We start from the raw sequence: 57,380 nt of genomic DNA, 5'->3' as shown, positions 1-57,380 counted from the left end.
CGGTGCGGCGACGTGGTCCAGCGTGGCGGTCAGCGCGAGCTCGGCGATCGTCGTGCGGTACGGGCGGCCGTCGGCCGGCACGGCCACCGGGCGGGTCGGCCGGTAGGTGGACACCGTGGCGCCGTGCTCGGCCTCGGCGGTCGCCACCGCCATCTCGGGCGCGCCGCCGCCGGCCGGCATGGCGAGCGTGGAGGAGCCGCCCCGGCCCTGCGGCGGGGGCGCGGGGCGGGCGCGGTCGAGGAACCACGGGGCCAGCTCGGGCACGGACACGCCGGCAGCGGGGCGCGCGGTGGACAGGGTCAGCGGGCACTCCGGCCAGTCCTCGCCGGTGCGCTGGTGGACGATGCCGTGCCAGATCAGCGCGAGCCGCTCGCCGCGCAGCCGGAGGTCGTAGCCGGACTCCCAACCGGCCTCGGTGACCACATAGGACACCTCGAGCTCGACTTCGGGGTCGTCGTGCCCGGCCCGCTCCGGGGCCAGCTCGACGGTCACCGCCGTGCGGTCCGGCCCGTGCTCGGCCTCCCGGTCGCGCACCGCCCGCGCGGCGGCGTCGAGCTCCTCGGTGAGGCGGGCGTGGCGCTCGGCGAGGTCGCGCTGCCGGGCGAGGGTCGCGCCGAGCTGCCCGGTGACGGCCTCCCCGATGTGCGCGACCCGATCCGGTTCGGCCGACCCACGGGCCAGCGCCGTGGCGAGCGCGCCGCCCGCGCGGCGGGCCAGCGCGTCGAGCAGCTCCGCGCGGGTGGTCTCCACGGTCCGCGCGTCGCCGATCTCCGCCAGTCGCCGTTTCACGGTGCGTTGCCGTTCGACCAGGGCCGCCAGCTCGGGGTCGGCCGGCTCGGCGCGCACCTGCCGGGCCAGCTCCACGCCGACGACCGTCGCCGGTCCGCGCCCGGCGACCCGGACGGAGTCGGGCACGATCCCGAGCGGCAGGTCGCCGAGCACCAGCCGGGGGTCGCCGGCCAGGCGGGCCCGCCCGCGCCGGGTGATCCGCGCGTGCCGGGGGTAGACGGTGACGGCGACGATCGGGGCGTCCAACACGGTGGGCATGCCGCCGACGGTAGTAGCCGGAGCCGCCGTTCGTCGGGCAACCAGCCGAACTCCTTGACACCACGGGGGTCTCCGGTCAGGGTACGTCGACGTCTACCCGCTCCGACCCAGACTGGGGGACCGCGTGAGAGCCACCGCTCGCCTCGCCGCCCTGTGCACCGCCGTCGTGGTGCTGCCACTGACCGCCGTCGCCGCGCACGCCGACCCGCCACAGGGACCGGTGTTCGTCGACGGCGAGGCCCAACCGGTGTTCGACCCCGCCGACGTGGTGCGCGAGCACGCCTGGGTCACCGCGCCGGTGGACAGCGACGCGGACGGTGCCGACGACCTGGTCCACGTCGAGGTGGTCCGGCCACGGGCGACCGAGCGGGGGCTGCGGGTGCCGGTGGTCTACCAGGCCAGCCCGTACTACGCCGGCGGCAACGACATCACCATGCACGACGTCGACCGCGAGCTGTACGTGCCGGGGCGGAAGAAGCCGAGGGACGACAACGGAACGCCGGCGTCGGTGGTGGGGCTGGCCGGGCCGCAGGACGCCGCGCAGATCACCTGGCGCTACGAGCAGTACCTCACCGCCCGCGGCTTCGCCGTGGTCTACGGCGAGTCGCTGGGCAGCGGCCAGTCCACCGGCTGCCCGACCAGTGGCGGGCGGAACGAGACGCTCGGGGCGAAGGCCGTGGTCGACTGGCTCAACGGGCGCGCGCCGGCCCGGGACGCCGGAGGCGCGCCGGTGACCGCCGGCTGGACCACCGGCAAGACCGCGATGATGGGCGTGTCGTACAACGGAACGCTGCCGAACGCGGTGGCCAGCACCGGGGTCGAGGGGCTGGAGACGATCGTGCCGATCGCCGCGATCTCCTCGTGGTACGACTACTACCGGGAGGACGGCGCGGTCGTGGCGCCGGGCGGCTACCAGGGCGAGGACACCGATGTGCTCGCCGAGTACGTCTACACCCGCGCCGACCGGCAGGTCTGCCGCCCGGTGATCGACCGGCTCACCGCCGAGCAGGACCGGCTCACCGGCGACTACAGCGGGTTCTGGCACGAGCGCAACTACCTCGCCGACGTCGGCAAGGTCCGCGCGTCGGTGCTCGCCGTGCACGGGCTCAACGACTGGAACGTCACGATGAGCCAGGTGGCGAAGTGGTACGAGGCGCTGCGCAAGCGGGGTGTCGAGCACAAGATCTGGCTGCACCAGTCCGGCCACGTCGATCCGCTCTCGCTGCGCCGCGACGCGTGGCTGTCCACAGTGAACCGTTGGTTCTCGCACTACCTCTACGGGCAGGACAACGGCGTCGAGCGCGAGCCGAAGGCCACCGTGCAGCGCGAGGACAAGTCGTGGACCGACGAGGCCGACTGGCCGGCGCCGGGCACCGCGGACGCGCGGTTGTACCCGCGGCCGGGGGGTTCGGCGCGGGGTGGCCTGGACGTCCGGCACCCGGTACCGGGTTGGCCCACGGTGGAGCGACTGACCGACGATGCCACCAAGACCATCGAGGAGCTGGTCGACCAACCGCGGTCGGCACACCGGTTGGCCTATGCCACCGGCCCGGCCACCCGGCCCGTGCGGTTGAGCGGCACGGCGAAGGTGAGCCTGGCGATCTCGTTCGACCGGCCGGCCGCCAACATCACCGGCGTGTTGGTCGACCGCGCGCCCGACGGCAGCTCCACGGTGATCACCCGGGGCTGGACCGACCCGCAGAACCGGATCAGCCCGGCGCACACCCTGCCGATCACACCGGGCAAGACCTACCGGGTGACGTTCGAGCTGCAGCCCGACGACTACGTGCTTCCCGCCGGGCACCGGTTGGAGTTCGTGCTCGCCTCCAGCGACCACGACTTCACGCTGCGGCCCAAGCCGGGCACCGGGTTGGCGATCGACCTCACCCGCACGTCGGTGACGCTGCCGGTGGTGGGCGGCACCCGGGCGCTGTGGGCGGCGTTCTGACCGCTCACAGGGTGTAGGCGAGGTTGGCCAGTACCCGCTCGGCGAGCGCGGTGTCCCCGGTGACGGCGATCTCGTCGCGGTGGGTGTCGGAACGCACCCGGCCGCCGGCGAGCCGGGCGAACAGGACGGCCGGGAGCCGCAGCGTGGTGGTGGCCGGCGCCGGCAGCTCGGGCACGACGGCGGCCCTGCCGTCGACGAGGACGTGCCGGTCGCGGGGGCGCGGACCGGTGAGCGCGAAGGTCACCGAGCTGCCCCGCGGCGCACCGGCCAACTTGCCGACGATGTAGCCGAGGGCGCGGTCGATCTCGTCCAGCGCAACCTCGGCGCGGGTCGCGTCGTCGCCGCCGGGTCGCCGGGTCGCCGCCCGGATGTCCTGCTCGTGCATCCAGCAGTCGAACACCCGGATCTGCATGAACCGGCCATAGGTGGCCTGGCCGGCCGGGGTCCAGCTCGGTCCGTCGAACTCCTCCTGCGACATGGCGGCGAGCGCGGCGCGGCGGCGGTCGGTGACCTCGGCGAACCGGGCGAGGACCTGGCTCGGGGGCTGCTGGCGGAGGGCGCGGACCCAGCGTTCGTTGGCCTCACCGATGGGGTTGTGCACGTGCGGCAGCGCGGCGACGTCGACGCCGGGGTCGGGGGTGGGCTCGCCGTCGAGCACCGCCTCCGTGCCCAGGACGTGGGCGAACACGTCGCGCACCGACCATCCGGGCAGGTCGGTCGGGGTCGACCAGGCGGGTTCGGGCAGCTCCGCCATGAGGTCGGCCAGCGCGGTCCACTGCTCGTCCAGAACGGACACCAGTGGCTGCTTCGGGATGGAGGTGGTCACGCGCGGTCTCCGTTCTCGGTGTTCCTGGTGGGGGTGGCGAAGGAGAGCACCCGGCCGCGGTCGACGCTCACCCAGTCGCGGCCGCGGAGGTAGGGCTCGAGGGCGTCGGCGATGGCGGCCTGGTCGCAAGCGCTCTTGGGGCGTTGCAGCTCGTACAGGTGGGGGAACTCGAGGAAGCCGGTGACGACCTGCCACAGGCGCAGCGCGGCGGGGCCGGTCGGCGGGTCGATCAGCACGGGGCCGAAGAGGTGATCGCCGTCGGGGAAGACCAGGGTCGGCACGCCGAACCCGCCGGCGGCCACCACGCGGTTGTGGTCGTCCCGGACGTCGTCGTGGGTGGTGGGGTCGGCGAGAGCCTCGTCCAGAACGGCGGCGCCGGCGCCGATCTCGTCGAGGAGCCGGCGCGCGACGTCGGGGTCGTGCGGCTTGCCCCCCTCGACGTGCAGGGTCCGGCCGATCGCCGCGTACCAGGCGTCGAGCAGGGCCATGTCCCGGCGGCGGAGCAGCGCGCCGATGCGCATCAGTGACCAGCCGGAGGACCAGGGACGTTGCCACGGGTGTTTCTTGCCGTCGGCGCGGTTGACCTCTTCGAGACTGAAGAACCGCCAGTGGACGGTGAGGTCGGTGTGTTCACGGACCGCGCGGATCCACCGTGAGGTGGCGTAGGCGAACGGGCACATGGGGTCGAAGTGAAAATCCACTTCGGTCATGTCGGGGCTCCTTCGTTCAGGCCACTGTTCCGGCCACTGTTCCGGCCCTGGCTCAGGTGGGCGGCGATCAGGTCGTGGAGCGCGTCGGCGATGTCTCGGGCCGGGGAGCCGTCGACCTTCGCCAGCAGGATGGCGCCCTGTGCCTGGGCGAGCAGGGCGCGGGCGAGGCGTTCCGGGTCGGTGCCGGGGCGGAGCAGGCCGTGCCCCGCGGCGCGGTGGCAGGCCAGGGCGATCTGGCGTCGCCAGTCGGTGAAGACCCGGGCGAGCCGGATGCGGACGGCGTCGTCGGCGGTGGACAGCTCGGCGGCGAGGTTGCCGAACGGGCAGCCGACGACGTGGCCGAACCGGAGCTCGAAGCCGGTCTGGATCTCGCCGATCGTCCTGGCGACCGCGACCAGCGCGGCGGCGGGGTCCGGGGTGGTGGCGGCCCGCGTCATGCGCTCGTCCAGCGCGGTGGCGTGGAAGTCGATCACGGCGAGCGCGAGGTCGGCCTTGGAGCGGAAGTAGTGGTAGAAGCTGCCTTTCCGCACGTCGGCGGCCAGGCACACGTCCTCGACGCCGACGGACTCGTAGCTGGCCGTGAGGAACAGCCGCGCGGCGGCGCGGACGATGCGCTCGCGGGCGTCGGAGGTGCGGCCCATGCGGACAGCCTAGAAATACTTGACTAAGCGGTCAACAACCTTTCTCGCCTGCCTGTGCCATGGGCGGGCCCGCCGGCCTACCCGAGACGTTCCACCTCGTGCCATCGCCTGGTGGAGTGGCTACCGTTCACTGAGAGGAGTGGCGCCACACCCACTTGTCGACAATCAGTGTTTGTCGCGGTGCCCCCGTCGCTCGACCTGCCACGGGTGGTGTGCCACGGGACGAGCGGCCGGGCCGCACATGTCGCCAAGTCAGGCGAGGTGGCGGCTGTAGGCGGGAGGGCGATGCCGTCCGGCTGCTGGCTCACGACGGGGGAGGTGGGCCGATGGCGGTACCCCGTCGTGCTGCTCGGCGACGCCGCGCACCCCATGGCGCCGTTCCTCGGCCAGCGGTGCCTGCGGTCGGTTCCGTCCAGGTGGTGATTGCGGGCGAGTCGGCGGTGCCGTCTGGTCGTTCGGCTGTCCATGGGTCAGGTGGGCTGATGGCGGTGCCTGCGGTCGGATCGGGCGAGGTGATGGCTACACCCGAGTCAGCGACGCGGTCTCGCCACCCGACCCCCACGGCGGGGTGGCCCGGCGGCGGTGTCGGCAGCCGAACCGGCGCGAGGCTCGGCACCAGGTGATCCACACTCGCCGGCACGCCCGGACGCGTGAACTGCCCCACCCATCCGGAGAGCTGATGCTCACCAGGCCGGAACGCCGATGTCCATCAGCCCGGAGCCGAACTGACCGCCATCCCCGGAGTTGGCGGTGACCGCTGATCCGCGCGCCCTACCCCCACCCCCGACACTTCTTCCTCCGTTTCACCCGAATGCCACCCACCTGTCCACATCACCCGTCCGTGATCCACAGATTTCCCGCGCCCCTTCCCCGCCCACCCGTGCCACCGCATCGTGGATTCATGACCACCCCCACCCCGACCCAACCGCCCGCCATCGATCTGCGGCCGCCGGAGCGTCTCGTCGCCGCGGTCCCGTACCTGCTGGGATTCCGCCCCACCGACTCGGTCGTGCTCGTCACGCACCGGGGTCTCCACGGTGACCGGGTGGGCGTGGTCCTGCGCGCTGACCTGCCACCGCCGGGCCGGGAACGCGACGTGGTGGGCGTGCTGCTGCCATCCCTTGTCGCCGAGCCGGCGGTGGGCGTCACCGTGCTGGTCGTCGGTGGCGTGCCCAACCCCTCGGAACGGGAGATCCCGACCGGGCAGGGCGGCGCCCGCGAGGAGATTGCCGGGCACCTCCTCGCCGCGCCACCGGCGCACCAGGCGCTGATCACCGCACTGGCCGAAGCCTGCTGCCGGGTCGGCCGACCGGTCCACCACGCGCTCTGGGTTCCGGAGATCCGGGCCGGCGTAGCGTTCGACTGCTTCAGGCACGCGGGCTGCGGGGGCGTGCTGCCCGATCCCGACAGTTCGGTCATGGCCGCGACGCTGACCGGTGCGGGTCGGGTCACGTTCGCGACCAGGGACGAGTGGGCGAGGTTGCTCGCACCGGGGGACGCCGGCGTGCTCGCCCGCAGAGCCGCGTTGCTCGATGCCGTGATCGACGGCCTACCGCCCGCCGGGGACACCGTTGGCGACGAGGTCCGTCCGAAAGCTCTACTCGACCCGCCGGCCTCGGCTGTCACCCGCGGCCGTCGGACGCCGCCGCCTCCCGCTCGGCGCCGGCGGGTGGAGCCCAGCACGGGCGAGCGGGCGGGCGGCGAGCGGCACGACATGGCGGCGTCCGGCGACGTCGACGGCGCGTCTCCGGACATCAGCCGTCCGGAGACCCTGCCTCGGGAGATGTGCCGTGACGTGCTGGCCGCGTTGGCCCGGGCCCGCGGAGGGGACATCGACCTCACCGACGACCAGGTCGTCCGGCTGGCCCTGGCGCTGTCCGACGAGCGGGTACGGGACGCCTGTTTGAGGACGGCGTTGCCGCCGGGCGGTTCCGACGCGGTCGCCGCGGAGCGACTGTGGCTGCGGTTGGTCCGCGAGACACCGGCGCCGGAGCGGGCCGCGCCCGCCTGCCTGCTCGCGTTCTCGGCCTACCTGCGCGGCGAGGGAACTCTCGCCGTGGTCGCCCTGGACGTCGCGCTGGAGGCCGATCCCGGGCACACGCTCGCCGACCTGCTGCGCCGCTCCATCGGGTTGGGCATTCCCCGGGAGAAGCTCGCCACGATTGCGGCTCACGACGACGTGCCGATCCTCCCGCCGGCACCGGACGGCCTGCCGCCACCGAACCCGGCGCCCGCCGGCGGAACGGAGGTTTCGTGACCCCGCGGCCGAGCGTCCCCCGACGAGCCGGTACGCGGCCTCCCGGTTGGTGCACTCGGCTCCTCGGCAGGAGGAGATGAGCCAAACCGGCGTTCGGCTGGGGGCCGCGGGCGTCCCGGATTCCACCTCACGGCGAGGGCCGGTCACGGCGTTGCCCGAGCCGCTGGCAACGGGACGAGCCACGAGTTGCGCTGACCGGCCGTGACCCAGGAAGAGCGGAGAACCGATGTCCTGCACCGCGAGCCTGGTGGGGCGCCCGGCGTCCTCCGCCCACCACGCACGGCTCGCCCTGCCCGTGCTCGGCGTGCACTCGACGCGGTTCCCCGAGGGGACGGGAAGCGTTGCTCCCGGGCTCGGTGGTGGTCCATGTCGCTGGAAGGCGGGTCACGTTGCCCGAGTCGCCGCTACCGGACAAGGCATGGGCGCTCGTGAGACAAGGAGGGGAGAGAACCGATGCACGCCTCCGGGATTGTGCGGATGGACCGCGTTCTCCGCCCGCGACGGCACGGGTTCGTGCTCGGTGCGCTACACGTGGTTCCTCTGGGGGAGCAAGAGGAGTTGATCTCACGCTCGGAAGTGGTCCGTAGGCGTCCTGGCGCTCCAGGTCACCGGGAGGGCGGGTTACGGCGTCGCCGAGTCACTGCCGGCGGGCGAGCCAGGAGCCCTGGCCGCCCGAGACCGGGGAGAACCGATGCATGCACCGCAAGCCCCCGCGCGGGTGGCCCGCGGCATCTGTTCGCGATGGCACGGTTCGTCCTTGCCGTGCTCGGTACCCCCACATGGCTCCTCGGTGGGCCGCGAAGGGCCGAACCGCCGCTCAGTGGTGCTCCGCGGGTGTTCCAGATTCACGTCAGCGGGAGGGCGGGGTGAAGGTGTTACCTGGACCGCCGGCGGCGGGGCGAGCCATGAGCTGTGGTGACCGGTCGCGGGGAAGGGGGAGAGAACTGACGCGACGAACCGGTGAACCCTGTGCGGGCGGCCCGCGTCATGCGCCCGCGACGGCACGGCTCGTCGTGTCCGCGCTCGGTGCGGCCTGGCGGTTCCTCGACGGGCCGGCCAAGGGTTGCCCCGGCGCTCGGTGGCGGTCTCCACGTGTTCCGGCTTCACGTCAGCGGGAGGGCGCGGTGATGGCGTTGCCCGGGCTGCCGGCGGCGGGGGTGAACCCGGGAGCCGCCTGACCGGCCGGGAGAAAGGAGGGGAAGATCTGATGCGACGAATCGCGGGCCCCGTGGGGGCGACCCGCATCATCTGCCCACGAGGGCAAGGCTCGTCCTGTCCGCGAGTTGGCACTCGCCGGGCTTGGCCCAGGCGCCTGGTCACCGTCGCGCCCGTGGGCGGGCCGGAACCGGCCGGAGGGCGGCACGAGCCCGGCCCGACCCGCGATCCTTGTGGACGAGCCGGGTGTCGCGCCCGGCCACCGCCGACCAGCGGCCGGGCTCCGGGTGGCGGTGCTCCGGTGGCTACCGGGCGCCGTGGCGACCGCGGTGGAACTCCCACGCGTCGGACACCATTGTCCGAAGGTCAGCGCGTTCGGGCTTCCAGCCGAGCTCCTCGCGGGCCCGGTCGCTGGCGGCCACGAGTACCGCGGGGTCGCCCGCCCGCCGCGGGGCGACCACGGCCGGGATCGGGTGGCCGGTCACCTCCCGGCACGTCTCGATCACCTGGCGTACCGAGAAGCCGGCGCCGTTACCCAGGTTGTAGATGCGGTGGTGGCCCGGCTGGGCGTGCTCCAGGGCGAGGAGGTGCGCGTCGGCGAGGTCGGTGACGTGGATGTAGTCGCGAATGGCGGTGCCGTCGTCGGTGGGGTAGTCGTCGCCGTAGATCTGCACCTGCTCGCGCCGCCCGGCGGCGACCTGGAGCACGAGCGGGATGAGGTGGGTCTCGGTGGCGTGCCGCTCGCCGAGCTCGCCGTGGGCCCCGGCCACGTTGAAGTACCGCAGGCTCACCGCGGCGAGCCCGTGCGCCCGCGCGTAGCTGGTGATCGCGTGGTCGATGGCGAGCTTCGTGGCGCCGTAGGTGTTGGTCGGCCGCGTCGGGGCGGTCTCCGGGATGGGCGTCTGTTCCGGTTCGCCGTAGGTCGCCGCGGTGGAGGAGAACACCAGGCGGGGGGTGCCGTGCGCCCGCATGGCGTCGAGGAGTCGGAGGGAGGTGACGACGTTGCCGCGCCAGTAGGTGCCCGGGTCCTGCATGGACTCGCCGACCAGGGACTTGGCGGCGAAGTGCAGCACGCCGTCGAAGCGTTCGGCGAGCAGGGTGCCCGCGACCTCGGCCGCGTCGCCCTCGACGAAGCGCGCGCCGGAGGGGACGGCGTCGGCGTGGCCGGTGGAGAGATCGTCGACCACGACCACCTCGTGACCCGCTTCGAGCAGGCGGGCGGTGCACACGCTGCCGATATAGCCGGCACCGCCCGTGACCACCAGCTTCAGGGGCTTGCTCGGCTTGTCGGTTGCCATGGGTCGTCCTGGCCTTTCTCACAGGAGGGAGGGGGAGCGATGTGCTCGCCGCCACAACACTCGTCACCGTATCTCGACCGTCCCGGTCCGCTCCGACCAGGCGTCGTCCCGCTGGTCCCACGGGCAGGGCCGACCGAGCGCGGAGTCCGTCACCAGCGGTGACAGTGTGACAAAGCGCCGCCGCCGCGGGCCGCTCGGCCGGTCCCCGCCGGCGGCAACGCGGAACGCGCCGAGCGCGGCCCCTGCGCTGGCGGCCCCAGCCACGCGGTCGGGCGCGGACGAACGCGACCGGCACACGTACCGGCGACGGCTGGCACGCGCGGCGACATCGCGAGCCGCGCGAGGAGCGTCGTGCGCGCTCGTCGTCGGCTCGTTACGTCGGGGAGGGGAGGGGGTGGGGGCGGGGGCCCGGGGAAAGGCAAGGCCGGCACAGGGTCCGTGCTGTCCGACGGGATTCCCTGTTTCAGCGGGGTTCCGTCGTCGAAGCTCGCTCGGCGGGTCCAGCTTGTCGAGAGTGTCGCCACGGACGTGGATCGGATTCGGCGAGTGGGTGTGGGCGACGGCGAGCGCGTGTCCGGGGTGTCGCCAACGCCAGGTTCATGGTGCCCGTGATCGTGGCTGCGAGAGGGACCACCGCTGACTGATCGGGAGGCACGGGCGGGCCGCGGCTCCTACTCGCGCCCCGCGCCGGCGGCGGGAACGGCGACGAAGATACGGGGTGCGCGGAAGCCCGCCCTGGCGAAGCCGGCGGTCACGGCGTCCTCGACCGCCTCCTGGCCGTCGGCCCGCACCAGTGCGATCGCCGACCCGCCGAAGCCGCCGCCGATCATTCGCGCGCCGAGTGCCCCCGCCTCCCGGGCGGCGTCCACCGCGAGGTCCAGCTCGGGCGCGGACACCCGGTAGTCGTCGCGCAGGCTGCGGTGCGAGGCGTCGAGCAGGGGCCCGACGTCGACGAGGCGCCCGTCGGCGAGCAGCTCGACCGTGCGGAGCACCCGCTCGTTCTCGGTGACCACGTGCCGGACGAGTGGTCGCAGCTTCGCGGGCACCGCGTCGAGCGCCGTGGGCAGGCCCTCGGGGGTGACGTCCCGCAGGGCCTCCACCCCGAGCAGCTCGGCCGCCCGCTCGGTGCCGCGCCGCCGGTCGCCGTACCCGGAGTCGCCGAGCGCGTGCTTCACCCGCGTGTCCACCACCAGGACCCGCAGTCCCGCGGCCGCCGCGTCGAACGGCACCTGCTCCCGTTCGCCCGTGCGCACGTCGAGGAACAGCGCGTGCCCCTCGACGCAGCACAGCGACGCCATCTGGTCGAGCACGCCGGTGGGGACGCCGACGAACTCGTTCTCCGCGCGCTGGGCCCACCGGGCGATCTCCGCCCTGGCCCGGTCGTCGGGGTCGTCGCGGCCGGCCAGCCCCAACAGCGCCAGCGCCACGGCGCACTCCAGCGCCGCCGACGACGACAGGCCCGCGCCGGTCGGCACGTCACCCGCCAGCACGAGGTCGGCGCCGCCGTCGACACCCTGCTCGCGCAGCACCCACGCCACCCCCGCCGGGTACGTCACCCAGCCGAGATCACCGCCCGGCCGCAGCTGCGGGACACGCAACGGCTCGGCCTGCTGGATCCGCCCGTCGGAGCCGACCGTGGCCACCGTGAGCACCCCGTCGGCACGCGCCGCGCCCGCCGCGGCGAGGCGGTGCGGAAGCGCGAACGGCAACACGAAGCCGTCGTTGTAGTCGGTGTGCTCCCCGATCAGGTTCACCCGGCCGGGAGCGGACCAGATCCCCGTCGGGTCGTGCCCGTGCAGCGTGCGGAAGGCCTCGGCGGCCACGACCGCCGGCCGCTCACTCCTCGTGGTCAACCCGTCGCCGCGCTCACCGCGCCTGGGCGAGTACCGCGTGCAGCACCGAGTTGGGCACCCGCATGCTGGTGTTCTCGCCGCTGATCTCGACGCTGGAGCCGCCGTCGGCCTTGCCGACCTTGACCGTCGCCCCCGGCACCACACCGACCGACTTCAGCTCGGTCATCAGCGACTCGTCCAGCTGCACGTGCTCGGCGATGCGGCGCACCTCGACGGTGCCCCCGCCGGTCCGCGCGAACTCGTCGAGCCGAATCAGGTCCGCCTCGGCGGGCGGGGCCGGCTCGCCCGCGTCGAGTTTGTCCAGCCCGGGAATGGGGTTGCCGTACGGGGACGTGGTGGGGTGACCCAGCAGCTTCACCAGCTTGCGCTCCACCGCCTCGCTCATCACGTGCTCCCACCGGCACGCCTCGTTGTGCACGTGCTCCCACTCCAGCCCGATCACATCGACCAGCAGGCGCTCGGCGAGGCGGTGCTTGCGCATCACGGCGACGGCGAGGTCGCGACCGTGCTCGGTGAGTTGCAGATGCCGGTCGTCGGCCACCACCACCAGACCGTCCCGCTCCATCCTGGCGACCGTCTGACTCACGGTGGGGCCGCTCTGCTGCAGGCGCTCCGCGATGCGCGCGCGCAGCGGCACGACACCCTCCTCTTCGAGCTCGAAGATGGTCCGCAGGTACATCTCGGTGGTGTCGATGAGATCGTTCACGCTGTCCCCTTCGTCCGCGTTATCCATGGTAGTCACTGGTCCCGACGGAATTGGCAGGTGAGGGGGAAAACCATGCCCGCTGACCGGCACGCTGCGTGATTCCACTGAGGCGGGTGGTCCCCGGCGGCGCCGGCGTGGCGGCCAGGAACGGGCCGACGCGTGGCCGGTCGCGGGCATCGACCGCCCGGGACATCGACACCGGCGGGAGCACGCGGGCCACCCTCCGAACGCCGCCGTGGGCCACGGCGGGGCGCGAGGGTCGCGCGTCGAGCGCTGAGGAACTGTCACGCCAGGCGTGCGGGGACGCGAGGTCGAGGCACTGGCCGCGGAGGTGGGCAACGGCGAGTCGCGGGTTGGGGCGCTGGTGACGCGGTGCCGTGGGCATGCCGGGGTGGGATGTCGAGTCGGTGCGCGTGGAGGTGTCGAGGGGGGCTTCGGCCGCTGGTGACCTGGCCGGCCAGGCGAGCGGGGGACGCGACGCCGAGGTTCTGCCACGGCAACCGGGTAGGGATCGCGGGTCGGGTAGCTGGTGAGCTGGCGTTCCTGGGGTGTGGGGGACGCGACGCCGAGGTTCTGTCCCGGAGGTGGGGTAGGGATCGCGAGTCGGGTGGCTGGTGACCCGCCCTGCCCGAGGCGTGCTCGGCGGAGTGCCGAAGTGCCGGTCGTGCGGGCGTGCCGGGTCGGCGGTGCCGGCCAGGGGCGTGCCGGGCAGGACGACGGTGTCTCCGCGCCCTGGCGACTGCCAACACCTGCCGCTCGGCACCGGTGACACGGCGGTGCCGGGGTGGGTGTCGCTGGTACCCGGGACAGGGCTTGTTCCGGCCGCGTGGGACCGCGGAGCGGGCAGGTCGCGTGCCGCTCGGAGCGGCGGGGCTCACGTGACGGTCGGGGGGCCAGGGGGCTCCGTGCTGCGTGCGTCGGCGACCGCGTCTTGTACGTCCGGTCGCCGTGTGGTGCGGCGTTCGGTTCCCTCAGTAGTGGGCGGGGTCAACCACCGCGGTGTTGTCCCCTGTCCCTCCCACGGACGACGCGGCGGCCCGCGGGTGGCGGTGTGGGCCATGGTGCGCCAGGTCGAGTAGCGTCCACCGTGGCGACGCGCTCCGCTCCCGCTGGTCCGATGTGGAGGATGTCAGGATGGCTCCGTTGATCTCGACGGCGGCGCTCGCCGCGCGGCTCGACGACGTCTCCGAGCGCCGACCGGTGCTGCTCGACGTGCGGTGGCGGCTGGCCGGCCCGCCCGGCGTCGACTCCTACCGGGAGGCCCACCTTCCCGGCGCGGTGTTCGTCGACCTCGACACCCAGCTGGCCGGCCCGCCCGGTCCCGCCGGCCGGCACCCGCTCCCCGACCCGGCACGGCTGCAGGAGGCGCTCCGGGCGGCCGGGGTACGCCGCGGTCACCCGGTGGTGGCCTATGACGACGGCGACGGCTCGGTGGCGGCCCGCGCGTGGTGGCTGCTGCGCTGGGCCGGCCACCCCGAGGTGGCGGTGCTCGACGGTGGATACGCCGCATGGGTCGCCGAGGGCCGGCCGGTCACCGACGAGGTCCCCGAGCCCGCCCGCGGCGACATCGAGGTCCGGCCCGGCGCCATGCCCGTGCTCGACGCCGACGGTGCGGCCGCGCTGGCCCGCGCCGGCGTGCTGCTCGACGCCCGCGCCCCCGAGCGGTACACCGGCCGGACCGAGCCCGTCGACCCCCGCGCCGGGCACGTCCCCGGTGCCCGTAACGCCCCGTTCACCGCCCACCTCGGGCCGGGCGGCCGGTGGCGCTCGCCAGCCGAACTGGCCGAGCACTTCGCGGCGCTGGACGCGCGCCCGGACGTGCCGGTCGGCGCGTACTGCGGCTCCGGGGTCACCGCCTGCTCCGTGGTCCTCGCGCTCGAGGCCGCCGGCCGGCCCGAGCCCGCGGCGCTGTACGCGGGCTCCTGGTCGAACTGGTCGGCCGACCCCGACCGTCCGGTCGCCACCGGCGACGCCCCCGGCTGACCACACCACACCCCCAGGGCGTCGCACGACGGGCGCGATGCCGCGGGTGCCGCACGGCCGCGCTCTCGACACGACGGCGCCTGCCGAGCGGGAACGGCCCGCGCAGGAGTGTCGCCCGCGTGTTCGCCGTTCCCGTCGCCGTGTTCGCCCTTCGCGTCGCCGCGTTGGCGTTGCGCGGTCGGCCTGCTCCGGCATCGGCGCGAACCGGGGGATGCCACGAACCGCCCCTGCGTCGGCGCCGCCGGGCCAACACGCCGACGATGCCCGTGGTCGATACGCCGATGCGGGCGGGGAACACGACGCCACCGCCGGCCGATACCGACGCGGGCGGCCAACGCGGCCAACGCGGCGACGAGGGTGGTGAACACGCTGACGCGGGCGGCCAACACAGCGATGTGGGCGGCCAGCACAGCGACGCAGGTGGCCAACACAGCGACGCGGGCGGCCAACACGGCGATGGGGGTGGCGACCTCGAACTGCATGGGGCGGGTGTCGGCGATCATCGGGGGGCGCGGGGGCGGGCTACGCTTTCCGTTATGCCTGCCTCCGTCGTCTGGGATCCCGCACTGCTGGCGTACGACCTCGGCGGCGACCACCCGTTCAACCCGGTGCGGCTGGAGCTCACCATCCGCCTCGCCACCGAGCTGGGGGTGCTCGCCGACGTCCCGCTGCTCGTCCCGGAGCCGGCCATCGAGGAGGAGCTCCACCGGGCACACAGCCCCGAGTACCTGGAGGCCGTCAAGCGCGCCCCGATGACCGGCGCCGAGCTGGCTCACGGCCTCGGCACCGAGGACAACCCGGTCTTCGCCGGCATGCACGAGTCGTCCGCGCTGGTCGTCGGTTCCACCCTGCTCGCCGCCCGCCGGCTGGCCGCCGGCGAGTCCACCCGGGTGGTCAACATCGCCGGCGGCCTCCACCACGCCATGCGCGACCGCGCCGCCGGCTTCTGCGTCTACAACGACTGCGCGATCGCCATCGACTGGCTGCTCGACCACGGCTTCGACCGGGTGGCCTATGTGGACACCGACGTGCACCACGGCGACGGCGTGCAGGCCGCCTTCTACACCGACCCACGGGTGCTCACCATCTCCCTGCACCAGCACCCCTTCACCCTGTGGCCGGGCACCGGCTACGCCAGCGAGGTCGGCGCCGCCGGCGCCGAGGGCAGCTCGGTGAACATCCCCCTCCCACCGGGAACCCGCGACCCCGGCTGGCTGCGTGCCTTCTCCGCCGTCGTCCCCGCCCTGCTCGCCGAGTTCCGCCCGCAGGTGTTGGTCACCCAGTGCGGCGTGGACTCCCACGAGGAGGACCCGCTGGCCGACCTCGCCCTCTCCGTCGACGGCCACCGCGCCATCTACCGCACCCTGCGCGAGCTCGCCGAGAAGCACGCCGGCGGCCGCTGGCTGGCCGTCGGCGGCGGTGGCTACCAGCTGATCCGCGTCGTGCCCCGCTCGTGGACCCACCTGATCGCCACCGTGCTCGACCGTGACGTCCCGCCGGACACCCCGCTGCCCCTGACGTGGGTCAACGACGTCCTGCGCGCCGCGCCGTCGGCCGAGCTGCCGGCCGCGATGACCGACGGCCGCCCCACGGACTACCGCCCGTGGGGCGACGGCGTGGACGAGCCGGTCGACGTCGCCATCCGCGACACCCGCCGCGCCGTCTTCCCCCTGCACGGGCTGGACCCGGACGACCCCAGGGACTGAGCGGGAGGCCGCGCGATGACCAGCGAGAACACCGAGAACACCGAGAAGACCGACCCGTACGACTACCCCCGGCACTGGGAGGCCGACGTCGTGCTCAGCGACGGCGGCACGGTGCACCTGCGCCCCGTCGTCCCCTCCGACGCCGACGGACTGGTCGCCCTGCACGCCCGGTTGTCCGAGCGCACCCGCTACCTCCGCTACTTCGGCGCCTACCCGCGCATCCCGGCGCGCGACCTGGAGCGGTTCTCCGTCGTCGACCACCACGGTCGGGTGGCGTTCGTGGCGCTGCTGGGCGACGACATCGTCGCGGTCGGCCGGTACGAGCGGCTCGGCGACCGCGACTCGGCCGAGGTCGCGTTCGTCGTCGACGACGCCCACCAGGGCCGCGGCCTCGGCTCGATCCTGTTGGAGCACCTCGCCGCCGCGGCCTCCGAGCGCGGCCTGCGCCGGTTCGTCGCCGAGGTGCTCGCCGAGAACACCCAGATGGTGCGGGTGTTCCGGGACGCCGGCTACCAGGTCACCCGCTCGTTCGAGGAGGGCGTGGTGCACCTGGAGTTCGACATCGACCCCACCGAGGAGTCGCTGGCGGTGGCCCGCGCCCGCGAGCAGGCCGCCGAGGCGCGCAGCGTGCACAACCTGCTGCACCCGCGCTCGGTGGCGGTCATCGGCGCGTCCACCGACCCCACCAAGATCGGTTACGCGGTGCTCACCAACCTGCTGTCCGCCGACTTCGCCGGCACGGTGTACCCGGTCAACCCGGAGCACCGGTCGGTGCGCGGCGTGCGCGCCTACCCCTCGGTGACCGACATCCCGGACGCGGTGGACCTCGCCGTGGTCGCGGTGCCCGCCGAGTCGGTGGAGTCGGTGCTCGACGGCGCGCTGGAGAAGGGCGTCAAGACGCTGCTCATCGTCTCCGCCGGGTTCGCCGAGGCGGGGCCGCACGGGTTGCACGCCGAGCTGCGCCTCGTCGGCGAGGCCAGGGCGCACGGCATGCGGGTGGTCGGCCCGAACGCGCTCGGCGTGCTGAACACCGACCGCGCGGTGCGGCTCAACGCGACGCTGGCGCCGCGGCTGCCCAAGCGGGGTCGCACCGGGTTCTTCTGCCAGTCCGGTGCGCTGGGCATCGCGATCCTCGCCGACGCCGAGGCCCGCGGGCTCGGCCTGTCCACCTTCGTCTCCGCCGGCAACCGCGCCGACGTCTCCGGCAACGACCTGCTGCAGTACTGGGAGAGCGACCCGAACACCGACCTGGTGCTGTTGTACCTCGAGTCGTTCGGCAACCCGCGCAAGTTCGCCCGGTTGGCCCGCCGGCTCGGCCGCAACAAGCCGATCGTCGCGGTGAAGTCCGGCCGGCACGCGGTGCGTCCGCAGCTGGCCGCCACCTCCGCCGAGGTCGACGAGTCGAGCGTGCAGGCGCTGTTCGAGCAGGCCGGCGTGATCAGGGTGGACACCCTCGCCCAGCTCTTCGACACCGCGTTGGTGTTCGCCCACCAGCCGCTTCCCGCGGGCTCGCGGGTGGGCATCGTGGGCAACTCCAGCGCCATCGGCCTGCTCGCCGCCGACACCGCGCGGGCGCAGGGCCTGCGGCTGGGCATCGACCCGGTGGACGTGGGCCCGCAGGCCGGCCCTGAGGAGTTCGCCGCGGCCGTCGGCGAGGCGCTCAGCTCCCCGGACGTCGACGCGCTGGTCGTGGTGTTCGTGCCCCCGGTGGCGATCCCCGGCACCAGCTACGCGCGGGCGCTGCGGGAGGCCGTCGTCGAGACCGGGCGGCAGGGGGAGAAGCCGATCGTGTCCACGTTCCTCGCCGCGGAGGGTGTGCCGGCGGAGCTGGCGGTGCTCGACGACGACGGTGCCCCGACCCGCGGCTCGATCCCGTCCTACCCCAGTCCGGAGCGGGCGGTGAACGCGCTGGCGAGGGTGATCCGGTACGCCGCGTGGCGGCAGCGGCCGCAGGGCAGCCTGGTGCGTCCCGCCGAGCTGCACCCGGCCCGTGCGCAGGCGATCGTCCGGGAGCTGGTGGAGCCCGCCGGCGGCGGGACCACGGTGTTGGAGGACGACGACGTGGTCCGGCTGCTGGAGTGCTACGGCATCGAGATCGTGCCGTTCCGGGTGGTGGCCGACGCCGAGACCGCGGTCGCCGCCGCCGGCGAGTTGGGCTACCCGGTGGCGCTGAAGTCGGTGGACGAGCGGCTGCGCGGCCGGGCCGACCTGGTGGGCGTGCGGCTCGACCTGACGTCACCGGACTCGGTGCGCACCAGCTACCGCGACCTGCGGGAGGTCTCCGGCGAGGACGAGGTGTACGTGCAGCGGATGGCGCCGAAGGGGCTGTCCTGCGCGATCGGCCTGCAGGACGACCCCTCGTTCGGCACGCTCGTGTCGTTCGGCCTGTCCGGGCTGGCCAGCACGCTGCTCGGCGACCGGGCCTACCGCGCCGTGCCGCTGACCGACGTGGACGCCGCGACGCTGGTGCGGGAGCCGCGCAGCGCGCCGCTGCTCACCGGCTACCGCGGCGACGAGCCGGCCGACCTCGCCGCGCTGGAGCGGCTCGTGCTGCGGGTCGCCGCGTTGGCCGAGGACAACCCGGAGGTGCGCTCGCTCGCCCTGGAGCCGGTGCTCGCCTCGCCGAAGGGCGCGTTCGTGGCCAACGCGCGGGTGGTGCTGGGCCCGCCGCCGTCCCGGCCGGACACCGGGCCCCGGCGGCTACGACCCATTCCCGCGCCGGACTAACCCGCTCCGCCCGTGGCGGAGACCAGCGGCGCGTAGACCGGTTCCGGCCCGGCGCGGTGCCACACCGGGTCGGCGCAGCCGGTTCCCTCGGCGGCCAGCGCCCGCTTGCGCACCTTGTACGTCGGCGTGCGGGGCAGCTCGGTGGCGATCCGCACGTACCGCGGCCACTGCCGCGGTCCCAGGTCGCGCTGCGCGGCGAGGAACTCCCCGAACGCCTCCGGGGGCAGCGGCCCGTCGAGCACCAGCGCCACCATGACCGCGTCGCCGATCCCGGACGGGTCCGGCACCCCGTACACGGCCGCCTCGGCCACCGCGGGGTGCCGCAGCAGCACCCGCTCGATCGGCGCGGTGCCCAGGTTCTCCCCGCCGACCCGGAGCCAGTCGCCGAGCCGGCCGGCGAAGTAGCAGAACCCGTCAGCGTCCAGGTAGGCCAGGTCACCGGTGTGGTATCGGCCGTCACGCAGCCGCTCGGCCTCCGCGGCCGGGTCGCCGTAGTAGCCGGCGAACCAGCCCGGCCCGGTGGTGTTGACCAGCTCGCCCACCGCCTCCTCGGCGTTGCGCAGCGTGCCGTCCGGGCCGAACTCCGCCGGCGGGCAGGGCCGGCCGGTCTCCGGATGCACCACCGCCACGCCGTCGACGAGCCGGCCCAGCGAGCCGGGCGGGGTGTCCGGGGTGCGGGCGAAGCCGACGCCGCCCTCGGTGGAGCCGAACGCGTCGACCACGTGGCAGCCGAACCGCTCGGCGAACGCGGTCAGGTCCGCCTCGGCGCCCTCGTTGCCGTAGACCAGCCGCAGCGGGTTGTCCGCGTCGTCCGGCCCCGGCGGTGTGGCGAGCACGTAGGACAGCGGGGTGCCGACGTAGTTGGCGTAGGTGGCGCCGACCCTGCGGACATCGGCGAGGAACGCCGACGCCGAGAACCGCCGGCGCAGCGCGATCGTGGCACCCGCGGCGAGGCCGACCGACCAGCCGGCCATCACGGCGTTGGAGTGGAACATCGGCATCGCCACGTACACCACGTCCCGGGTGGACAGCCCGAACCGCTCGGCGAGCATGTGGCCGGGGAAGGCGACCTTGGCGTGCGTGCAGCGGACGGCCTTGGGGTCGCCGCTGGTGCCCGACGTGAAGATCAGCATCAGCAGGTCGTCCGGCCGCGCGGCCACCGGCTCGACCGGGGCCCCGCGGTGCGCCGCCAGCGCGCCCGTCCACTCCGGACCGTCCAGGGCGAGCACCCTGGCGCCACCGAGGTCGAGCCCGGCCAGCAGTGGCGCGTAGGCCGGGTCGGCGAGCACCAGCCGGCAGTCGGCCAGCCGCACGTCCCTGGCCAGCGCGGTGCCCCGGCGGGTCGGGTTGAGCCCCACCAGCACGGTGCCGCCGAACGCGGCCCCGCCCAGCAGGAAGGAGGACTCCGGCACGTTGTCCGCCAGCAGCCCGACGTGCGGGGGGCCGCCCGCGGGCAGCAGCGCGCGTACCGCCGCCGCATGCTCGGCGCATCCCTGGACGTGCTCGGCCCACGACCACGCCCGGTCGGCATCGGTGTCCACCCAGCGCAGCCCGGTGTGCGTGTCGTCCCGGCGGGCCAGCAGCAGCTCGGTGACGGTCGGCGGGGTGGCGGGCGCGCTCATGCTCCCTCCTCCCCAACGCTCGCCGGCGACGTTCGCCGGGCCACCGCGTTCACCGGTTCGTCCGGGAGCTCGCTCGCGGAGGCCAGCCATTCGCCCAGCGACCGCAGCTGCGCGGTCGCGCCACCCAGCGTGAACTCCGCCCGCTTGGCGGCCACGAAGTAGCGGTGCATCGGGGAGTCGACGTCGATGCCCACGCCGCCGTGGACGTGCACGCAGGTGTGCGCGACGCGGTGCCCGGCCTCGGCGGCCCAGAACTTCGCGGTGGCCACCTCGGCGTCGGCCGGCAGCCCCTCCGCCAGCCGCCACGCCGCCTGCCACAGGGTCAGCCGGACCGCCTCGACGTCGAGATAGGCGTCGGCCAGCCGCTGCCGTACCGCCTGGAACCCGCCGATCACCTGGTCGAACTGCTTGCGCGCGCGGGCGTGTTCCGCGGTCAGCTCCAGCGCCCGCTCCAGCACTCCGAGCTGCACGGCGGCCACCCCGACCGCGCCGCGCCGGCGCAGCCACCCGGTGACTCCGATGCCCGGCGTGCCGAGCACCGCGTCCGCGCCGAGCCGCACCCCGGCGAGCTCGACCAGCGCGGCGTCGGCGTGGTCCACCACCGCCTGCGCGGCCACCGCCACGCCCGGCTCGTCGCGGTCGACCAGGAACACCGCGTCGCCGGCGGGGGTGTCCGCGGCGACCAGGAACCCGTCGGCGAACGCGCCGAACGGCACCGCGGTCTGCGCCCCGGTCAACCGCCAGCCGGCGCCGTCCCACTCGGCCGCGACACCGCACCGGGCGCCGGTGTCCGGTAGGGCGACGGCCAGCACCCTGGCGCCGCGCAGCACCGGCACCAGCCACCGCTCCAGCACCTGGCCGGCCGCCGCCGAGCCCGGCCCGAACTCGGCGAGCGCCGCGCCGGCCATGGTGACCGTGGGCAGGTAGGGCACCGGCGCGACCGCCCTGCCCACCTCGACCAGCACCGAGCACTGCTCGAGCAGCCCGTACCCGCCGCCGCCGACGGCCGCGGGCAGCGCGGCGTCCACCACGCCCGCCCGGGCCAGCTCGGTCCACAGTGTCCGGTCGAGGCCGCCGGTGCCGTGCCGGCCCAGCGTCTCCGGGGTGACCTTGTCGGCGAGGATGCGCCGGGTGAGTCCGGCGAGGTCGCGCTGCGCCTCGGTGAACGAGAAGTCCATGCGAACGGTCCCATCGTGTCGTGGTCTGAAGCGGGGTGGTCCGCCACCCGGGGCGTGGGTCAGCGGGTGACGGGAAGGCCGAGGGCGGCCGCGGCGACGATGTCGCGCTGCACCTCGTTGGTGCCGCCGCCGAAGGTGAGGATCAGCGAGGACCGGTGCAGCCGCTCGATCCGGCCGCGCAGCAGCGCGCCCGGTGAGCCCTCGCGGACCACCGCGCCGGCGCCGAGGACCTCCATCAGCAGCCGGTAGGCCTCGATGGCGAACTCGGTGCCGAACACCTTCGTCGCCGACGCCTCGGCCGGGCCGAGCTCGCTCTCGGCCGCGGCCCACGCGATCTTCCAGTTGCGCAGCGTCAGGTACTCGGCGGAGGCGTGCACCCTGGCCAGGTGCAGCCGCACCCACTCCTGGTCGATCACCCTGCGCCCGCCGGGCAACGTCGTCTCCCGCGCCCACCGCCGCACCTCGGCCAGCGCCGCGCGCACCGGCGCGGCCGAGGTGAGCGCCACCCGCTCGTGGTTGAGCTGGTTGGTGATCAGCGGCCAGCCGGCGTTCTCCTCGTCGATCCGCGCGCTCACCGGCACCCGTACGTCCTGGTAGTAGGTGGCGCTGGTGCCGGGGCCGGCCACCGTGTGCACCTTGGTCCACGAGAAACCCTCGGCGGAGGTCGGCACGACGAGGATGCTCAGCCCCTTGTGCTTGGGCGCCTCCGGGTCGGTGCGCACCGCCAACCACACGTAGTCGGCGTACTCGATCAGGCTCGTCCACATCTTCTGGCCGTTGATTACGTACTCGTCGCCCTCGCGTACCGCGCGGGTGCGCAGTGACGCGAGGTCGGTGCCGGCCTCCGGTTCCGAGTAGCCGATGGAGAAGTGCAGCTGTCCACTGGCGATGCGGGGCAGGTAGAACGCCTTCTGCTCGTCGGTGCCGTACCGCATGATCGTCGGCCCGATGGTGTTGATCGTCAGGAACGGCACCGGCACCCCGGCCACGGCCGCCTCGTCGGTGAAGATCAGCTGGTCGAGCATCGACCGCTCCTGGCCGCCGTAGGCCCTCGGCCAGCCGAGCGCGAGCCAGCCGTCCCGCCCGAGGGCCCGCACGACCTCCTTGTACGCGGTGCCGTCGCCGTACTCTCCCCCGCCGACTCCGCCCCCAGTGGCGGGCGTACCCCCACTCCCGCCACGCAGACCCTCGCGCAGCTCGGGGGTCATCAGCTCGGCGAAGTAGGACCGGAGCTCGGCGCGGAGCCGCTCGTGCTCCGGCGCGTAGCCGATGCGCATCTCAACCTCCACCTCGGGCGTTGAACTGGTGCCGGGCTCGCCCGCCGGGCTAGTGTAGAACAAGTTCTAGTTTTTCGACACGAAGCAGGGAGGCGACCGTGGAGGTCAGCGTCGACCGCACGCTGTGCGAGGCCAACGAGGTGTGCATCGGCATCGCCCCGGCCGTGTTCGAGCTGGACGACGACGAGGAGTTGCGCGTCGTCCAGCCGAATCCTCCGCACGGTGAGGTAGAACGAGTTATGCGAGCAGTGGCCTCCTGTCCCAGGAACGCGCTGGTCATCAAGGAGTAGCGCCCGGCAATTGCCCCTTGCTGATCGCGAGAACAGATTCTAGTGTGTGCCGGAAGAGGGGAGCCAACGGCGGCTCCCCGGCGAGGCCCGAGGGAGGCAGTCGGAGTGAGAGCGGCTGTGCTGAACGCGATCGGCGACGACGAGCTCGAGCTGCGCGACGACGTCACGACGGTGGACCCGGGCCCGCACGAGGTGCGGATCGGGGTTCGGGCCTCCGGCATCTGCCACAGTGACCTCTCCGCCATGGACGGCACGCTGCCGGCCCTCGCCCCTGGCGTGGTCGGCCACGAGGGCGCGGGGGAGGTGCTGCAGGTCGGCTCGGCCGTCGAGCACCTGACCCCCGGCGACCACGTCACCGTCTCCTTCGTCCCGCCCTGCGGGTCCTGTCCGAGCTGCCTGCGCGGCGAGCCCAACCTGTGCGCCGTGCACGCGATCGCGGCGTTCTCCTCGCCCCGCTTCCGGCGCGGGGACACGCCACTGTTCGGCTACGGGGGGCTGGGCACTTTCGCCGACGAGGTGGTCGTACCGGCCTCCGGCGCCATCAAGGTCGACCCGGACGTGCCGTTCGAGACGGCCGCGCTCATCGCCTGCGGGGTGCTCACCGGTGTCGGGGCCGTGCTGAACACCGCGCGGGTCCAGCCCGGCTCGACGGTCGTGGTGATCGGCTGCGGCGGCGTCGGCGTCTCCGTGTTGCAGGGCGCCCGGCTGGCCGGCGCCACCACCATCGTCGCCGTCGACCCGGTGACCGCCAAGCACGACGTCGCCAAGCGGTTCGGCGCCACCCACGCCACCACCCCCGAGGGGCTGGAGGAGCTCAAGCAGACGGTCACTGCGCACGAGGGCTTCGACTACGCCTTCGACGTCGTCGGCCTTCCGGCCACGATCCGCTCGGCGTGGGACAGCGCCCGTCGCGGCGGGAGCGTCGTGGTCGTCGGCGCGGGCAAGGCCGACGCGATGGTGCAGTTCAGCGCGCAGGAGTTGTTCCTACACGACAAGAAGATCCTCGGATCGTTCTACGGCTCCGCGCACGTCCACCGGGACACCGCCAGGATGATCTCCTTCTGGCGCGCCGGGCTGCTCGACCTCGACGGCATGATCTCCCGCCGGCTCACGTTCGCCGAGATCAACGACGGGCTGGCCACGCTGCGGGAGGGCAGCACCGATGTCATCCGCCAGGTGGTGACCGTGGCGTGAGCGGGACGGGACTCTCCGGCCGGACCGCGATCGTCACCGGCGCCGGCGCCGGGATCGGCCGCGCGGAGGCGCTCGCGCTCGCGGCCGCGGGAGCCGCGGTCGTGGTCAACGACCTGGCCGAGTCGGCGGCGGCCGCGGTGGTCGAGGAGGTCGAGGCCCGCGGCGGCAAGGCGCTCGCGGTCGCCGGCGACGTGTCCGAGCGGGCCTGCGCCGACGCGCTGCTGGCCGCCGCGACCGAGCACTTCGGCGGGTTGGACGTGGTGGTGAACAACGCCGGCGTGGTGCGCGACCGGATGGTGTTCTCGATGTCCGACGAGGAGTGGGACACCGTCGTCCGGGTGCACCTGCGCGGTCACTTCCTGCTCACCCGCGCCGCCACCGCGCACTGGCGTCGGCGGTCCAAAGAGGAGGGTGGACCGATCTACGGCCGGCTGGTGAACACCGCGTCGGAGGCGTTCCTGGTCGGCTCGGCCGGGCAGCCCAACTACGCCGCCGCCAAGGCCGGCATCGCCGCGCTCACCGTCGCCACGGCGCGGGCGACCACCCGCTACGGCGTGCGCGCCAACGCCATCTGCCCCCGCGCCCGCACCGCGATGACCGAGGCGGTCTTCGGCCCACCTCCGGACGAGGGGGTCGACCCGCTGTCGGTGGACCACGTGGCCCCGTTCGTCGCGTTCCTCGCCTCGCCCGCCGCCGAGCGCATCACCGGCCAGGTGTTCGTGGTGCACGGCGGCATGGTCGCGCTGCTCGCGCCGCCGGCGGTCGAGCGCCGGTTCGACGCGGGCGGCGACACCTGGACCACCGGTGAGCTCGCCGGTGCCGTCGGCGGCTACTTCGCCGATCGCGACGCCGACCGCATGTTCGCCACACCCGAGATCCTCGACCTGCCCTGACCGCCCACCCGCGAGCCGTCCGCACCGATCCCGCCCCGACGCGAAGGAGCCATCATGACGCTCACCGTGCGACCGCACCGCGAGTCGCTCGGCCTGAAGACCGGCCAGCTCTACCTCGACGGCCAGTGGACACCGGCGCGGGAAGGGGCGAACTGGACCCACCGCCACCCGGCGACGGGGGAGGAGATCGGCGAGTTCGCCGTCGCCGGGGCGGCCGACGTCGACGACGCCGTCGCCGCCGCCCGGCGCGCCTTCGACTCCGGCACCTGGTCCAACTCCCGGGCCAGCACCCGGATCGCCGTGCTGCGCCGGTTCGCCGACCTGCTCCGCGCGCACGACGAGGAGCTGCGTTCGCTGCAGGCACTGGACAACTCCGTGCCGCTGTCGTTCAGCGGCAGCATCTACGCCACGTCGGTGGGCGCCGCGGCGGACGTGTTCGACCACCACGCCGGCTGGGTGGACAAGCTCGGCGGGCAGACCCTGCCGCCGTACCAGGGCGGCGACCACCTGGCGATGACGTTCCGCGAGCCGATCGGGGTCGTGGCCGCGATCCTGCCGTGGAACGCCCCGTTCCTGCTGTTCGCGCAGAAGGTCGCGCCGGCGCTGGCCGCCGGCTGCACGGTGGTGCTCAAGCCGTCGGAGTACGCCACGTTCACCGTGCTGCGCATGGTGGAGCTGTTCGCCGAGGCCGGGCTGCCAGCCGGGGTGCTCAACGTGGTGACCGGACCCGGCGACCCGGTGGGCGAGGCGCTGATCACCCACCGCGACGTCGACAAGGTCAGCTTCACCGGCAGCAGGGCGGTCGGCCGGCGGATCGTCGAGGCGTCGGCCGGAACCCTCAAGCGGGTGTCGCTGGAGCTCGGCGGCAAGAGCCCGGCGCTGGTCTTCGCCGACGCCCCGGACGTCGGGGTGGCCGCGGCGACCGTGGTGGGCGCGGTGACGATGGGCCTGTCCGGCCAGGCGTGCGTGGCCAACACCAGGGCACTGGTGCAGCGCGACGTCTACGACGACTTCCTCACCGCCGCGCAGGGGATGGCCGCCGCGGTGACCTACGGCGATCCGTTCGACCCCTCGGTGATCTCCTGTCCGCTGATCAACGAGCGGCAGCTCGCCCGCGTGCTCGGCTACATCGAGCGGGGCAAGGAGGAGGGCGCCCGGCTGGTGACCGGCGGCGAGCGGCTCGAGGGCGAGCTGGCCGCGGGCAACTTCGTCGCGCCGACCATCTTCGCCGACGTGCCCAACACGGCGACCATCGCGAGGGAGGAGATCTTCGGCCCGGTGCTGGCCGTGGTGCCCTTCGACGACGAGGAGGAGGCCGTGGCGCTGGCCAACGACACCGAGTACGGGCTGGGCGCCGCGGTGTTCTCCGCCGACGCGCAGCGCGCCTTCCGCGTGTCGCGCCGGCTGCGCGCCGGAACCATCGGTATCAACGGGTTCCAGATCGAACCGCACCTGCCCTTCGGCGGGTTCAAGCAGTCCGGGTTGGGCCGCGAGGGCGGGTTGTCGTCCATCGAGGCCTACACCGAGCTGAAGTCGGTGCTGATGCCGCTGACCGGCGAGTTGATGTGAGAGGCGGGCGGATGGGACGGCTCGAGGGCAAGGTCGCGCTGGTCACCGGCGCGGCCCGCGGCCAGGGCGCCGCGGCCGCGCGGCGGTTCGTGGCCGAGGGCGCGAAGGTGGTGGTCGCCGACGTGGCCGACACCGAGGGCAAGCAGCTGGCCGACGAGCTCGGCCCCTCGGCGGTCTACACGCACCTCGACGTCGGCGACGAGGACGACTGGGCGCGCGCGGTGGAGCGCACGTTGACCGAGTTCGGCGCGCTCACCGTGCTGGTCAACAACGCCGGCGTGTTGCACTTCTCCGCGCTCGCCGAGACGACGTTGGCCGACTACGAGCGGGTGATCCGGGTGAACCAGGTGGGGGCGTTTCTCGGGATGCGCTCGGTCGTTGAGCCGATGTCCGCCGCGGGCGGCGGCGCCATCGTCAACGTGTCCTCCGTGGAGGGGCTGGCCGGGATGCCGTTCCTCGTCGCCTACACCGCGAGCAAGTTCGCGATCCGCGGGATGACCAAGGTCGCGGCGCTGGAGCTCGGCGAGCGGAACATCCGGGTGAACTCGCTGCATCCCGGCATGATCGACACCAAGATGGTGCAGGATGCGGCGGGTGGCGCGGAGGTGGACCTTTCCTGGGTCGGGCGGAAGGTCGCGCTGCGGCGGGTCGGCCGGCCGGAGGAGATCGCCGAGCTCGCACTGTTCCTCGCCAGCGACGAGAGCTCGTACTGCACGGGCGGCGAGTTCGTCGCCGACGGCGGGGCCACGGCGACACACGCGCTGAAGGTCTGAGGACGGACGGAAACACCGGGCGGCGGAGGTGGCATGGGCGCTCCAGGCGGATCGACGACGATCCCCGGCTCCGCCGCGCTGGCCCAGGTGGGCCGGTTGTCCACGCTGTCCTGGGAGGTGCTGCGGGCCATCCCGCGCCGGCCGTTCCAGTTCCGCGAGTGGATCCAGCAGTGCTGGTTCTTCGCCAGCGTGACCATCCTGCCCACCGCGCTGGTGGCCATCCCGTTCGGCGCGGTGATCGCGCTGCAGCTGGGCTCGCTCACCCAGCAGATCGGCGCGCAGTCGTTCACCGGCGCGGCCAGCGCGCTGGCGATCGTGCAGCAGGCCAGCCCGCTGATCACCGCGCTGCTGGTGGCCGGCGCCGGCGGCAGCGCCGTCTGTGCCGACATCGGGGCGCGCAAGATCCGCGAGGAGATCGACGCCATGCAGGTACTCGGCGTCAATCCGATCCAGCGGCTGGTCGTGCCCAGGGTGCTCGCCGCGATCGTGGTGTCGGTCCTGCTCAACGGGCTGGTCAGCGTCGTCGGGGTGCTCGGCGGCTACTTCTTCAACGTCGTCATGCAGGGCGGCACCCCCGGCGCCTACCTGGCCAGCTTCAACGCGCTGGCCCAGCTGCCGGACCTGTGGGTCAGCGAGATCAAGGCGTTCCTGTACGGCTTCGTCGCCGGCGTGGTCGCCGCCTATCGCGGGCTGAACCCGGCGGGCGGGCCGAAGGGCGTCGGCGACGCGGTGAACCAGGCCGTGGTCATCACCTTCCTGCTGCTGTTCCTGATCAACGTCGTGCTCACCGCGATCTACCTGCAGATCGTGCCCCCGAAGGCGTTGTGACCCGATGACCGAGACCAACGCCGCCCCCACCCCACGGATGTCCGACCGGACGCTGGAGATCATCGCGCGCCCGGGTGCCGGGCTGGAGGGCTTCGGCACCCAGCTGTCGTTCTACGTTCGCGCGCTGGCCTGGGCGCCGCGCACACTGCGCCGCTACCACAGGGAGACGCTGCGGCTGCTCACCGAGGTCAGCTTCGGCACCGGGGCGCTGGCCGTCATCGGCGGCACGCTCGGCGTGATGATCGGGATGACCCTGTTCACCGGCATGGTGGTCGGCCTGCAGGGCTACTCGGCGCTCGACCAGCTCGGCACGGCCGCGTTGACCGGGTTCATCTCGGCCTACTTCAACACCCGCGAGGTCGCCCCGCTGGCCGCGGGGCTGGCGCTGTCGGCCACGGTCGGCTGCGGGTTCACCGCGCAGCTCGGCGCGATGCGGATCTCCGAGGAGATCGACGCGCTGGAGGTGATGGGCGTGCCGAGCATGCCCTACCTCGTCACCACCCGGGTGCTCGCCGGGATCGCCGCGGTGATCCCGCTCTACGCCGTCGGGCTGCTGTCGTCGTACCTGGCGTCACGGCAGATCACCATCTGGTTCTACGGCCAGTCCGCCGGCACCTACGACCACTACTTCAACCTCTTCCTGCCCCCGGAAGACGTGTTGTGGTCGTTCCTCAAGGTGATCGTCTTCAGCGCGCTGGTGATCCTGTCGCACTGCTACTACGGCTACACCGCGCGCGGCGGTCCGGCCGGTGTCGGCGTCGCGGTCGGCCGCGCGGTGCGCACCTCGATCGTGCTGATCGCCGTGCTGGACTTCTTCCTCAGCCTGGCCATCTGGGGCGCCACCACGACGGTGCGGATCGCCGGATGAGCACGCGACGGTCGGTCCTGCTGCGCAGGCTGTGGCACCAGGTGCTCGGCCTGGTGTTCCTGCTCGTCGTGGCGCTGTTCCTGGTCACCACGGTGGCGATCTACAACAAGGCGTTCACCGACTCGGTGCCGGTGCGCCTGGAGACCGACCGGGTCGGCAACCAGCTGCGCGCCGGCGCCGACGTCAAGCTCCGCGGGGTCAGGGTTGGCGAGGTGCGCGGCGTCGCCTCCCGGGGCGAGGTCGCGGTGCTGGACCTGGCGCTGGTCCCGGAACGGGTGGACGACATCCCGGCCAACGTCACCGCGCGGCTGCTGCCCAAGACGCTGTTCGGCGAGCGCTACGTGGCACTGCAGGTGCCCGAGTCGCCGGCCGCGGAGCCGATCGCCGCCGGCGCGGTGATCGGCCAGGACCGCAGCAGCACGGCGATCGAGCTGGAGCAGGTGCTCGGCAACGTGCTGCCGCTGCTGCGCTCGGTGCAGCCGCAGAAGCTGTCCAGCACGCTCACCGCCGTGTCCACCGCGCTGGAGGGGCGCGGCGAACAGCTCGGCGACACCCTCGTCCAGCTGTCCGACTACCTCGGCGAGCTGACCCCGGCGCTGCCCGACCTGAAGGCCGACATCAGCGCGCTGGGCGACGTCGCCGACACCTACCACCGGGCGGCGCCGGACTTCCTCCAGGCGCTGGCCGACCTCACCACCACCAGCCGCACCCTGCTGGAGCGGCAGCGCCAGCTCGCGGAGGTGTTCGCCACGGTGAGCACCGCGTCGGTGGACCTCACCCGGTTCCTCGAGGTGAACAAGGACAACCTGATCCGGCTCACCAGCACCGCGCAGCCGACGCTGGACGTGCTGGCCAGGTACGCGCCCGAGTATCCCTGCCTGCTCCGGCAGCTCGCCGAGTCGATCCCCGCCGCCGAGGCCGCGTTCGGCAAGGGCACCGACGAGATGAACCACGTGACCATCCGGTTCACCGCCAGCCGCGGCAAGTACCTGCCCGGCGTGGACGAGCCGCGCTACGAGGACAAGCGCGGCCCGCGCTGCTACCCGCAGGTGCCCGCGCCGGGGCGGTGGCCGCAGTACCCGCCGGACGGCCCGATCAGGGACGGCTCCAGCAAGCCGGCGCCGCCGCGCTCACCCGACGGCACCCTGCCCGGCCCGATCGGTGGCGTCGACACCGGCTTCGACAACACCGCCGGCGGCGGGTCGGCACCGGCTGGCGCGCCCGCGCTGGCCCACTCGGCGGCCGAGCGGGAGCTGATCGCCGCGCTGCGCGCGGGCCAGCTCGGCGTGTCGCCGGAGGAGATCCCCGGGTGGACGAGCCTGCTCGTCGGCCCGCTGTACCGCGGAGCGGAGGTGCGCGTGGAGTGAGGTCGTTCGTCCCCTCCCTGATCAAGATCCTGACCTTCGCGGTCGTCACCGTGCTGCTCACCGCGGTGCTCGGCGCGACGATCGCCAACACCAACTTCGGTGCCACCGCCGGCTACGTCGCCCGGTTCACCGACGCCTCGGGCCTGCAGGAGGGCGACGACGTGCGGATCGTCGGGGTGAAGGTCGGCCAGGTCGACGAGATCACCGTGGGCGAGGACAACCTGGCGCACGTCCGGTTCGACGTCGCGTCCTTGCACCGGCTGCCCGCGTCGGTCACCGCCACGGTCAAGTACCGCAACCTCGTCGGCCAGCGCTACCTGTCACTGGGCACCGAGGTGGACGAGGAGTTCCTCCCGGAGGGCGGGCAGATCCCGCCGGAACGGACTCAGCCGGCGCTGAACCTCACCGTGCTGTTCAACGGGTTCAAACCGCTGTTCGCCGCGCTCGACCCGAACGAGGTGAACCAGCTCGCCGGCGAGATCATCCAGGTCTTCCAGGGCGAGGGCGGCACGATCCGCAGCCTGCTCGCCCACACCGCGTCGCTCACCTCGGCCATCGCCGACCGGGACGAGGTGATCGGGCAGGTCATCGCCAACCTCAACCAGGTGCTCGCCACGGTGAACGGCCGAGGGCCGCAGCTGGACCAGCTGATCGACCAGACCCAGCAGCTGGTCACCGGGCTGGCCGAGCAGCGCGGGCCGATCGGTGAGGCGGTCTCGGCGCTCGGCGGGCTCACCGACGCCACCGCCGGGCTGCTCGCCGACGCGCGACCGCCGCTGCGCGAGGACATCGCCGCACTCGGCGACCTGGCCGGCAACCTCGCCGACTCCGAGCAGCTGCTCGACGAGCTGCTCGGGCTGCTGCCCACCAACCTGGAGAAGTTCACCAGGACCCTGAGCTACGGCAGCTGGTACAACTACTACCTCTGCGGGCTCACCGGCACGATCGGCGTCGAGTCGCTGAACATCACGCTGCCGTTCCTGCCGATCCCGGCCACCGAGATGCCGGAGAGGTGCCAGCCGTCATGACACCATTGCGGGAACGCAACCAGGCCGCCGTCGGCGCGGTCACCCTCGTCGTGCTGGTCCTGTCGCTGGTGGTGGTCTACTCGGCCGAGGACCTGCCGCTGTTCGGCGCCGGCACCACCTACTCGGCGCACTTCGCCGAGTCCGCCGGGCTCGAGCCGGACGACGAGGTGCAGGTGGCCGGGGTGAAGGTTGGTGAGGTCGACTCCGTCGAGCTGGCCGGCCGCACGGTGCTGGTGACCTTCCGGGTGGAGGGTATTAGGGTCGGCGCGGCCTCCACCGCGTCCATCGAGATCAAGACGTTGCTCGGGGAGAAGTTCCTCGCCCTGCGCCCGGCAGGGGACACCCCGCAGGACCCGGCCGAGCCGATCCCGCTGGAGCGCACCCGTACCCCGTTCCAGCTCCAGGACGCCTTCGAGCAGCTGTCCACCACCGTCACCGAGCTCGACACCGACCGGCTGGCGCAGAGCCTCACCGTGCTCGCCGACGCGCTCCAGGACACGCCGCCGCACCTGCGGGAGGCGCTCGACGGGCTCACCGCGCTGTCCCGCACGGTGTCCTCCCGCGACGCCGAGCTGGGCGAGCTGCTGGCGGGCGCCAGCCAGGTGTCGACGGTGCTGGCCGACCGCAACGCCCAGCTGGAGCGGGTGATCGCCGACGGCAACCTGCTGCTGTCCGAGCTGCAGCGGCGGCGGGACGCGATCAGCGCGCTGCTGCGCGGCGCCAGGGAGCTCTCCGCCGAGCTGACCGGGCTGGTCGCGGACAACCGGCGGCAGCTGCGCCCGGCGCTGGAGCGGCTGGGCACGGTCACCGACATCCTGCAGCGCAACCAGGACAACCTGAACCGCAGCCTCGCGCTGCTCGCGCCGTTCACCCGGGTCGGGGCCAACGCCACCGGCAACGGGCGTTGGTTCGAGGGCTACATCTGTGGGCTGCTCCCACCGGTGATCGTCGCCGGTGGCGCGCGGGTCAACCCGGAGGGCTGCTCGCCGCCGATCTCCGCCCCCGACCAGGGCATCACCCAGCAGGGAGGTGGCCGATGAGCGTCGACACCAGGGCCCGCCGCGGTGTGCACACCTGGCTGGCCCTCGGCTGCGTCGTGGTGCTGCTGCTCACCGCGGGGCTGTGGCTGGTGCTGCGCGACGCCGGCGGCACCCGGCTGACCGCCTACTTCGACCGCACCGTCGGGCTGTATCCGGGCTCGTCGGTGCGGGTGCTGGGCATCGACGTCGGCGAGATCACCGCGGTGACGCCGGAGGGCGGCGCGGTGCGGGTGGACCTGCGGGTCGACCAGGGGGTCCCGGTCCCGGCCGACGCCGGCGCGGTGGTGGTGGCACCGAGCCTGGTCAGCGACCGCTACGTGCAGCTCACCCCGGCCTACGAGGACGGGCCGGCGCTGCGCTCGGGCGCGGTGATCCCGCTGGAGCGCACCGCCACCCCCGCCGAGATCGACGACCTGTACGGCAGCCTGAACGAGTTGTCCACCAGCCTCGGCCCGGACGGTGCCAACGCCGGCGGCGCGCTGTCCAGGGCGCTGGACGCCGCGGCCGCCAACCTCGAGGGCAACGGGCGCAACCTCGGTGACACGGTGCGCCGGCTTGGCGAGCTGTCCCGCACCCTCGACGGGGCCAAGGGCGACCTGTTCGCCACCGTGCGCAACCTGCAGTCGTTCACGTCCATGCTGGCGGAGAGCGACCAGCAGCTCGACGAGTTCTACCGCCGGCTCGCCGACGTGGCCGGCTTCCTCGCCGAGGACTCCGACGACGTCGGCGCCGCGCTGTCCGCGCTGGGCACCGCGCTCACCGACGTGCAGGGCTTCGTCGAGGAGAACCGCGACCTGCTCTCCTCCAATGTGGACAAGCTGGCCGGGATCACCGGTGTGCTGGTGGACCAGCGCGCCGCGCTGGCGGAGGTGCTGGACGTGGGGCCCACCGGGATGACCAACTTCATCAACTCCTACGACGCCGCCTCGGGCAGCATCCAGATCCGCTACAACGCCAACGAGCTCACCCACCCGCTGCTCACCACGCTGTGCCGGCTGGTCCGCGCGGCGACCCCGGAGCAGCTGCCCGACGCGTTGCGGCCGCTGTGCGAGACGATCGCGCAGGTCGAGTCGGGCGTGCTGAAGGTGCCGTCGCTGTCGCAGATGCTCGCGTCGATGCAGCGCGGCGACCTGCCCCCGCTGCCGTTGCCGCTGGCGGACGTGCTCACCCGGGACTTCGACGGAGGTGGCCGATGAGGTGGCTGAGGGGGCTGATGTGGCGCGGCCTGCCGGTGGTCGCGGTCGCGCTGGCCGGGGCGGTCACGCTCGGCGGCTGCGGTCCCGGTGGCTTCTCCGGGCTGTACAACGCCCCGCTGCCCGGCGGCGCCGACCTCGGCGACCACCCGTACGGGGTCACCGTCCACTTCGCCGACGTGCTCGACCTGGTGCCGCAGGCCAGCGTGAAGGTCAACGACGTGCCGGTGGGCAGGGTGGACCGGATCGAGCTCGCCGAGGACACCCGCACCGCGGTGGTGCGGCTGTCCGTCAACGGCGACGTCGAGTTGCCGGCCAACGCCGAGGCCGAGCTGCGCCAGTCCAGCCTGCTCGGCGAGAAGTTCGTCGAGCTGCGCGGGCCCACCGGCGAGGCGGCGGCGGGGCGGCTGGCCGACGGCGCGGTCATTCCGGTGTCCCGCACCAACCGCAACCCGGAGGTGGAGGAGGTGCTCGGCGCGCTGTCCCTGCTGCTCAACGGCGGCGGCGTGGAGCAGCTGCGCACCATCACCGAGGAGCTCAACGCCGCGCTGGCCGGCAACGAGGTCGACATCCGCGCATTTCTGTCCAGAGTGGACACCGTGGCCACGGAGCTCGACGCGCACAAGGGCGAGATCATCCGGGCGATCGACGGGCTGAACCGGCTGTCCAGCACGCTGGTGGCGCAGACCGACAACCTCACCACCGCGCTGGACGACCTCGCGCCGGGGCTGCGGGTGCTCACCGAGCAGCGGGACCAGCTGGTCGGGATGCTGCAGTCGCTCGACCGGCTGTCCAGGGTGGCGGTGGACACCGTGCGGCAGAGCCGGGACGAGCTGGTGGCGAACCTGCGCGCGCTGGAGCCGACCCTGCGCAACCTCGCCGCGGCCGGGCAGAACCTGCCGACCGCGTTGAAGATCCTGCCGACCTACCCGCTGCCCAGTGCCGCGGGCGCCGTGGTGAAGGGCGACTACGCCAACGTGCGGGCCCGGCTGGACCTCAACCTGGACGCGATCTACCGGAACTTCGCCGACTCGTCCCAGCCGCCGTTCCGGGTGCCCACGCCCGACGTCGGGACCGCCGGCGCGGGGCCGCCCGCGCCGGCGTTGCCGTTGCCGGCGGTCGACCCGCCGAAGCTGCCGGATCTGTCCCCGCCGGCGCCAGGGGCGACGTCCGGTGGACCGCTCGGCGGCCTGCTCGGCCCGCTGCTGGGAGGCCGCTGATGCTCACCCGCACCCAGCGCGTCCAGCTGATCGCGTTCGTGGTGATCGCGATGGTGTCGGTGGTCTACGCCGGCGCCAGCTACGCCGGGCTGGACCGGCTGTTCGGCGCCCGCGGCTACGTGGTCACCGCCCGGTTGACCGACTCCGGCGGCATCTTCCCCGGCGCGGAGGTCACCTACCGCGGTGTCGCGGTGGGCCGGGTCCGCGGGCTGGAGCTGACCGATGACGGCGTCGACGTGGCACTGGACATCGACTCCGGCGCCCCGCCGATCCCCGCCGACACCGAGGCCGTGGTGGCCAACCGGTCGGCGGTGGGGGAGCAGTACGTGGACCTGCGGCCGGCCGACGGTGAGGGGCCGTACCTGACCGAGGGCTCGGTCATCGGCCGCGACCGGACGGACATCCCGCTCGCGCCGGACACCGTGCTGGCCAACCTGGACCGGCTGGTGACCAGCGTCGACCCCGGGTCGCTGCGGATCGTGGTGGACGAGAGCTACGACGCCTTCGCCGGCGCGGGCCCGGACCTGCAGCGGCTGTTGGACACGGCCGGCTCGTTCACCGCCGCCGCGACCGAGCACCTGCCGCAGACGAAGGCGCTGCTGGCCGACGGCAGGGTGGTGCTGGACACCCAGCGGCGGCAGGCGGACAACATCGTCGCGCTCGCCGAGGGCCTGCGCACCATCGCGGAGGGGCTGCGGAACGCCGACCCCGACCTGCGCCGGGTGCTGGACGAGGCCCCGGTGGTCAGCCGGCAGGTGAGCGAGGTGCTCGCGACCTCCGGCACCGACCTCGGCGTGGTGCTGGCGAACCTGCTGACCACCGCGCAGATCACCACCCTGCGGGTGGACGCGATCGAGCAGTTGCTGGTGGCCTACCCGGTGATCTCGGCGTTCACGAAGTCGGTGACGTCCAACGGGGAGGGGCACCTCGGGTTCGTGTTCAACCTGTTCGACCCGCACTCGTGCACCAAGGGCTACGAGGGCACCCGGCAGCGACCGGCCAGCGACACCACCGACGCGCCGGTGAACATGAACGCCTACTGCGCCGAGCCGCCGGGCAGCGAGACGGGGGTCCGCGGGGCGCAGAACGCGCCGTACCCCGGCCTTCCCGCCGCCCCGCCGGACCCGCCGCGGCCCTCGCCGCACGGCGGTCCGCGGCGGGACGCGCTGCCCGGGGTGCTGGGCATGGCCACCGGCGCGGCTCCGGTGGACGTCCCCGGTCTGCTCGGGCTGTCCCACCAGTCCGGACAGGGTGATGGCGGATGAGGGCGCTGGTGCAGGGGGACCGGGTGGTCGGCACGGTGCTGGCGCTGGCCGTGGCGGCGGTGCTCGCCGCGGGGGTGGCCGGCTGGGCGTGGTGGCGGGCGGCGCACGACGAGGGGTTGGCGGCCGCGCGGGAGCGGGACGACGTGCTGGCGGCGGTGTCGCGCGGGTTGGAGGTGCTCAACACCCTCGACCACCAGCATGCCGAGCGGGACGTGGACCGCTGGCTGGCGGTGACCGCGGGGCGGCTGTACGACGAGCTGTCCGGTGACCGGCGGTTGCAGCTCGACCGGGCCGCCGGGACGCGGGCGGTGTCCACCGCGGCGGTGCTGCGGGCGGCGGTGACCGAGCTGGACCGGGCGGCCGGCACCGCGCGGCTGGTGGCGGTGCTCGACGTGCGGATGGCCACCGGCGGCGAGCCGCCGGAGCCGCGGCGCAGCCGGCTGACCGTCGAGGCGAGCCGCACCGACCAGGGCTGGAAGGTGAGTTCCGTGCAGGCGGCGGGCTGACATGGGCAACACCGCGAGCACCAGGGACACCGACTCCACGCCGCCCCCACCCGGCGGCGAGCGGACCCCACCCGCCCGGAAACCCACCCCCACCAGGAAGCCCGCGTCGACGCGGAAGCCCACCCCGGCGCGGAGGCCACCCGCTGCGGAGGCCGCACCGGCCGGGGCGGCCCCATCCGGTGGGGAGGCCACGTCCGCCGTGACGGCCGCGCCGGTCGAGAAGCCCACGCCGGGCCGTGAGCCCACGCCCACCCGCGGGGCGGCGCCCACGGAGGACCGCACGCCCGATCGGGTCGGCCCTGCCGCTGGGGACGCCGCGCCGGGGGGTGGCGCGGTCGGTGGGCGTTCGGGGCGCAGCGCGCGCGGCCGAGCCCCGCGCGGCTTCGGGCTGCTGGCGCGGGGCGTCGGGCGTCCGGCCGGCGTGCGGGCCCGGCGGACCCGGCTGCTGGTCGCGCTGACCGTCGTGACCGTGCTCGGCGCGGGGGCGGCGACGTGGTTCGGCATCGAGGCCGCCGCGCTGCGGGCCGGCGACCCGGAGCGCAACGCCGCGGTGGTGGACGCGGCCGCCACCGAGGAGGTGTCGGCGCAGGTCGCGGCGGCGGTCAAGGCGGTGTTCTCCTACGACTACGCCAACCTCGCGCGCACCGAGCGGGCCGCCGCCGCGGTGCTCGTGGACCGGGCCGTGGAGCAGTACCGGGAGCACTTCGCCGCCGCCCGCGAACGAGCCGAACGCGAGCGGCTGACGCGCAGCACCACCGTGCGCGCGATCGGGGTGACCGAGCTGCGTGGCCCCGAGGCGCGGTTGCTGGTGTTCCTGGACCAGCAGACCGTCCGCGAGGGCGACGACACGGTCGAGACCTCCACCGGCCACCTCGACATCGTCGCCCGCCACGTCGACGGCCAGTGGAAGATCGCCGCCCTCACCGCCCTCTGACGGTGATATCCACCCCAAGATCGCTACGTGTCCGGTCCGCCGATGCGGTCGGAGCGGGCGCGGGGTGGCCATGGGTCGTCCAGCCGGAGCCACTTGCGGGCCAGCCGGTTGGTGGTGGCGCCGTTGGCCACCGAGTGGCGGATGCCGTTGTAGACCAGGTCCCACAGCGCCTGGTTGGCCTGGATGAGGTTCATGCCGGTGTCGGCGCTGCCGCCGTGCTGGTCGAACAGCTCGATGTGCGGGTCACCGCCCCCGCCCGGGGTCACCTTGATCTCGGTGAGTTCGTAGGTCTTGACGAAACCGCCGCGACAGTTCAGCCAGTCGGCGCCCGCCGAGATCTTGTGCCCGAGCGGGACGATGTAACCAACAGCAGCCAACCCCATGAAGACGACCCAGATGTCCCATTCGGCCATCCAGGCGAGGCCGCCGCGCTTGAAGGTAGCGATAATGCACAATCCGCCAAAGATGATTCCGGCCATCCAACGTTGCATTCGCCGATCGCCGTAGTGCCACTCCAGGGCGGGTCCCTCGCCGGCCGGCGGTTGGAGGACCTTGCGTTCGCGGTAGGGCTGGCGGGGCTCGGCGTGGTCGCCGCTGAGCGGAGCGCGCGGTGGCCGGGGCTCCCCGGTCCGGGGGTCGGGCTTGGGCGGCAGACCGTGGGTGGTGTCCATGTGGCTCACTTCGGTGGCGCGAGGCCCTGGCCGGGGGTGTTGCCGAAGTCGTCGAAGAAGGTCTCCTCCCGCATCCTATCGTGGTACCAGTCGGTCACGTCGGGGCCGAACTCCTCGACCAGGAACCCGACCCCGGTGGCCACGACGAAACCACCCACGGCGCCGACCGGCCCGCCGAACGCACTGCCGATCGCCGCGCCCGACCACGCGCCGGCCAGCAGGCCGCTTGTGTTCGAGACCACGCTGGTCGTCGGGTCCTTCCCGCCTTGGACGTCCAGGTACACGCTGCCGGCGGTGAAAGCCGCACCAGAAACCGGAACTTTCTTCAGCACGGCGAACGACTTGCTCAGGTACTGGGCGTTCTTCGGGATGAACTCTTTGAGGTTCATCGTGACGACCCGCTGGGCCGGTTTCGGGAGCTTCTCCAGCCACTTTCCGACGCGGTTGGCCTCGGCCTTGTCCAGATCCACCTTGGCGCGGGCCTGCGCGATCATCCCGGCCACCGCGTGTTGTGCCCGGGTGCCCGAGTCGAGGGTCGCGTCGCGGACGGCCTTCAGCGCGTCGTCGGCGATGGCGCCGAGGGTTGCCGCGCTGGACCGCCACGTGCCCTGCTGGGCGAGGTATCCGGCGGCGAGCCCGGTGAGGAAGTCCGAGCTGTTGATGTGCCACTTGTCGGCGACGTTGCCGAGGTACTTCAGCAGCAGGGTCTGGGAGTCGTTCTCGATCTGCCGGGCCTCGATCACCACGGCGGAGCACTCGGCGTAGGCCTTGGCCCGCTCGACCCAGGCCAGCCAGCGGTCCTGCGCGAACCCGTAGCCCTCGAACTGGGACTTGGTCGCGTCGGCTGGCAGCGGCTCCGGTCGTGGGGGCGGCGGGCCGGGGTCGTGGATGGTCGTGTCGGTGCACGGCAGGCCGGCGGCCGTGGCGATCTCGACGGCCTGGCGCATCCGCGCCCTGACCGTGTCGATGTCGGCCGCGTGCAGCTCCAGCGCCGCCGCCGTCCCGATCCAGCCGTCCGCCAGCCCGTCGGCACCCGGTCTGAGGTCGCCCATCGCGCCGTGGAAGCCCGACGAGCCGTCACCCGTCCATCCGTCGTAGGCCCGACGGGACGCGGCGAGGACGGAGTCGGCCACCTCCTCGACGGACTGGCCCGCCGCGCGCATCGCCGTCGCCGTGGCGCGGAGGCTGTCCGGGTCGGCCTCGACGTGGATGTTGAGCGTCATCGTTCTCCCTGGTCACACCGGCTTCGGGCCCGGTTTCGGCAACGCGTTCCTGGCGTTGTCCTCGGCCAGTTGGTAGTCGTCTCGACCGGTGGTGACCGCATCGGCGGCACCGGCCAGCTTCGCGGTCAACGCGAAGGTCTGCTCCGCGAGGTGGGCCATGACCCCCGCGACGGCGCCGGTGACCAGGCCGGCCTGTGGCGCGGGCGGCGGTGCCACCGTGTCGAGGTCGTGGGCGGCCGTGCGGAGAATTCCGGCCACGTCGTGCAGGACTTGTGGATCGACGCGATATCCACCGGCCATTCCGTCATACCTCCGAGTCGTCTGGTTCGCCGTACTGGCGGTCCGCCGGGTCGATGAGCGCGTCCCACAGCACGGTGTCCGCCTGCGCGAGGTACCGGAACTCCTCGATCGCCTCGGCGCGCAGCGCCAGCCACGGTTGCTCGTCACCGCAGCCGTCGACGAGCCGGTCCAGCGAGGTGAACACCAGCATCGCCCGCCTGCCGTCGGCCAGTTCGCGAAGCACCAGCGCGGCCTCCGCGCCGCGCAGCGGTGCGGCCGTGGGGGTGTAGAGCACCGTGGGCGCCTCGTCGTCGGCGATCAGCTCCGTGCCGAGCAGCGGCCGGGAAACCTCCACCGGCCGATCCCGGCCGTGATCCGGTGGTTCGCCATGACCCATTTCGGCTCCCCCCTCCCATGGTTTGCCCCAGTGGCAAACCATAACGACGGGTAGCCGAGTGAATGCCAGTCAATGGCCGCCATCTCCCCCGTTCGGCCCAGTCAGCCGTATTCGTGATCGCCGCACGCTTTCCGGGAAGGACACGATCTTCGGTTGACGAACCGCGTCCGCGCGCCGACTCGTCGGCCGCGCGCGGGGTCGTCGCCTATCGTGGCGTCATGCGCGCCTTCTCGCAGAGCATCTCTCCGATGGCTCGCGGCCTGGCCGCCTACGTGCGCACGGTGGCGGAAGCCGTCGGCGTGCCCGAGGAAGCAGTCGACTTCGAGGTCAGCGACACCGCGACCGCCTACCTGGGCCTGGCCCGGCGCTGGCGGAACCGGCCGGAGCACGACCTGATGCTCGTGTGGAGCGAGCGGCACGGGTGGTCCCTGGCGGCGGAGACCGAGCCCACGCAGGACCCGGTGGTCCTCGCCCACTTCGGCCCCGACCTCGTGCCCGCGCCGGCCGAGGTGGCCCGGTTCGTCACCGACGTGCTCGCCGGCCACGGGCGCGGCCGCCCCCGCCCGGACCTGTCGGTGGCCGACGACCGCGCCCGGCTCACCGAGCTCCTCGGCGCCTACCTTCCCGGTCCCCGCTGACGATCTCGACCGGACCCGCCCGCGCGCCGGAAACCGACCACTCGCGCCGAGATGCGCCGCCCGGCACCGCGTCGCAGCGCCCAACCGCCCCGCCGGTAACCTTCCCGGCTGTGTCTGTCCCCAATGATGGGCCGGCGACGTCCGAGGGCCGGGTTCCGGACCAACCGGTGAAGGCCGTCGTGGCGCCGCCGCGGCCCGACCGGACCGAGCCGGTGCCGCTGACCACGCTCGTCGCCCGCGCCGACGCCCGGCTGGTGCCCGAGGCGGACGCCGACCCCGGCGCCGAGCCGATGATCACCGGTGCCACCCTGCGCGCGCAGCACGTCCTGCCCGGCGACCTCTTCGCCGCGCTGCCCGGCGCCCGCGCCCACGGCGCCGACTTCGCCGCCGACGCCATCGCCGCCGGCGCCGTCGCCGTGCTCACCGACCCCACCGGCGCCGAGCGCCCCGCCCTGCGCGACGCCCCCGTCCCGGTGCTGGTGCATCCCGACCCGCGCGGCGTGCTCGGCGCGATCGCCGCCTGGATCTACGGCGAGCCGTCGCTGCGGCTGTCCGTCCTGGGCGTCACCGGCACCTCCGGCAAGACCACCACCGCCTACCTCGTCGAGTCGGGTCTGCGCGCCGCCGGGCACGTCACCGGCCTGATCGGCACCGTCGAGACCCGCATCGCCGGCGAGCGGCTGGCCAGCGCCTTCACCACCCCGGAGGCCCCCGACCTGCAGGCGCTGTTCGCGGTGATGGCCGAGCGCGGCGTCACCCACGTGCCGATGGAGGTCTCCAGCCACGCGCTGGCGCTCGGCAGGGTCAACGGCATCCGCTTCGCCGTCGGCGCGTTCACCAACCTCTCCCAGGACCACCTCGACTTCCACCGTGACATGGAGGACTACTTCGCGGCGAAGTCGTTGCTGTTCGACGGCCGGTCGACCACCGAGGTGGTGGTGATCGACAGCGCGTGGGGCCAGGCGCTGGTCACCCCGCACACCGTCACCGTCTCCACCGAGCCGGACAGCACCGCCGCGTGGTGGGCCTCCGACATCGCCACCACCGACACCGGCGAGCAGACCTTCCTGCTGCACGGCCCGGACGGCCGCGCGGTCCCGGCCAGCATGCCGCTGCCCGGCACGTTCAACGTCGCCAACGCGGTGCTCGCCGCCGCGGTGCTCGACGTCGCCGGCGTCGCCACCGAGCACATCGTCGCCGGCCTCGCCACCGTGGAGGTGCCCGGCCGGATGGAGCGGGTGTACCTCGGCCAGCCGTTCACCGCGGTGGTCGACTACGCGCACAAGCCCGCCGCCGTGGCGCAGGCGCTGCAGGCGTTGCGGGCCCGCGCCGAGGGCAGGGTGATCACCGTGCTCGGCTGCGGCGGCGACCGGGACATCGCCAAGCGCCCGATGATGGGCGAGGCCGCCGCCCGCGGCAGCGACGTGCTGATCGTGACCGACGACAACCCGCGCGGCGAGGACCCGGCCGCCATCCGCGCCGCCATGCTGGCCGGCGCGAGGGCGGTCGGCCAGTCCGAGGGCTGCGAGATCCTGGAGATCGGCGACCGCAGGGCCGCGATCGTCGCCGCCGTCGGGCGGGCCCGGCCCGGTGACGTCGTGCTCGTCGCCGGCAAGGGCCACGAGACCGGCCAGGAGATCGAGGGCGTCGTGCACCCCTTCTCCGACCGCGACGAGCTGGAGGCCGCCATCCGGGACGAGGTCGAGGGAGCCGGATGATCGAGCTGACACTGGCCGAGATCGCCGAGATCGTCGGCGGCCGGCCACACCACACCGACGGCACCCCTCGGGTGACCGGCACCGTGGAGTTCGACACCCGCCGGCTCACCCCCGGCGGCCTGTTCGTCGCGCTGCCGGGGGAACGGGTCGACGGGCACGACTTCGCCGCCACGGCCGTCGCCGCCGGCGCCGCCGGCGTGCTCGCCGCCAGGGAGGTCGACGCCCCCGCGGTCGTCGTGCCGCCGCTGCCGCCCGGCCGCGCCCACGAGCGCTCGGTGGCGCTCGCCGGCGACACCGACGGCTCCGGCGCGGCCGTGCTCGCCGCGCTGGCCGCGCTCGCCCGGCACGTGGTCACCGAGCTGGCCAGGGACCGGCTCACCGTGGTCGGGGTGACCGGCTCCTCCGGCAAGACCTCCACCAAGGACCTGATCGCCCAGCTGCTGGAGCCGCTCGGCCCGACGGTCGCACCGCCCGGCTCGTTCAACAACGAGCTGGGCCACCCGTGGACGGCGTTGCGCGCCGACCGGGACACCCGGCACCTGGTGCTGGAGCTGTCCGCGCGCGGCCCGGGGCACATCGCCGAGCTGGCCGCGGTCGCCCCGCCGCGGATCGGCGTGGTGCTCAACGTCGGCAGCGCCCACGTCGGGGAGTTCGGCTCCCGGGAGGCCATCGCCAAGACCAAGGGCGAGCTGCCCGAGGCGCTGCCGCCCGGCGGCGTCGCCGTGCTCAACGTCGACGACCCGCTGGTCGCCGCGATGGCCGAGCGCACCCGCGCCAGGGTGGTCGGGGTCGGTGCGGGCCCCGCCGCGACCGTGCGCGCCGCGGACGTCCGGCTCGACGAGCAGGCCCGCGCGTCCTTCCGGCTGGTCACCCCGGCGGGGGAGGCACCGGTGCGGCTGCCGTTGCACGGCGAGCACCACGTGGGCAACGCGCTCGCCGCCGCCGCGGTCGCGCTCGAGCTGGGCACCCCGGTCGAGCTGGTCGCCGAGCGGCTGAGCGCGGTGCGCCGCCGGTCGGAGCGGCGGATGGAGGTGGTCACCCGCGCCGACGGGGTCACCGTGCTCAACGACTCGTACAACGCCAACCCGGAGTCGGTGCGCGCCGCGTTGAAGACGCTCGCCTCGATGAGCCGCGGCCGGCGCTCCTGGGCGGTCCTCGGCGTCATGGGCGAGCTGGGGGCCGATAGCGTGGCCGCGCACGACGAGATCGGCCGCCTCGCGGTGCGGCTGGACATCAACCGGCTCGTGGTGGTCGGCGGGGAGGGCTCCCCAGCGGCCCCGATGCACTACGGCGCGAGCCACGAGGGTTCATGGGGAGAGGAGTCCGTCCTGGTTCCCGACACCGACGCCGCGATCGCGCTGCTGCGCGCGCAGGTGCGTCCGGACGACGTGGTCCTGGTGAAGGCGTCCAAGGTCGCCGAGCTGTGGCGGGTGGCCGAGGCGCTGCTCGCCGACGAGCCGCGGGGCGGTGACGCGTGATCAGCATCCTGATCGCGGCGTCGATCGGCCTGCTGGTGTCGATCCTGCTCACGCCCTACCTGATTCGGGTGTTCTCCCGGCAGGGCTTCGGCCAGGAGATCCGCGAGGAGGGACCGCAGGGCCACAGGTCCAAGCGCGGCACCCCGACCATGGGTGGTGTCGCCATCCTGATCGCGCTGGTGGCCGGCTACTTCGTCGCGCACGTCATCGACTGGATGCGGGGCTCGCCCAACGGCCCCACCGCCTCGGGGCTGATCGTCCTGTTCCTGGCCGTGGGCCTGGGCATCGTCGGGTTCCTCGACGACTTCATCAAGATCCGCAAACAGCGCAACCTCGGGCTGAACAAGACCGCGAAGCTGGTCGGCCAGCTCGTCGTCGCGGTGACCTTCGCGGTACTGGTGCTGCAGTTTCCCGACGCCAACGGCCTCACCCCGGCCTCGCAGCACCTGTCGTACGTGCGCGACCTCGCGCTGATCTTCCTGCCGCTGCCGGTGTTCATCGTGTTCTGCTACGTGGTGATCTCCGGCTGGTCGAACGCGGTGAACTTCACCGACGGGCTCGACGGCCTCGCCGGCGGCGCGTCGGCGATGGTGATGTCCACCTACGTGGTGATCTCGTTCTGGCAGGCCCGGCTGAGCTGCCAGGAGACCCCGCAGGCTGCCTGCTACGTGGTCCGCGACCCGCTCGACCTCGCGGTCGTCGCGGCCGCCGCGGCCGGCGCGTGCGTCGGCTTCCTGTGGTGGAACGCCGCGCCGGCGAAGATCTTCATGGGCGACACCGGCTCGCTGGCCCTCGGCGGTCTGGTCGCCGGGCTGTCCGTCACCACCCGCACCGAGCTGCTGGCGATCGTCATCGGCGGGCTGTTCATGGTGGAGATGCTGTCCGTGGTGGCGCAGATCGCGGTGTTCCGCACCACCCGGCGCCGGCTGTTCCGGATGGCCCCGTTCCACCACCACTTCGAGCTCGCCGGCTGGGCGGAGACCACCGTCATCATCCGGTTCTGGCTGCTCGCGGCCATCTGCTGCATGTTCGGCCTCGGGCTGTTCTACAGCGAGCAGCTCGCCGCCGCGGGAGCCTGAGCACCATGGGTGGCGGGACCGGCGCGGGCGCCGCGATGTCGTCGCCGGAGCTGGCCGGGCGCGCGGTGCTGGTCGCCGGTGCCGGGGTGACCGGCCGGTCGGTCGCGGCGGCGCTCGCCGAGGCCGGCGCGACGGTGACGGTCACCGACGGCGACGCGGACCGGCTGGCCGAGCTGGAGCCGCTCGGCGTCGAGCTGGTGCCGGGCCTGACCGCGCCGCCGGAGGGCACCTCCCTGGTGGTGACCAGCCCGGGCTGGCGGCCGGCGGCACCCCTGCTGGTGGCCGCGGCCGACCGCGGTGTCGAGGTGATCGGCGACGTCGAGCTGGCCTGGCGGATCGGCCGGCACCGGGCCCGGCCGCCGGTGTGGCTCGCGGTGACCGGCACCAACGGCAAGACCACCACGGTCGGCATGCTGGAGTCGATCCTGCGCGCCGCCGGGCGGGACGCGGTGGCCTGCGGCAACGTGGGCTTCGCCGTGCTCGACGCGGTGCGCGCCGGGCACGAGGTGCTCGCCGTCGAGCTGTCCAGCTACCAGCTGTACTGGTCGCGCACCCTCGCCCCGGCGGCGTCCGTGGTGCTCAACGTGGCCGAGGACCACCTGGACTGGCACGGCTCGATGGCGGCCTACGCCGCGGCCAAGGGCCGGATCCACGAGCGGTCCGGCACGGTCGTGCACACCGTGGGCGACGCGTGGTCCACCCGGCTCGCCACCGACCACGCCCCCGCCGGGGCCACCCACGTGGGGTGCACCCTCGCCGTCCCCCGCCCCGGCGAGCTCGGCGTGGTGGAGGACCTGCTGGTCGACCGCGCGTTCGTCGCCGACCCGCGCACCGGCGCCGAGGAGCTCGCCGGGCTCGCCGACGTCCGCCCCGCCGGCCCGCACAACGTCACCAACGCGCTGGCCGCGGCCGCGCTGGCCAGGGCCACCGGGCTGCCCGCCGAGGCGGTGGCCGAGGGGCTGCGCCGCTACCGGCCGGCGGCGCACCGGGCCGTCGAGGTGGGCGAGGTCGCCGGGGTCCGCTACGTCGACGACTCGAAGGCGACCAACCCACACGCCGCGGCCGGGTCGCTGCTGGCCCACGCCAGCGTGGTGTGGATCGCCGGCGGGCAGCTGAAGGGCGCCTCGGTGGACGAGCTGGTCGCCGCGGTGGCCGACCGGCTGCGCGGGGTCGTCCTGCTGGGTGCCGACGCGGACGTGATCGCCGCCGCGCTCGCGCGACACGCCCCGGATGTCCCCGTCCAGCGCCTACTTTCGGGTGACGATGACCCCATGACCGCGGCGGTGCGGCTGGCCGGTGGGATGGCGCGTCCCGGTGACGTGGTGCTGCTGGCCCCGGCCGCCGCGTCGCTGGACATGTTCCGCGACTACGCGCACCGCGGCGACGCGTTCGTCGCGGCGGTGCGCGCGCTGGCGGCCGACGGGAGGTGAGGGCGTGCCGGACAGCCAGCCGGGCTTCCCGCGTACCGGCGTGGCCCCGCCGGCCGGTGCGGTGCCGGGCACGGTGGCCGGAGGCGGTGCCCGGCCGGGTGTAGCGGGGTCGCCGCATGACCGTGGTTGACCGGGACGGCGGTGCTCCCGGTGCTCCCGGCACGCGCGGCACCCGTGGTGACCGGGCCGAGCGGCCGGCGCGCCGGCGCGGGGAGCGCCACGAGCGCGGCCGCGGTGCGGTGCGCACCGCGCTGACCGCGTGGCTGTCCCGGCCGCTGGCCGACTTCCACCTGATCCTCGCCATCTGCGGCCTGCTCACCGCGCTCGGCACGATCATGGTGCTGTCCGCGTCGTCGGTGGCCTCCTACGACCCGCGCACCGGCGAGTCGGTCTACGCCCAGTTCCAGAAGCACGTCCTGTTCGTCGCGATCGGCGGCATCGTGTTCTGGCTGGGCCTGCGGATCCCGCTGAAGCGCACCCGGCGGCTGTCCGCCACCGGCATGGTGGTCTGCCTCGGCCTGCTCGCGCTGGTGCTGACCCCGCTCGGGACGAGCGTCAACGGCTCGCAGGGCTGGTTCGTGCTCGGGCCGCTGTCCCTGCAGCCGGTCGAGGTCGCGAAGGTCGCGCTCGCCCTGTGGGGCGCGCACATCCTGGTCACCAAGTACCACCTGCTGCACCAGTGGCGGCACCTGCTGGTGCCGGTGGTGCCGGCCGCGCTGCTGATGTTCGCGCTGGTGATGGCCCAGCCCGACCTCGGTGGCACCATCACCCTCGGCGTGGTGCTGATGGCGCTGTTGTGGTTCGCCGGCGCGCCGAAGCGGCTGTTCGCGGTGATCTTCCTCGGCGGGGTGGTGGGCGCCGTCGTGCTCGCCCTGGTCGCGCAGTACCGGCTGGCGAGGGTGACGGCGTTCCTCAACCCCGCCGCCGACCCGATGGGCAAGGGCCTGCAGGCCCGGCAGGCGCTCTACGCGCTGGCCGACGGTGGGCTGTTCGGCAAGGGGCTCGGGCAGGGCCAGTCGAAGTGGGCCTACCTGCCCAACGTCCAGCACGACTTCATCTTCGCGCTGATCGGCGAGGAGCTCGGCTTCGTCGGTTGCGCCGCGGTGATCGGGCTGTTCGTGCTGCTCGCCGTGGTCGGCCTGCGGATCGCGGTGCGCAACCTGGACCCCTGGATCCGGATCGTCGCCGGCACGCTCACCGCGTGGCTGGTCGCCCAGGCCGCCATCAACATGGGTTACGTCGTGAACCTGCTTCCGGTCACCGGGGTCACCCTGCCGCTGATCTCCTACGGCGGCACGTCCCTGGTGGTGACCATGCTGCTGTTCGGTCTGCTGGCCAACTGCGCCCGGCACGAGCCGGAGGCGGTCGCCGCACTGCGCACCCAGGGACCGGGTAAGTTCGGGAAACTGATGCGGCTGCCCGCGCCGGACCCCTACCGGCCGCCGGCACGGCGCCGCGGCTCGGGCCGCGGCGGCTCCGGCCGGTCCGGTCGGCCGGCGGCACGGGGCGCCCGGTCCGCGGCGGTCGCCGACCGCCGCCGCGCGGCCCCCGAGTACGGTCGGCGGTCTTCGGCCCGTGGTGGCACACGGGGAACGTCGAGTCGGAGAGGACGTAGGTGAGCGAGCCGGCAACCGTGCCTTCCGGAGCACCCGAGCCCGAGTCAGGACCGGGGAGCGCCAGCGCCGCCGCGCGGGGCAGGGCACCCACGGTCGTGGTCGCCGGCGGCGGCACCGCCGGCCACATCGAGCCCGCGCTCGCGCTCGCCGACGCCGTCCGCCGGCTGCGGCCGGACGCCACGGTCGTCGCGCTGGGCACCGAGCGCGGGCTGGAGCGCACCCTCGTGCCCGACCGCGGGTACCTGCTGGAGCTGATCCCGCCGGTGCCGCTGCCCCGCAAGCCCACGGCGGAGCTGCTGCGGCTGCCGCTGCGGGTGCGAAACTCGGTGCGCCGCACCCGGGCCGTGCTGGACCGGGTCGGCGCCGACGTCGTCGTCGGGTTCGGCGGCTACGTCGCGTTGCCGGCCTACCTGGCCGCGCGCGGGCGGGTGCCGATCGTGGTGCACGAGGCGAACAAGCACGCCGGGCTGGCGAACAAGGTGGGCGCCCGGTTCGCCAGCAGGGTCGCGGTCGCCGCGCCCGGCACGGCGCTGCCGGGTGCCGAGGTGGTCGGCATCCCGTTGCGCCGCTCCATCACCACCCTGGATCGGACCGCGCTGCGTGCCGAGGCGCGGAAGCACTTCGGGCTCGATCCCGACGCGCCGACGCTGCTGGTGTTCGGCGGCTCGCAGGGGGCCCGCTCGATCAACGCCGCGGTGTCCGGCGCCGCGCGGGAGCTGGCCGAGGCGGGGGTCGGCGTGCTGCACGCGCACGGGCCGAAGAACACGCTGGTGGTGCGGGAGTTCTCGGGTCGCCCCGGCTACGTCCCGGTGCCCTACCTGGAGCGGATGGACCTGGCCTACGCCGCCGCGGACGTGGTGCTGTGCCGGTCCGGTGCGATGACCGTGGCCGAGGTGTCCGCGGTGGGGCTGCCGGCGGTGTTCGTGCCGCTGCCGCACGGCAATGGCGAGCAGGCGCTCAACGCCCAACCGGCGGTCGAGGCCGGCGCGGCCCTACTGGTCGAGGACTCCGCCCTGACGCCGCGAACCGTGGTCGAGAAGGTGCTGCCGCTGGTGACCAACCCGCAGCGGGTGGCGGCGATGAGCGCGGCCGCGGTCGGCCTCGGCCACCGCGAGGCGGACGAGGTGCTGGCGAGGATGGTGCTGGAGGCTGTGGGTGACCGGGGTGCCTGAGACGACTGTTCCCGAGGTGCTGCGGCGGGCGCACCTGATCGGCATCGGCGGTGCCGGGATGAGCGGCATCGCGCGGATCCTGCTGGCCAGGGGCGCACGGGTGTCCGGGTCGGACGCGAAGGACTCGCGAGCCGTGCTCACCCTGCGCGCGCAGGGCGCCGAGATCGGTGTCGGGCAGCGGCCGGAGAACCTGGACGCGTTTTCCGGCGGCCCGTCCGCGGTGGTGGTGTCCACCGCGATCAAGGAGTCCAACCCCGAGCTGCGGGCCGCGCGCGAGCGGGGCGTGCCGGTGCTGCACCGCGCCGAGGCGCTGGCGGCGCTGATGGCCGGCCACCGGGTGGCCTGCGTCGCCGGGACGCACGGCAAGACCTCCACCACGTCGATGCTCACCGTCGCGTTGCAGCGCTGCCGGCTGGACCCGTCGTTCGCCATCGGCGGCGACCTCAACGAGTCCGGCGCCAACGCCCACCACGGCGACGGTGGGGTGTTCGTCGCCGAGGCCGACGAGAGCGACGGCTCGTTCCTGTCCTACACCCCGTCGGTGGCGGTGGTGACCAACGTCGAGCCCGACCACCTGGACCACCACGGCACCGCCGAGGCGTACACGGCGGTGTTCGACGAGTTCGTCGGCCGGATCGCCCCCGGCGGCGTGCTGATCGCCTGCGCGGACGACCATGGCGCCGACCGGCTGGCCGACCGCGCGGCCGCGGCCGGGGTGCGGGTGCGCCGGTACGGCCGTGGTGTCACCGGGCCGGACGACGCGCGGGTGCTGGAGTACACGCCCACCGAGGACGGCGGCACCGTGCACGTGTCGGTGCAGGGAGAGAAGCTCGCGGTCCGGGTGGCCGTGCCGGGCGAGCACATGGCGCTCAACGCCGTCGCTGCGCTGCTGGCGGGGATGGAGCTCGGCGCGCCGGCCGAGTGTCTCGCCGAGGGGCTGGCCGCGTTCGGCGGCGTGCGGCGCCGGTTCGAGTTCAAGGGCCGCTCCGGTGACGTGCGGGTCTACGACGACTACGCCCACCACCCCACCGAGGTCGCCGCGCAGCTGCGCGCGGCGCGGCACGCCGCCGGCTCCGGCCGGCTGGTGGTGGTCTTCCAGCCGCACCTGTACTCGCGCACCAAGGCGTTCGCCGCCGAGTTCGCCGCGGCGCTCTCCCTCGCCGACGAGGTCGTGGTGCTCGACGTCTACGGCGCGCGCGAGGAACCCGAGCCGGGGGTGAGCGGGGCGCTGGTCGCCCGGCGGATCGAGGCCGTTCCGGCGCACTACGAGCCGGCCTTCGACCGGGCCGCGGTGCTCGCCGCCGACCTGGTGCGGTCCGGCGACCTGCTGATCACCATGGGTGCGGGGGACGTCACCCAGCTCGGCCCGGAGATCGTCGCCGAGCTCGATCGGCGCGCCGAGCGGGGATAGCGGTGCGCACGGCCAGCCAGCGTCCGGACCGGCGGCGCTCCAGCCGGCGGGGCCGGCCGACCGAGCGGGTCCGCCGGGACCGGAGCGACCGGGCCGGCGTCGACCCGGCCAGGGGCGACCGGGAAAGGGCTGACCGGGACAGGAGCGCTCGGGGAAGGGGTGAGGCCGTGCGCAGCCGGCGGGGGCGCCGGCCGCCCAGCGCCCGGGCGCGCACCGGCACCCGGCCCAGCCGGCGCAAGGCGCTGCGCCGGCGCTGGGTGGCGCTGCTCAGCGTGCTCACCGTCGTCGGGCTGGGCTACGTGCTGCTGTTCACCCCGCTGCTGTCGGTGCGCACGGTCGAGGTGCTCGGCCTGCACGGGCTGTCCACCGACCAGGTGATCGCGGCCGCCCAGGTGCCCGAGGAGCGGCCGATGCTGCGGGTGGACACCGACGAGATCCGCGACCGCGTGCTGGCTCTGCCCGGGGTGGCCACCGCCGAGGTCTCCCGCTCGTGGCCGTCGACAATCGAGATCACCATCACCGAGCGCACCGCGATCGGCTTCTTCGACACCGGGGAGTCGCTGCATCTGGTGGACGCCTCCGGGGTGGCGTTCAAGGAGGTGCCGGAGCGGCCCGAGGGGCTGCCCGAGCTGCGGCTGCCCAGGGTGACGCCGGACGATCCGACCACCAGGGCGGTGACCGCCGTGCTCGACACGATCCCGGGGCCGCTGCGGGAGCGGGTGGTGGCCGCCGGTGCGCGGACGCCGGGCAGCGTCGAGCTCACCCTGGCCGACGGCAAGACCGTCCGCTGGGGAGACGCCGAGCAGACCGAGCGCAAGGCCAAGGTGCTGGCCGCGCTGCTCACCAGGGAGGGCGACACCTACGACGTGTCCAGCCCGGAGCTGCCCACCGTGTCCTGACCGGTTCGCTCGCGTGCCGCCGGCCTCGGGGAGACGGCGAAGCAGACGGAATAGCAGACGGAAAGCACTGTGGCGAAACACGTTTGGGGACACACGGCGTGGCTGCTGGATTCACGCCTCCCGGATGCCTACCGTCCTGCACGACGTTGGTAGTTGACATAACTCTGAGCCTTGAGTTGAGGTTGAGGGTTTCTGGCCGGAGAGCGGACCACCGACCAACGCGCAGTACGAACGAACCACGATCAGGAAGGCGACTCCGATGACGCCCCCGCACAACTACCTCGCGGTGATCAAGGTCGTCGGCATCGGCGGCGGCGGCGTGAACGCCGTCAATCGCATGATCGAGGTCGGCCTGAAGGGCGTCGAGTTCATCGCGGTGAACACCGACGCCCAGGCCCTGCTGATGTCCGACGCCGACGTCAAGCTCGACATCGGCCGCGAGCTCACCCGCGGGCTCGGTGCCGGTGCCGCCCCCGAGGTCGGGCAGCGGGCCGCCGAGGACCACCGCGAGGAGATCGAGGAGGTCCTCAAGGGCGCCGACATGGTGTTCGTCACCGCGGGCGAGGGCGGTGGCACCGGCACCGGTGGCGCCCCGGTCGTCGCCCAGATCGCGCGCAAGCTCGGCGCGCTGACCATCGGTGTGGTCACCCGGCCCTTCTCCTTCGAGGGCAAGCGGCGCAGCAAGCAGGCCGAGGACGGGATCCAGTCGCTGCGCAACGAGTGCGACACGCTCATCGTGATCCCCAACGACCGGCTGCTGCAGCTCGGCGACATCGGGGTCAGCCTGATGGACGCCTTCCGCTCGGCCGACGAGGTGCTGCTCTCCGGCGTCCAGGGCATCACCGACCTGATCACCACGCCCGGCCTGATCAACCTGGACTTCGCCGACGTCAAGAGCGTCATGTCCGGCGCGGGCAGCGCGCTGATGGGCATCGGCTCGGCGCGCGGCGAGGGGCGTGCCGTGCAGGCCGCCGAGAAGGCCATCAACTCGCCGCTGCTCGAGGCGTCGATGGACGGCGCGCACGGCGCGCTGCTGTCCATCGCCGGTGGCTCCGACCTGGGCCTGTTCGAGATCAACGAGGCCGCGTCGCTGGTGCAGGAGTCGGCCCACCCGGACGCCAACATCATCTTCGGCACGATCATCGACGACTCCCTCGGCGACGAGGTGCGGGTCACCGTGATAGCCGCGGGCTTCGACTCCGGCGCGCCGACCCACAAGAAGCTCGAGCCGTCGTCGTTCGGCTCCCGCAACGGGTCCACCGCCACCGCCGAGGCCGGCCGGGTCGGCGGTGGCGGCTCGACCCCGCCGTCCGGCACGCAGCAGCCCGTGGGTGGCGGCCGGCCGGGTGGAGGCGCGCCACCGCGCCCGCAGCCGCCCGGCAGTGGCTCGCAGTCCGGCTCGCTCCCGCAGCCCGGACCCGGCGGCGTCGGCGGCTACCCCAGTCCGCGGGCCGGGCAGGGCAGCCTGCCCGGTCGCGCGGTACCGGTCACCGACGACCCCTCCGACGACGAGGTCGACGTTCCTCCCTTCATGCGCCGATAGCCTCGGCGCGGCCGAGCTCGCGTGCCGGATAGGGTCGGGGTAGTCGGCCGAGCGGAGGGGCGATTGGTGCGGATTCGTCGGGTGGTCACGACCAGGGCGGGCGGCGCCTCGCGGCCGCCGTACGACAGTTTCAACCTCGGCGACCACGTCGGCGACGATCCGGCCGCGGTAACGGCCAATCGGGCCAGGCTGGCCGCCGAGCTCGGGTTGCCCGAGCGGCGGATCGCGTGGATGGAGCAGGTGCACGGGCGGACCGCCACCATCGTGGGCCCTGTCGGCCCTGACCCCGCCCGGCCGGCCGAGGCCACCGACGCGCTGGTCAGCGCCACCCCTGGGCTCGCGGTCGCCGTCCTCGTCGCCGACTGCGTCCCGGTGCTGCTCGGCGACCCGGAGGCCGGCGTCGTGGCCGCGGTGCACGCCGGAAGGGTGGGCGCCAGGGTCGGCGTGGTGCCGGCGGCGCTGGCCGCGATGCGCTCGGTGGGTGCCGACGTGTCCAGGCTGGAGGCGCTGCTCGGCCCGGCGATCTGCGGGGACTGCTACGAGGTGCCCGCCGCGATGGCCGACGACGTCGAGGCGCACCTGCCGGGTGCCGCGTGCCGCAGCCGGGCCGGCACCCCGGGCCTGGACCTGCGGGCCGGGTTGTGGCGGCAGCTCGCCGACGCCGGGGTGGCCAGGATCGGGGTGGACCCTCGCTGCACCGCGGAGGACGAGACGTTGTTCAGCTACCGCCGCGACGGCACCACCGGCCGGCTGGCGGCGGTGACCTGGGTGGAGGCATGACCGAGCACACCAACCGGAAGGACGAGCTGGCCGCCGCGCTGGCGGCGGTGCGCGCCCGGATCGAGCGGGCCTGTACGGCCGCCGGTCGCGACCCGGCCGAGGTGCGGCTGCTGGCGGTCACCAAGACGTTTCCTGCCGGCGACGCGGCGCTGCTGGCCGACCTCGGGGTGACCGAGCTGGCGGAGAACCGCGACCAGGAGGCCGCGGCCAAGACGCGCGAGGTGGCCCGGCTGCGGCCGGACGCGCCGATCCGCTGGCACATGGTCGGCCAGCTGCAGCGCAACAAGGCCCGCTCGGTGGCCCGGTGGGCCGCGGAGGTCCAGTCCGTCGACTCGGGCCGGCTCGCCGAGGCGCTCGCCAAGGCCGTCCGGAACGCGCGCAACGCCGGCGAGCGGGACCGCGCGCTCGACGTGCTGGTGCAGGTGAGCCTCGATGACGACCCCTCTCGTGGTGGTTGCCGGCTCGATGATCTTAGTGCCGTCGCCCAGATTGTCACCCGTTCAGGTGAGCTGCGGTTGCGCGGCCTGATGGCCGTCGCTCCGCTGGGTGCCGAGCCGGCACCCGCGTTCGCCCGGCTGGCCGAGGCCGCCGCACGGCTCCGCCGGGACCACCCGGACGCCACCGAGCTGTCCGCGGGCATGAGCGGTGACCTGGAGGAGGCCATCGCGCACGGCTCGACCTGTGTGCGTGTCGGAACCGCATTGCTGGGGGGTCGCGGATTAGCCTCGCCCTGAGGGAGTTCACCCAGCGGCGTTCGTGCGCGTGACTCAGCGTCAGGGTGGCCGTTCCGGATGGGCGAGGGAGAGGCATGAGCGCGCTTCAGAGGCTGAAGGCGTACTTCGGCATGGTGCCGGCCGACGGTGACGGCTACGACGGCTATGACAGCTACCACGCCGACGACGACTACCGCCGCGGCTACCCGGACGAGGACGGCTACGACGCCTACGAGCGCGAGCCGGCGCCCCGGCCCCGGGCCAGGGGGCGCTACCACCCCGTCGACGACTACGACGTCGAGCCGGTGCGTGGCCGCGGGTCGCTCGCCGACACCGGCGTGCAGGGCGCGCTCGCCGTCGAGCGCCAGCCCGAGCCGGTGGCGCGGCTGCGACCGGTGCCCGAGCAGCCGCGACCGCGCGACCCGCTGGCCCGGATCACCACGCTGCACCCGACCAGCTACGCTGAGGCACGGGCCATCGGTGAGGCCTACCGGGACGGCATCCCGGTGATCATGAACCTCACCGAGATGGAGAACGCCGACGCCAAGCGGCTCGTCGACTTCGCCGCCGGGCTCGCGTTCGCCCTGCGCGGCTCCATGGACAAGGTCACCAACAAAGTGTTCTTGCTCTCACCGCCGGACGTCGAGGTCACGGCCGAGGACCGGCGGCGGATCGCCGAGGGAGGGCTGTTCCTCCGGCACTCCGATCGTCCCTTCTGAGGGCCGGTTGTGGCAGAGTGAGCGGCGTGGATGCGGTCCGGATAGTCCTCTACTACCTGCTGTTCGCCTTCTGGCTCCTGCTCACGGCGCGGATCGTCGTGGAGCTCGTGCGGGCGTTCGCGCGGGAATGGCGACCCGTCGGGGGGGTTGCGGTAACGCTGGAGACCATCTACACAGTGACGGACCCGCCAGTCCGCGCGGTGCGGCGGATCATCCCGATGGTGCGGATCGGCGGGGTCGGACTGGACTTATCGATTATGGTGCTGCTGTTGGTTGTGTTCATACTGATGCAACTGGCACTGCCCGGGTGACGGGGACCCGGGTGCTGTCCGGCAGGCCATGGAGTGCGTGAGGTGATCTGATGTCGTTGACCCCTGCTGACGTGCATAACGTCGCGTTCAGCAAGCCTCCAATCGGCAAGCGGGGCTACAACGAGGACGAGGTGGATGCCTTCCTCGACCTGGTGGAGACCGAGCTCGCCCGGTTGATCGAGGACAATAACGAGCTGCGGCAGCAGGTCGAGCAGCTCGATGCGGAGTTGGAATCAACCCGTAGCGAGCTGGAAGCCGCCAAGGCCGGCGCGCCGCACCGGGAGGACTCCCGCCGGCTCGCCCCCGTGCCCTCGCCGATGGAGCAGACCCAGACCCACGTCGGGCTGATGGGCGACAACGGCGAGCCCAACGTGCAGGCCGCGAAGGTGCTCGGGCTCGCCCAGGAGATGGCCGACCGGCTGACCGCCGAGGCCAAGACCGAGTCCGACGGCATGCTCGCCGAGGCGCGCACGAAGTCCGAGCAGCTGCTCTCCGACGCCAGGGCCAAGTCGGACTCGATGGTCAACGAGGCGCGCGCCCGCGCGGAGACGATGCTCAACGACGCCCGCACCCGGGCCGAGACGCTCGAGCGGCAGGCCAGGGACAAGGCCACGACGCTGGAGCGCGAGGCGCAGCGCAAGTACACCGAGACGATGAACAACATGAACGCCGAGAAGACCGCGCTCGGCAAGAAGATCGAGGAGCTGCGCACCATCGAGCGGGAGTACCGCACCCGGCTGCGCGGGTTCCTCGAGTCGCAGCTGCGTGAGCTCGACGACCGCGGGTCCGCCGCACCGGCGTCCGCCTCGGCCGGCTCCGGCAAGTCCGGCAGCGGAGGCAGTGGAGGTGGTAGCGGCCAGGGCTACTCCTTCGGTCCGCGGGCCGAGGCAGGCTGACCACCCGCCCCGGCCCGCGTACTGAGCCACGACCGTCACCCCGTGATGTGATCGCCCGCGCGCTCCACCACGTCCCACCCGGATCGCCCGGTGGAGCCGCCCGGCGCCTGCCCGATCCGCCGTCGCCGGGGCACCTGGACCGCACCGGTTCCGGTGCCCCGGCGGGCGGGACCCCGCCCGGCGACTCGGCAATCCCGCCCGCCACATGGTGTAATTCACCGTGCTCTACATCGTCCTGATCCTGGTGTTGGCCGCGCTCGGCGGCGTCGTCACGGCACTCATCACCGCCGACTCGCTGTGGGCCTGGATCTCGATCGCCCTGTCCGCCTTGGCCGGTGTCGTCCTGTTCGTGGACTGGCTGCGCCGGCGCTCGGCGGCTCGGCCGGGCACGGACCACGATGCCGACGAGACCACCGAGCCCGGCGAGGCCGGGGACGCCGAGGACGCCGAGGACGTCACCGCGGAGGCCGCGGACACCGAAGCCGACGCCGGCGAGACCGTGAAG

50 protein-coding genes (2 of these 50 only partly in view) are annotated in these 57,380 nt (G+C 73.7%); 36 read left to right on the top strand and 14 right to left on the bottom strand.

The features are described from left to right. Positions 1-1,047: the 5' portion of a DUF4139 domain-containing protein gene (locus BM051_RS18415; RefSeq protein ID WP_092531591.1), read on the bottom strand. 498 nt of this gene lie to the left of the window's left edge; only the first 1,047 of its 1,545 coding nucleotides appear in the window; its start codon is at positions 1,045-1,047; its stop codon lies beyond the left edge, outside the window. Positions 1,048-1,171: 124 nt separating this feature from the next. Between BM051_RS18415 and BM051_RS18410 the strand changes: the two genes are divergently transcribed. Further along, positions 1,172-2,995, top strand: coding sequence for a Xaa-Pro dipeptidyl-peptidase (locus tag BM051_RS18410; RefSeq protein WP_092531588.1), 1,824 nt, complete (start codon positions 1,172-1,174; stop codon positions 2,993-2,995). A 4-nt stretch (positions 2,996-2,999) separates the two neighbouring features. Here the strand turns inward: BM051_RS18410 and BM051_RS18405 are convergent, their stop codons facing one another. Genes BM051_RS18405 through BM051_RS18395 form a run of 3 tightly spaced genes read right to left on the bottom strand, consistent with a single transcriptional unit; the run spans position 3,000 to position 5,172 of the window. Next, positions 3,000-3,821, bottom strand: a complete 822-nt coding sequence (locus tag BM051_RS18405; RefSeq protein WP_243859301.1) for a maleylpyruvate isomerase family mycothiol-dependent enzyme — start codon at positions 3,819-3,821, stop codon at positions 3,000-3,002. Next, on the bottom strand, positions 3,818-4,531 hold the full coding sequence (locus BM051_RS18400; protein WP_092531585.1) for a DsbA family oxidoreductase: 714 nt from the start codon (positions 4,529-4,531) through the stop codon (positions 3,818-3,820). Before BM051_RS18400 ends, BM051_RS18405 begins: the two co-directional genes overlap by 4 nt. Further along, the gene (locus BM051_RS18395) at positions 4,528-5,172 is read right to left on the bottom strand and encodes a TetR/AcrR family transcriptional regulator (RefSeq protein WP_092531582.1); all 645 of its coding nucleotides are present in this window, start codon (positions 5,170-5,172) and stop codon (positions 4,528-4,530) included. The genes BM051_RS18400 and BM051_RS18395 overlap by 4 nt, the downstream gene beginning before the upstream one ends. Positions 5,173-6,073: 901 nt before the next feature. Between BM051_RS18395 and BM051_RS29980 the strand changes: the two genes are divergently transcribed. After that, positions 6,074-7,429, top strand: coding sequence for a DUF4192 domain-containing protein (locus tag BM051_RS29980; RefSeq protein WP_243859302.1), 1,356 nt, complete (start codon positions 6,074-6,076; stop codon positions 7,427-7,429). Between the two features lie 1,460 nt (positions 7,430-8,889). On the opposite strand, the gene galE is transcribed toward BM051_RS29980, so the two are convergent. The 3 genes from galE to BM051_RS18375 all read right to left on the bottom strand — a co-directional run bounded on the left by galE (position 8,890) and on the right by BM051_RS18375 (position 12,468). After that, entirely contained in the window at positions 8,890-9,882 is a 993-nt protein-coding gene (gene galE / locus BM051_RS18385) for a UDP-glucose 4-epimerase GalE (RefSeq protein ID WP_092531580.1), read from the bottom strand. 671 nt (positions 9,883-10,553) lie between these two features. Further along, the gene (gene galK / locus BM051_RS18380) at positions 10,554-11,735 is read right to left on the bottom strand and encodes a galactokinase (RefSeq protein WP_243859303.1); all 1,182 of its coding nucleotides are present in this window, start codon (positions 11,733-11,735) and stop codon (positions 10,554-10,556) included. A 13-nt stretch (positions 11,736-11,748) separates the two neighbouring features. Further along, on the bottom strand, positions 11,749-12,468 hold the full coding sequence (locus BM051_RS18375) for an iron-dependent transcriptional repressor DtxR (protein WP_092531576.1): 720 nt from the start codon (positions 12,466-12,468) through the stop codon (positions 11,749-11,751). Between the two features lie 1,107 nt (positions 12,469-13,575). On the opposite strand from BM051_RS18375, the gene BM051_RS18370 reads away from it, so the two are divergent. The 3 genes from BM051_RS18370 (at position 13,576) to BM051_RS18360 (ending at position 18,857) form a co-directional block, all read left to right on the top strand. After that, positions 13,576-14,424: a sulfurtransferase gene (locus BM051_RS18370; RefSeq protein WP_092531574.1), complete on the top strand. Its 849-nt coding sequence runs from the start codon at positions 13,576-13,578 to the stop codon at positions 14,422-14,424. A 536-nt stretch (positions 14,425-14,960) separates the two neighbouring features. Further along, positions 14,961-16,130 (top strand): acetoin utilization protein AcuC, encoded by a 1,170-nt coding sequence (locus BM051_RS18365; RefSeq protein ID WP_092531572.1) that lies wholly within the window; start codon positions 14,961-14,963, stop codon positions 16,128-16,130. 15 nt (positions 16,131-16,145) lie between these two features. Then, on the top strand, positions 16,146-18,857 hold the full coding sequence (locus tag BM051_RS18360; RefSeq protein WP_092531570.1) for a bifunctional acetate--CoA ligase family protein/GNAT family N-acetyltransferase: 2,712 nt from the start codon (positions 16,146-16,148) through the stop codon (positions 18,855-18,857). On the opposite strand, the gene BM051_RS18355 is transcribed toward BM051_RS18360, so the two are convergent. Genes BM051_RS18355 through BM051_RS18345 form a run of 3 tightly spaced genes read right to left on the bottom strand, consistent with a single transcriptional unit; the run spans position 18,854 to position 22,934 of the window. Beyond that, entirely contained in the window at positions 18,854-20,479 is a 1,626-nt protein-coding gene (locus BM051_RS18355) for a long-chain-fatty-acid--CoA ligase (RefSeq protein ID WP_092531568.1), read from the bottom strand. The two genes, BM051_RS18360 and BM051_RS18355, sit on opposite strands and share 4 nt — an antisense overlap. Then, positions 20,476-21,657: an acyl-CoA dehydrogenase family protein gene (locus BM051_RS18350; RefSeq protein ID WP_092531566.1), complete on the bottom strand. Its 1,182-nt coding sequence runs from the start codon at positions 21,655-21,657 to the stop codon at positions 20,476-20,478. Before BM051_RS18350 ends, BM051_RS18355 begins: the two co-directional genes overlap by 4 nt. Before the next feature lie 59 nt (positions 21,658-21,716). Continuing rightward, complete coding sequence (locus BM051_RS18345) at positions 21,717-22,934, bottom strand: acyl-CoA dehydrogenase family protein (protein WP_092531564.1); 1,218 nt, start codon at positions 22,932-22,934, stop codon at positions 21,717-21,719. Between the two features lie 98 nt (positions 22,935-23,032). Between BM051_RS18345 and BM051_RS18340 the strand changes: the two genes are divergently transcribed. From BM051_RS18340 to BM051_RS18270, 15 genes are all read left to right on the top strand, one after another. Beyond that, positions 23,033-23,224, top strand: a complete 192-nt coding sequence (locus BM051_RS18340; protein ID WP_092531562.1) for a ferredoxin — start codon at positions 23,033-23,035, stop codon at positions 23,222-23,224. Positions 23,225-23,329: 105 nt separating this feature from the next. Then, positions 23,330-24,418 carry a zinc-binding dehydrogenase gene (locus BM051_RS18335; protein ID WP_092531560.1) on the top strand — a complete coding sequence of 363 codons (1,089 nt, stop codon included), beginning with the start codon at positions 23,330-23,332 and terminating at the stop codon, positions 24,416-24,418. Beyond that, positions 24,415-25,311, top strand: a complete 897-nt coding sequence (locus tag BM051_RS18330; RefSeq protein ID WP_092531558.1) for a 3-oxoacyl-ACP reductase — start codon at positions 24,415-24,417, stop codon at positions 25,309-25,311. Before BM051_RS18335 ends, BM051_RS18330 begins: the two co-directional genes overlap by 4 nt. Before the next feature lie 54 nt (positions 25,312-25,365). Continuing rightward, positions 25,366-26,880 (top strand): aldehyde dehydrogenase family protein, encoded by a 1,515-nt coding sequence (locus tag BM051_RS18325; RefSeq protein ID WP_092531556.1) that lies wholly within the window; start codon positions 25,366-25,368, stop codon positions 26,878-26,880. Positions 26,881-26,891: 11 nt separating this feature from the next. Beyond that, the gene (locus BM051_RS18320) at positions 26,892-27,653 is read left to right on the top strand and encodes a glucose 1-dehydrogenase (protein ID WP_092531554.1); all 762 of its coding nucleotides are present in this window, start codon (positions 26,892-26,894) and stop codon (positions 27,651-27,653) included. Positions 27,654-27,686: 33 nt separating this feature from the next. Continuing rightward, positions 27,687-28,481, top strand: a complete 795-nt coding sequence (locus tag BM051_RS18315; protein ID WP_092531552.1) for an MlaE family ABC transporter permease — start codon at positions 27,687-27,689, stop codon at positions 28,479-28,481. Positions 28,482-28,485: 4 nt separating this feature from the next. Then, positions 28,486-29,349 (top strand): MlaE family ABC transporter permease, encoded by an 864-nt coding sequence (locus tag BM051_RS18310; protein ID WP_166677622.1) that lies wholly within the window; start codon positions 28,486-28,488, stop codon positions 29,347-29,349. Continuing rightward, positions 29,346-30,716 (top strand): MCE family protein, encoded by a 1,371-nt coding sequence (locus BM051_RS18305; protein ID WP_092531550.1) that lies wholly within the window; start codon positions 29,346-29,348, stop codon positions 30,714-30,716. The genes BM051_RS18310 and BM051_RS18305 overlap by 4 nt, the downstream gene beginning before the upstream one ends. Continuing rightward, the gene (locus BM051_RS18300) at positions 30,713-31,744 is read left to right on the top strand and encodes an MCE family protein (protein WP_092531548.1); all 1,032 of its coding nucleotides are present in this window, start codon (positions 30,713-30,715) and stop codon (positions 31,742-31,744) included. The genes BM051_RS18305 and BM051_RS18300 overlap by 4 nt, the downstream gene beginning before the upstream one ends. Next, complete coding sequence (locus BM051_RS18295; RefSeq protein ID WP_092531546.1) at positions 31,741-32,784, top strand: MCE family protein; 1,044 nt, start codon at positions 31,741-31,743, stop codon at positions 32,782-32,784. Before BM051_RS18300 ends, BM051_RS18295 begins: the two co-directional genes overlap by 4 nt. Continuing rightward, on the top strand, positions 32,781-33,980 hold the full coding sequence (locus tag BM051_RS18290; protein ID WP_092531544.1) for an MCE family protein: 1,200 nt from the start codon (positions 32,781-32,783) through the stop codon (positions 33,978-33,980). Before BM051_RS18295 ends, BM051_RS18290 begins: the two co-directional genes overlap by 4 nt. Continuing rightward, on the top strand, positions 33,977-35,197 hold the full coding sequence (locus tag BM051_RS18285) for an MCE family protein (RefSeq protein ID WP_243859304.1): 1,221 nt from the start codon (positions 33,977-33,979) through the stop codon (positions 35,195-35,197). The genes BM051_RS18290 and BM051_RS18285 overlap by 4 nt, the downstream gene beginning before the upstream one ends. After that, entirely contained in the window at positions 35,197-36,462 is a 1,266-nt protein-coding gene (locus BM051_RS18280; RefSeq protein WP_092531542.1) for an MCE family protein, read from the top strand. The genes BM051_RS18285 and BM051_RS18280 overlap by 1 nt, the downstream gene beginning before the upstream one ends. Further along, positions 36,459-36,968 (top strand): hypothetical protein, encoded by a 510-nt coding sequence (locus BM051_RS18275; protein ID WP_092531540.1) that lies wholly within the window; start codon positions 36,459-36,461, stop codon positions 36,966-36,968. The genes BM051_RS18280 and BM051_RS18275 overlap by 4 nt, the downstream gene beginning before the upstream one ends. A gap of 199 nt (positions 36,969-37,167) precedes the next feature. Continuing rightward, positions 37,168-37,902 (top strand): hypothetical protein, encoded by a 735-nt coding sequence (locus BM051_RS18270; RefSeq protein WP_341770773.1) that lies wholly within the window; start codon positions 37,168-37,170, stop codon positions 37,900-37,902. A gap of 23 nt (positions 37,903-37,925) precedes the next feature. Here BM051_RS18270 and BM051_RS18265 read toward each other — a convergent pair whose 3' ends face one another. The 4 genes from BM051_RS18265 to BM051_RS18250 are packed head-to-tail and all read right to left on the bottom strand — an operon-like array spanning position 37,926 to position 40,430. Beyond that, positions 37,926-38,573, bottom strand: coding sequence for a hypothetical protein (locus BM051_RS18265; protein ID WP_208325862.1), 648 nt, complete (start codon positions 38,571-38,573; stop codon positions 37,926-37,928). Positions 38,574-38,578: 5 nt separating this feature from the next. Continuing rightward, a complete protein-coding gene (locus BM051_RS18260) occupies positions 38,579-39,796 on the bottom strand; it encodes a WXG100 family type VII secretion target (protein WP_092531538.1) in 1,218 nt (405 codons plus the stop codon). Positions 39,797-39,808: 12 nt separating this feature from the next. Next, positions 39,809-40,096, bottom strand: a complete 288-nt coding sequence (locus tag BM051_RS18255; protein ID WP_092531536.1) for a hypothetical protein — start codon at positions 40,094-40,096, stop codon at positions 39,809-39,811. Between the two features lie 4 nt (positions 40,097-40,100). Continuing rightward, positions 40,101-40,430 carry an SAV_915 family protein gene (locus tag BM051_RS18250; protein ID WP_092531534.1) on the bottom strand — a complete coding sequence of 110 codons (330 nt, stop codon included), beginning with the start codon at positions 40,428-40,430 and terminating at the stop codon, positions 40,101-40,103. 260 nt (positions 40,431-40,690) lie between these two features. On the opposite strand from BM051_RS18250, the gene BM051_RS18245 reads away from it, so the two are divergent. The 16 genes from BM051_RS18245 to BM051_RS18170 all read left to right on the top strand — a co-directional run. After that, complete coding sequence (locus BM051_RS18245) at positions 40,691-41,110, top strand: DUF6292 family protein (protein ID WP_092531532.1); 420 nt, start codon at positions 40,691-40,693, stop codon at positions 41,108-41,110. A gap of 167 nt (positions 41,111-41,277) precedes the next feature. Continuing rightward, positions 41,278-42,828 (top strand): UDP-N-acetylmuramoyl-L-alanyl-D-glutamate--2,6-diaminopimelate ligase, encoded by a 1,551-nt coding sequence (locus BM051_RS18240; protein ID WP_092531530.1) that lies wholly within the window; start codon positions 41,278-41,280, stop codon positions 42,826-42,828. Next, on the top strand, positions 42,825-44,306 hold the full coding sequence (locus tag BM051_RS18235; protein WP_092531528.1) for a UDP-N-acetylmuramoyl-tripeptide--D-alanyl-D-alanine ligase: 1,482 nt from the start codon (positions 42,825-42,827) through the stop codon (positions 44,304-44,306). Before BM051_RS18240 ends, BM051_RS18235 begins: the two co-directional genes overlap by 4 nt. Next, positions 44,303-45,385, top strand: coding sequence for a phospho-N-acetylmuramoyl-pentapeptide-transferase (gene mraY / locus BM051_RS18230; RefSeq protein WP_092531526.1), 1,083 nt, complete (start codon positions 44,303-44,305; stop codon positions 45,383-45,385). The genes BM051_RS18235 and mraY overlap by 4 nt, the downstream gene beginning before the upstream one ends. Before the next feature lie 5 nt (positions 45,386-45,390). Next, entirely contained in the window at positions 45,391-46,815 is a 1,425-nt protein-coding gene (murD, locus tag BM051_RS18225) for a UDP-N-acetylmuramoyl-L-alanine--D-glutamate ligase (protein ID WP_243859305.1), read from the top strand. Between the two features lie 116 nt (positions 46,816-46,931). Beyond that, positions 46,932-48,434, top strand: a complete 1,503-nt coding sequence (gene ftsW / locus BM051_RS18220) for a putative lipid II flippase FtsW (protein ID WP_092531524.1) — start codon at positions 46,932-46,934, stop codon at positions 48,432-48,434. A 92-nt stretch (positions 48,435-48,526) separates the two neighbouring features. Beyond that, the gene (gene murG, locus BM051_RS18215; RefSeq protein ID WP_243859371.1) at positions 48,527-49,603 is read left to right on the top strand and encodes an undecaprenyldiphospho-muramoylpentapeptide beta-N-acetylglucosaminyltransferase; all 1,077 of its coding nucleotides are present in this window, start codon (positions 48,527-48,529) and stop codon (positions 49,601-49,603) included. Next, positions 49,596-51,014, top strand: coding sequence for a UDP-N-acetylmuramate--L-alanine ligase (murC, locus tag BM051_RS18210; protein ID WP_092532112.1), 1,419 nt, complete (start codon positions 49,596-49,598; stop codon positions 51,012-51,014). Before murG ends, murC begins: the two co-directional genes overlap by 8 nt. Positions 51,015-51,181: 167 nt before the next feature. Next, positions 51,182-51,913, top strand: coding sequence for a cell division protein FtsQ/DivIB (locus tag BM051_RS18205; protein WP_243859306.1), 732 nt, complete (start codon positions 51,182-51,184; stop codon positions 51,911-51,913). Positions 51,914-52,172: 259 nt separating this feature from the next. Next, positions 52,173-53,456 (top strand): cell division protein FtsZ, encoded by a 1,284-nt coding sequence (gene ftsZ, locus BM051_RS18200; RefSeq protein ID WP_092531520.1) that lies wholly within the window; start codon positions 52,173-52,175, stop codon positions 53,454-53,456. Between the two features lie 66 nt (positions 53,457-53,522). Continuing rightward, entirely contained in the window at positions 53,523-54,236 is a 714-nt protein-coding gene (gene pgeF / locus BM051_RS18195; RefSeq protein WP_092531518.1) for a peptidoglycan editing factor PgeF, read from the top strand. Further along, positions 54,233-54,970, top strand: a complete 738-nt coding sequence (locus BM051_RS18190; protein WP_092531516.1) for a YggS family pyridoxal phosphate-dependent enzyme — start codon at positions 54,233-54,235, stop codon at positions 54,968-54,970. Before pgeF ends, BM051_RS18190 begins: the two co-directional genes overlap by 4 nt. A gap of 74 nt (positions 54,971-55,044) precedes the next feature. After that, positions 55,045-55,668 (top strand): cell division protein SepF, encoded by a 624-nt coding sequence (locus BM051_RS18185; RefSeq protein ID WP_092531514.1) that lies wholly within the window; start codon positions 55,045-55,047, stop codon positions 55,666-55,668. A 26-nt stretch (positions 55,669-55,694) separates the two neighbouring features. Next, the gene (locus BM051_RS18180) at positions 55,695-55,979 is read left to right on the top strand and encodes a YggT family protein (protein ID WP_092532109.1); all 285 of its coding nucleotides are present in this window, start codon (positions 55,695-55,697) and stop codon (positions 55,977-55,979) included. 50 nt (positions 55,980-56,029) lie between these two features. Further along, the gene (gene wag31, locus BM051_RS18175) at positions 56,030-56,875 is read left to right on the top strand and encodes a DivIVA-like cell division protein Wag31 (RefSeq protein ID WP_092531512.1); all 846 of its coding nucleotides are present in this window, start codon (positions 56,030-56,032) and stop codon (positions 56,873-56,875) included. 220 nt (positions 56,876-57,095) lie between these two features. Beyond that, positions 57,096-57,380, top strand: partial view of a hypothetical protein gene (locus BM051_RS18170; RefSeq protein ID WP_092531510.1) — the start only. It continues 372 nt past the right edge of the window; the window shows 285 of its 657 coding nt (coding positions 1-285); its start codon is at positions 57,096-57,098; the stop codon falls past the right edge of the window.

Origin of the sequence: Amycolatopsis arida, assembly GCF_900115565.1 — a bacterium.
GTDB classification, from domain to species: domain Bacteria; phylum Actinomycetota; class Actinomycetes; order Mycobacteriales; family Pseudonocardiaceae; genus Yuhushiella; species Yuhushiella arida.
Note: the sequence above shows the minus strand (reverse complement) of the source record. Positions and strands in the feature narration are given on the sequence as shown.

Excerpts from the sequence above, each read along its gene's own strand:
- BM051_RS18400 (WP_092531585.1), bottom strand. The coding sequence starts at position 4,531 with ATGACCGAAGTGGATTTTCACTTCGACCCCATGTGCCCGTTCGCCTAC.
- BM051_RS18395 (WP_092531582.1), bottom strand. The coding sequence starts at position 5,172 with ATGGGCCGCACCTCCGACGCCCGCGAGCGCATCGTCCGCGCCGCCGCG.
- BM051_RS29980 (WP_243859302.1), top strand. The coding sequence starts at position 6,074 with ATGACCACCCCCACCCCGACCCAACCGCCCGCCATCGATCTGCGGCCG.
- galE (WP_092531580.1), bottom strand. The coding sequence starts at position 9,882 with ATGGCAACCGACAAGCCGAGCAAGCCCCTGAAGCTGGTGGTCACGGGC.
- BM051_RS18375 (WP_092531576.1), bottom strand. The coding sequence starts at position 12,468 with ATGGATAACGCGGACGAAGGGGACAGCGTGAACGATCTCATCGACACC.
- BM051_RS18370 (WP_092531574.1), top strand. The coding sequence starts at position 13,576 with ATGGCTCCGTTGATCTCGACGGCGGCGCTCGCCGCGCGGCTCGACGAC.
- BM051_RS18365 (WP_092531572.1), top strand. The coding sequence starts at position 14,961 with ATGCCTGCCTCCGTCGTCTGGGATCCCGCACTGCTGGCGTACGACCTC.
- BM051_RS18360 (WP_092531570.1), top strand. The coding sequence starts at position 16,146 with ATGACCAGCGAGAACACCGAGAACACCGAGAAGACCGACCCGTACGAC.
- BM051_RS18355 (WP_092531568.1), bottom strand. The coding sequence starts at position 20,479 with ATGAGCGCGCCCGCCACCCCGCCGACCGTCACCGAGCTGCTGCTGGCC.
- BM051_RS18350 (WP_092531566.1), bottom strand. The coding sequence starts at position 21,657 with ATGGACTTCTCGTTCACCGAGGCGCAGCGCGACCTCGCCGGACTCACC.
- BM051_RS18345 (WP_092531564.1), bottom strand. The coding sequence starts at position 22,934 with ATGCGCATCGGCTACGCGCCGGAGCACGAGCGGCTCCGCGCCGAGCTC.
- BM051_RS18325 (WP_092531556.1), top strand. The coding sequence starts at position 25,366 with ATGACGCTCACCGTGCGACCGCACCGCGAGTCGCTCGGCCTGAAGACC.
- BM051_RS18320 (WP_092531554.1), top strand. The coding sequence starts at position 26,892 with ATGGGACGGCTCGAGGGCAAGGTCGCGCTGGTCACCGGCGCGGCCCGC.
- BM051_RS18315 (WP_092531552.1), top strand. The coding sequence starts at position 27,687 with ATGGGCGCTCCAGGCGGATCGACGACGATCCCCGGCTCCGCCGCGCTG.
- BM051_RS18310 (WP_166677622.1), top strand. The coding sequence starts at position 28,486 with ATGACCGAGACCAACGCCGCCCCCACCCCACGGATGTCCGACCGGACG.
- BM051_RS18305 (WP_092531550.1), top strand. The coding sequence starts at position 29,346 with ATGAGCACGCGACGGTCGGTCCTGCTGCGCAGGCTGTGGCACCAGGTG.
- BM051_RS18295 (WP_092531546.1), top strand. The coding sequence starts at position 31,741 with ATGACACCATTGCGGGAACGCAACCAGGCCGCCGTCGGCGCGGTCACC.
- BM051_RS18290 (WP_092531544.1), top strand. The coding sequence starts at position 32,781 with ATGAGCGTCGACACCAGGGCCCGCCGCGGTGTGCACACCTGGCTGGCC.
- BM051_RS18285 (WP_243859304.1), top strand. The coding sequence starts at position 33,977 with ATGAGGTGGCTGAGGGGGCTGATGTGGCGCGGCCTGCCGGTGGTCGCG.
- BM051_RS18280 (WP_092531542.1), top strand. The coding sequence starts at position 35,197 with ATGCTCACCCGCACCCAGCGCGTCCAGCTGATCGCGTTCGTGGTGATC.
- BM051_RS18275 (WP_092531540.1), top strand. The coding sequence starts at position 36,459 with ATGAGGGCGCTGGTGCAGGGGGACCGGGTGGTCGGCACGGTGCTGGCG.
- BM051_RS18265 (WP_208325862.1), bottom strand. The coding sequence starts at position 38,573 with ATGGACACCACCCACGGTCTGCCGCCCAAGCCCGACCCCCGGACCGGG.
- BM051_RS18260 (WP_092531538.1), bottom strand. The coding sequence starts at position 39,796 with ATGACGCTCAACATCCACGTCGAGGCCGACCCGGACAGCCTCCGCGCC.
- BM051_RS18255 (WP_092531536.1), bottom strand. The coding sequence starts at position 40,096 with ATGGCCGGTGGATATCGCGTCGATCCACAAGTCCTGCACGACGTGGCC.
- BM051_RS18245 (WP_092531532.1), top strand. The coding sequence starts at position 40,691 with ATGCGCGCCTTCTCGCAGAGCATCTCTCCGATGGCTCGCGGCCTGGCC.
- BM051_RS18235 (WP_092531528.1), top strand. The coding sequence starts at position 42,825 with ATGATCGAGCTGACACTGGCCGAGATCGCCGAGATCGTCGGCGGCCGG.
- murD (WP_243859305.1), top strand. The coding sequence starts at position 45,391 with ATGGGTGGCGGGACCGGCGCGGGCGCCGCGATGTCGTCGCCGGAGCTG.
- ftsW (WP_092531524.1), top strand. The coding sequence starts at position 46,932 with ATGACCGTGGTTGACCGGGACGGCGGTGCTCCCGGTGCTCCCGGCACG.
- ftsZ (WP_092531520.1), top strand. The coding sequence starts at position 52,173 with ATGACGCCCCCGCACAACTACCTCGCGGTGATCAAGGTCGTCGGCATC.
- BM051_RS18190 (WP_092531516.1), top strand. The coding sequence starts at position 54,233 with ATGACCGAGCACACCAACCGGAAGGACGAGCTGGCCGCCGCGCTGGCG.
- BM051_RS18185 (WP_092531514.1), top strand. The coding sequence starts at position 55,045 with ATGAGCGCGCTTCAGAGGCTGAAGGCGTACTTCGGCATGGTGCCGGCC.
- wag31 (WP_092531512.1), top strand. The coding sequence starts at position 56,030 with ATGTCGTTGACCCCTGCTGACGTGCATAACGTCGCGTTCAGCAAGCCT.